The sequence below is a fragment of the Nonomuraea terrae genome, from assembly GCF_004348995.1.
GTDB classification, from domain to species: Bacteria; Actinomycetota; Actinomycetes; order Streptosporangiales; family Streptosporangiaceae; genus Nonomuraea; species Nonomuraea terrae.
This window is the reverse complement of the sequence record NZ_SMKQ01000043.1, coordinates 1-50,817: the sequence shown is the minus strand read 5'-3', so window position 1 is coordinate 50,817 and position 50,817 is coordinate 1. Positions and strand designations below refer to the sequence as shown.

Annotated in this window: 47 protein-coding genes, 3 tRNA genes, 3 pseudogenes and 1 riboswitch; of the genes and pseudogenes, 31 read left to right on the top strand and 22 right to left on the bottom strand. The window is 70.7% G+C overall.

Annotated elements, in window-relative coordinates:
* Nucleotides 1–1,807, top strand: a 1,807-nt coding sequence (locus tag E1286_RS16895; protein WP_223190035.1) for a VanW family protein, incomplete at its 5' end; no start/stop codon positions are given.
* A gap of 232 nt (nt 1,808–2,039) precedes the next feature.
* On the opposite strand, the gene E1286_RS16890 is transcribed toward E1286_RS16895, so the two are convergent.
* Entirely contained in the window at nt 2,040–3,092 is a 1,053-nt protein-coding gene (locus E1286_RS16890) for a PQQ-dependent sugar dehydrogenase (protein ID WP_132613537.1), read from the bottom strand.
* 128 nt (nt 3,093–3,220) lie between these two features.
* Between E1286_RS16890 and E1286_RS16885 the strand changes: the two genes are divergently transcribed.
* The 5 genes from E1286_RS16885 (at nt 3,221) to ilvC (ending at nt 10,364) form a co-directional block, all read left to right on the top strand.
* A complete protein-coding gene (locus E1286_RS16885) occupies nt 3,221–4,039 on the top strand; it encodes a 2-hydroxyacid dehydrogenase (protein WP_246074916.1) in 819 nt (272 codons plus the stop codon).
* Nucleotides 4,040–4,275: 236 nt separating this feature from the next.
* On the top strand, nt 4,276–6,894 hold the full coding sequence (locus E1286_RS16880; protein WP_246074915.1) for an EAL domain-containing protein: 2,619 nt from the start codon (nt 4,276–4,278) through the stop codon (nt 6,892–6,894).
* A 205-nt stretch (nt 6,895–7,099) separates the two neighbouring features.
* On the top strand, nt 7,100–8,836 hold the full coding sequence (locus E1286_RS16875) for an acetolactate synthase large subunit (protein WP_132613533.1): 1,737 nt from the start codon (nt 7,100–7,102) through the stop codon (nt 8,834–8,836).
* Nucleotides 8,833–9,357 carry an acetolactate synthase small subunit gene (gene ilvN / locus E1286_RS16870; RefSeq protein WP_132613531.1) on the top strand — a complete coding sequence of 175 codons (525 nt, stop codon included), beginning with the start codon at nt 8,833–8,835 and terminating at the stop codon, nt 9,355–9,357. Before E1286_RS16875 ends, ilvN begins: the two co-directional genes overlap by 4 nt.
* A gap of 23 nt (nt 9,358–9,380) precedes the next feature.
* The gene (gene ilvC, locus E1286_RS16865) at nt 9,381–10,364 is read left to right on the top strand and encodes a ketol-acid reductoisomerase (protein WP_132613545.1); all 984 of its coding nucleotides are present in this window, start codon (nt 9,381–9,383) and stop codon (nt 10,362–10,364) included.
* Nucleotides 10,365–10,493: 129 nt separating this feature from the next.
* On the opposite strand, the gene E1286_RS51280 is transcribed toward ilvC, so the two are convergent.
* On the bottom strand, nt 10,494–10,628 hold the full coding sequence (locus tag E1286_RS51280; RefSeq protein WP_281282686.1) for a hypothetical protein: 135 nt from the start codon (nt 10,626–10,628) through the stop codon (nt 10,494–10,496).
* Between the two features lie 301 nt (nt 10,629–10,929).
* Here E1286_RS51280 and E1286_RS52055 point away from each other — a divergent pair.
* The 6 genes and pseudogenes from E1286_RS52055 to E1286_RS16845 all read left to right on the top strand — a co-directional run.
* Nucleotides 10,930–11,127 (top strand): annotated as a pseudogene (locus tag E1286_RS52055) (helix-turn-helix domain-containing protein); the annotation flags it as partial.
* A 22-nt stretch (nt 11,128–11,149) separates the two neighbouring features.
* Nucleotides 11,150–11,314 (top strand): annotated as a pseudogene (locus E1286_RS52050) (hypothetical protein); the annotation flags it as partial.
* Nucleotides 11,315–11,439: 125 nt separating this feature from the next.
* Nucleotides 11,440–11,655: a type 2 periplasmic-binding domain-containing protein gene (locus E1286_RS50255; protein ID WP_246074914.1), complete on the top strand. Its 216-nt coding sequence runs from the start codon at nt 11,440–11,442 to the stop codon at nt 11,653–11,655.
* 38 nt (nt 11,656–11,693) lie between these two features.
* On the top strand, nt 11,694–12,461 hold the full coding sequence (gene map, locus E1286_RS16855; protein ID WP_132613529.1) for a type I methionyl aminopeptidase: 768 nt from the start codon (nt 11,694–11,696) through the stop codon (nt 12,459–12,461).
* 339 nt (nt 12,462–12,800) lie between these two features.
* Complete coding sequence (locus E1286_RS16850) at nt 12,801–13,058, top strand: hypothetical protein (protein WP_132613527.1); 258 nt, start codon at nt 12,801–12,803, stop codon at nt 13,056–13,058.
* A gap of 379 nt (nt 13,059–13,437) precedes the next feature.
* Nucleotides 13,438–13,701, top strand: a complete 264-nt coding sequence (locus tag E1286_RS16845) for a hypothetical protein (protein ID WP_132613525.1) — start codon at nt 13,438–13,440, stop codon at nt 13,699–13,701.
* Nucleotides 13,702–13,787: 86 nt separating this feature from the next.
* Here the strand turns inward: E1286_RS16845 and E1286_RS16840 are convergent.
* Nucleotides 13,788–14,540 (bottom strand): annotated as a pseudogene (locus E1286_RS16840) (adenosine deaminase family protein); the annotation flags it as partial.
* On the opposite strand from E1286_RS16840, the gene E1286_RS48850 reads away from it, so the two are divergent.
* Nucleotides 14,442–14,684 carry a hypothetical protein gene (locus E1286_RS48850; protein ID WP_187368177.1) on the top strand — a complete coding sequence of 81 codons (243 nt, stop codon included), beginning with the start codon at nt 14,442–14,444 and terminating at the stop codon, nt 14,682–14,684. The pseudogene E1286_RS16840 and the gene E1286_RS48850 overlap by 99 nt on opposite strands.
* Before the next feature lie 297 nt (nt 14,685–14,981).
* On the opposite strand, the gene dacB is transcribed toward E1286_RS48850, so the two are convergent.
* Nucleotides 14,982–16,526 (bottom strand): D-alanyl-D-alanine carboxypeptidase/D-alanyl-D-alanine endopeptidase, encoded by a 1,545-nt coding sequence (gene dacB / locus E1286_RS16830; protein WP_132613523.1) that lies wholly within the window; start codon nt 16,524–16,526, stop codon nt 14,982–14,984.
* A 99-nt stretch (nt 16,527–16,625) separates the two neighbouring features.
* Nucleotides 16,626–17,174 carry an FHA domain-containing protein gene (locus tag E1286_RS16825; protein WP_132613521.1) on the bottom strand — a complete coding sequence of 183 codons (549 nt, stop codon included), beginning with the start codon at nt 17,172–17,174 and terminating at the stop codon, nt 16,626–16,628.
* An 88-nt stretch (nt 17,175–17,262) separates the two neighbouring features.
* Here E1286_RS16825 and E1286_RS16820 point away from each other — a divergent pair, with 88 nt between their 5' ends.
* Genes E1286_RS16820 through E1286_RS16810 form a run of 3 tightly spaced genes read left to right on the top strand, consistent with a single transcriptional unit; the run spans nt 17,263 to nt 21,163 of the window.
* Nucleotides 17,263–17,781: a PadR family transcriptional regulator gene (locus E1286_RS16820; RefSeq protein WP_132613519.1), complete on the top strand. Its 519-nt coding sequence runs from the start codon at nt 17,263–17,265 to the stop codon at nt 17,779–17,781.
* Complete coding sequence (locus tag E1286_RS16815; protein WP_132613517.1) at nt 17,778–18,461, top strand: ABC transporter ATP-binding protein; 684 nt, start codon at nt 17,778–17,780, stop codon at nt 18,459–18,461. Before E1286_RS16820 ends, E1286_RS16815 begins: the two co-directional genes overlap by 4 nt.
* Nucleotides 18,458–21,163: an FtsX-like permease family protein gene (locus E1286_RS16810; protein WP_132613515.1), complete on the top strand. Its 2,706-nt coding sequence runs from the start codon at nt 18,458–18,460 to the stop codon at nt 21,161–21,163. Before E1286_RS16815 ends, E1286_RS16810 begins: the two co-directional genes overlap by 4 nt.
* Here E1286_RS16810 and E1286_RS16805 read toward each other — a convergent pair.
* Both E1286_RS16805 and E1286_RS16800 read right to left on the bottom strand, forming a co-directional pair.
* A complete protein-coding gene (locus E1286_RS16805; protein WP_132613513.1) occupies nt 21,123–22,484 on the bottom strand; it encodes an MFS transporter in 1,362 nt (453 codons plus the stop codon). The two genes, E1286_RS16810 and E1286_RS16805, sit on opposite strands and share 41 nt — an antisense overlap.
* 60 nt (nt 22,485–22,544) lie before the next feature.
* On the bottom strand, nt 22,545–23,399 hold the full coding sequence (locus E1286_RS16800) for a hypothetical protein (RefSeq protein ID WP_132613511.1): 855 nt from the start codon (nt 23,397–23,399) through the stop codon (nt 22,545–22,547).
* A gap of 258 nt (nt 23,400–23,657) precedes the next feature.
* Here E1286_RS16800 and serA point away from each other — a divergent pair, with 258 nt between their 5' ends.
* On the top strand, nt 23,658–25,247 hold the full coding sequence (serA, locus tag E1286_RS16795; RefSeq protein ID WP_132613509.1) for a phosphoglycerate dehydrogenase: 1,590 nt from the start codon (nt 23,658–23,660) through the stop codon (nt 25,245–25,247).
* 551 nt (nt 25,248–25,798) lie between these two features.
* On the opposite strand, the gene E1286_RS16790 is transcribed toward serA, so the two are convergent.
* On the bottom strand, nt 25,799–26,281 hold the full coding sequence (locus E1286_RS16790) for a C40 family peptidase (protein WP_132613507.1): 483 nt from the start codon (nt 26,279–26,281) through the stop codon (nt 25,799–25,801).
* Nucleotides 26,282–26,441: 160 nt separating this feature from the next.
* Nucleotides 26,442–26,585, bottom strand: a riboswitch (cyclic di-AMP (ydaO/yuaA leader).
* A 106-nt stretch (nt 26,586–26,691) separates the two neighbouring features.
* Here E1286_RS16790 and E1286_RS16785 point away from each other — a divergent pair.
* Together E1286_RS16785 and E1286_RS16780 are read left to right on the top strand one after the other, a co-directional pair.
* Nucleotides 26,692–27,738: a 3-isopropylmalate dehydrogenase gene (locus E1286_RS16785; RefSeq protein WP_132613505.1), complete on the top strand. Its 1,047-nt coding sequence runs from the start codon at nt 26,692–26,694 to the stop codon at nt 27,736–27,738.
* Nucleotides 27,739–27,956: 218 nt separating this feature from the next.
* Complete coding sequence (locus tag E1286_RS16780; RefSeq protein WP_132613503.1) at nt 27,957–29,054, top strand: branched-chain amino acid aminotransferase; 1,098 nt, start codon at nt 27,957–27,959, stop codon at nt 29,052–29,054.
* 47 nt (nt 29,055–29,101) lie between these two features.
* Here E1286_RS16780 and E1286_RS16775 read toward each other — a convergent pair whose 3' ends face one another.
* Together E1286_RS16775 and E1286_RS16770 are read right to left on the bottom strand one after the other, a co-directional pair.
* Entirely contained in the window at nt 29,102–30,091 is a 990-nt protein-coding gene (locus tag E1286_RS16775; protein WP_132613501.1) for an aldo/keto reductase, read from the bottom strand.
* 59 nt (nt 30,092–30,150) lie between these two features.
* Entirely contained in the window at nt 30,151–30,795 is a 645-nt protein-coding gene (locus tag E1286_RS16770; protein ID WP_132613499.1) for an O-methyltransferase, read from the bottom strand.
* 58 nt (nt 30,796–30,853) lie between these two features.
* Between E1286_RS16770 and E1286_RS16765 the strand changes: the two genes are divergently transcribed.
* Together E1286_RS16765 and cimA are read left to right on the top strand one after the other, a co-directional pair.
* Nucleotides 30,854–31,501 carry a DsbA family protein gene (locus tag E1286_RS16765; RefSeq protein WP_132613497.1) on the top strand — a complete coding sequence of 216 codons (648 nt, stop codon included), beginning with the start codon at nt 30,854–30,856 and terminating at the stop codon, nt 31,499–31,501.
* Nucleotides 31,502–31,744: 243 nt separating this feature from the next.
* A complete protein-coding gene (gene cimA / locus E1286_RS16760; RefSeq protein ID WP_132613495.1) occupies nt 31,745–33,322 on the top strand; it encodes a citramalate synthase in 1,578 nt (525 codons plus the stop codon).
* A gap of 1 nt (nt 33,323) precedes the next feature.
* Here the strand turns inward: cimA and E1286_RS16755 are convergent, their stop codons facing one another.
* Nucleotides 33,324–34,958 carry a heparinase II/III family protein gene (locus E1286_RS16755; protein ID WP_246074913.1) on the bottom strand — a complete coding sequence of 545 codons (1,635 nt, stop codon included), beginning with the start codon at nt 34,956–34,958 and terminating at the stop codon, nt 33,324–33,326.
* Between the two features lie 148 nt (nt 34,959–35,106).
* Here E1286_RS16755 and E1286_RS16750 point away from each other — a divergent pair, with 148 nt between their 5' ends.
* Nucleotides 35,107–35,724, top strand: coding sequence for an HD domain-containing protein (locus tag E1286_RS16750; RefSeq protein WP_246074912.1), 618 nt, complete (start codon nt 35,107–35,109; stop codon nt 35,722–35,724).
* A 1-nt stretch (nt 35,725) separates the two neighbouring features.
* Here the strand turns inward: E1286_RS16750 and E1286_RS16745 are convergent, their stop codons facing one another.
* The 7 genes from E1286_RS16745 to E1286_RS16715 all read right to left on the bottom strand — a co-directional run bounded on the left by E1286_RS16745 (nt 35,726) and on the right by E1286_RS16715 (nt 39,003).
* Nucleotides 35,726–36,094 carry an antibiotic biosynthesis monooxygenase family protein gene (locus tag E1286_RS16745; RefSeq protein ID WP_187368176.1) on the bottom strand — a complete coding sequence of 123 codons (369 nt, stop codon included), beginning with the start codon at nt 36,092–36,094 and terminating at the stop codon, nt 35,726–35,728.
* Nucleotides 36,095–36,110: 16 nt separating this feature from the next.
* Complete coding sequence (locus E1286_RS16740; protein ID WP_132613489.1) at nt 36,111–36,698, bottom strand: Asp23/Gls24 family envelope stress response protein; 588 nt, start codon at nt 36,696–36,698, stop codon at nt 36,111–36,113.
* Nucleotides 36,695–37,327, bottom strand: a complete 633-nt coding sequence (locus E1286_RS16735) for a DUF6286 domain-containing protein (RefSeq protein WP_132613488.1) — start codon at nt 37,325–37,327, stop codon at nt 36,695–36,697. Before E1286_RS16735 ends, E1286_RS16740 begins: the two co-directional genes overlap by 4 nt.
* Before the next feature lie 257 nt (nt 37,328–37,584).
* A complete protein-coding gene (locus E1286_RS16730) occupies nt 37,585–37,944 on the bottom strand; it encodes an Asp23/Gls24 family envelope stress response protein (protein ID WP_223190031.1) in 360 nt (119 codons plus the stop codon).
* Between the two features lie 20 nt (nt 37,945–37,964).
* On the bottom strand, nt 37,965–38,153 hold the full coding sequence (locus E1286_RS16725) for a hypothetical protein (protein ID WP_132613486.1): 189 nt from the start codon (nt 38,151–38,153) through the stop codon (nt 37,965–37,967).
* On the bottom strand, nt 38,150–38,518 hold the full coding sequence (locus E1286_RS16720; protein ID WP_246074911.1) for a hypothetical protein: 369 nt from the start codon (nt 38,516–38,518) through the stop codon (nt 38,150–38,152). The genes E1286_RS16725 and E1286_RS16720 overlap by 4 nt, the downstream gene beginning before the upstream one ends.
* Nucleotides 38,515–39,003 (bottom strand): Asp23/Gls24 family envelope stress response protein, encoded by a 489-nt coding sequence (locus E1286_RS16715; protein ID WP_397047554.1) that lies wholly within the window; start codon nt 39,001–39,003, stop codon nt 38,515–38,517. Before E1286_RS16715 ends, E1286_RS16720 begins: the two co-directional genes overlap by 4 nt.
* 182 nt (nt 39,004–39,185) lie before the next feature.
* Here E1286_RS16715 and E1286_RS16710 point away from each other — a divergent pair, with 182 nt between their 5' ends.
* Together E1286_RS16710 and gltX are read left to right on the top strand one after the other, a co-directional pair.
* Nucleotides 39,186–39,965, top strand: a complete 780-nt coding sequence (locus E1286_RS16710) for a fumarylacetoacetate hydrolase family protein (protein ID WP_111176907.1) — start codon at nt 39,186–39,188, stop codon at nt 39,963–39,965.
* A gap of 34 nt (nt 39,966–39,999) precedes the next feature.
* Complete coding sequence (gltX, locus tag E1286_RS16705) at nt 40,000–41,331, top strand: glutamate--tRNA ligase (protein ID WP_246074917.1); 1,332 nt, start codon at nt 40,000–40,002, stop codon at nt 41,329–41,331.
* Here the strand turns inward: gltX and E1286_RS16700 are convergent.
* Nucleotides 41,225–42,481: an MATE family efflux transporter gene (locus E1286_RS16700; protein ID WP_132613483.1), complete on the bottom strand. Its 1,257-nt coding sequence runs from the start codon at nt 42,479–42,481 to the stop codon at nt 41,225–41,227. The two genes, gltX and E1286_RS16700, sit on opposite strands and share 107 nt — an antisense overlap.
* Nucleotides 42,482–42,534: 53 nt before the next feature.
* On the opposite strand from E1286_RS16700, the gene E1286_RS16695 reads away from it, so the two are divergent.
* Nucleotides 42,535–43,080, top strand: a complete 546-nt coding sequence (locus tag E1286_RS16695) for a PadR family transcriptional regulator (protein ID WP_132613481.1) — start codon at nt 42,535–42,537, stop codon at nt 43,078–43,080.
* A 120-nt stretch (nt 43,081–43,200) separates the two neighbouring features.
* On the opposite strand, the gene E1286_RS16690 is transcribed toward E1286_RS16695, so the two are convergent.
* Nucleotides 43,201–45,171: a M3 family metallopeptidase gene (locus E1286_RS16690; protein WP_132613479.1), complete on the bottom strand. Its 1,971-nt coding sequence runs from the start codon at nt 45,169–45,171 to the stop codon at nt 43,201–43,203.
* 166 nt (nt 45,172–45,337) lie between these two features.
* On the opposite strand from E1286_RS16690, the gene E1286_RS16685 reads away from it, so the two are divergent.
* Nucleotides 45,338–45,409: transfer RNA gene (locus tag E1286_RS16685), tRNA-Gln, on the top strand.
* Nucleotides 45,410–45,445: 36 nt separating this feature from the next.
* On the opposite strand, the gene E1286_RS16680 is transcribed toward E1286_RS16685, so the two are convergent.
* Nucleotides 45,446–46,384, bottom strand: coding sequence for an alpha/beta fold hydrolase (locus E1286_RS16680; protein WP_132613477.1), 939 nt, complete (start codon nt 46,382–46,384; stop codon nt 45,446–45,448).
* A 109-nt stretch (nt 46,385–46,493) separates the two neighbouring features.
* On the opposite strand from E1286_RS16680, the gene E1286_RS16675 reads away from it, so the two are divergent.
* The 5 genes from E1286_RS16675 to E1286_RS16655 all read left to right on the top strand — a co-directional run bounded on the left by E1286_RS16675 (nt 46,494) and on the right by E1286_RS16655 (nt 50,146).
* On the top strand, nt 46,494–47,768 hold the full coding sequence (locus E1286_RS16675; protein WP_132613475.1) for a sensor histidine kinase: 1,275 nt from the start codon (nt 46,494–46,496) through the stop codon (nt 47,766–47,768).
* Between the two features lie 252 nt (nt 47,769–48,020).
* A complete protein-coding gene (locus E1286_RS16670) occupies nt 48,021–48,635 on the top strand; it encodes a response regulator (RefSeq protein WP_132613473.1) in 615 nt (204 codons plus the stop codon).
* Nucleotides 48,636–48,809: 174 nt separating this feature from the next.
* A complete protein-coding gene (locus E1286_RS16665; RefSeq protein ID WP_223190029.1) occupies nt 48,810–49,493 on the top strand; it encodes a DUF1963 domain-containing protein in 684 nt (227 codons plus the stop codon).
* 485 nt (nt 49,494–49,978) lie between these two features.
* A tRNA-Glu gene (locus E1286_RS16660) sits at nt 49,979–50,054 on the top strand.
* A gap of 19 nt (nt 50,055–50,073) precedes the next feature.
* A tRNA-Glu gene (locus E1286_RS16655) sits at nt 50,074–50,146 on the top strand.
* 467 nt (nt 50,147–50,613) lie between these two features.
* Here E1286_RS16655 and E1286_RS49220 read toward each other — a convergent pair.
* Nucleotides 50,614–50,817, bottom strand: a 204-nt coding sequence (locus E1286_RS49220) for a hypothetical protein (RefSeq protein ID WP_223190027.1), incomplete at its 5' end; no start/stop codon positions are given.

Here is a 50,817-nt window from a genome sequence, read left to right as displayed (position 1 = left end):
GGGCGGACCCTCAGGCAGCGGCATGCTGCCCCCGCCCGCGCCGCCCGCGCAGCCCTGGCCGATGGCCGGCAAGGAGAAGCCCTCCGCGCCCATGTTCGGCTCCGAGCCCGAGCGGCCGCCGGCGTACGACCCTGAGCCGCCCAGGCGCCGCCGGCTGCTGCCCGGCCTGGTGACCCTCGTCGTCCTGCTCGGGGTGCTGGCGTACGTGGTGCCGGCCGTGCTCATGTCGGGGTCGGTGCTGCGCGGCACGCACGTGGCCGGCGTGGACATCGGCGGCCTCACCGTGACGCAGGCGGCCGACAAACTCCGCACCGAGCTCGGCGCGCAGCTCAGCGCGCCCGTCGTCGTGCAGATCGGCGACAGGAAAGAGACCCTCCAGCCCCAGGAGGCCGGGCTCGAACTCGACGTCGTCGGCACGATCGGGCAGGCCCCCAGCGGCTTCCCCACCCCCGCTGAGGTGTGGCGCGGCCTCACCGGCACGACCGAGCTGCAGCCGGAGATCAGCGTCGACGCCTCCCAGCTCACCAGGCTCGTCGAGGGCCTGGCCGAGACCGTCGACCAGCCGGCCGCCGAAGGCCGGGTGTTCTTCGCCGGGCTGCAGCCCAGGTCCCGTCGCCCCGCCGACGGCGTGGTGCTCGACCGCGACGACGCCGTGCGCAAGATCGGTGACGCCTTCATGAGCGGCGGCGGCACGCTCCGGCTGGCCCTGCGCCCCGCCACGCCCGTCACCACCCCCGAGGCCGTCGCTGACGCGCTGGAGAAGGCCAGGCAGGCCGTCGCCGCGCCGATCACGCTCGCCCTCGGCGTCAAGCGGGTGCAGCTGCCGCAGACCGTGATCGCCGCGAACCTGACGTACGTCTCCGACGGAGAGGGCGGGCTCGCGCCGCGGTTCGACGCCGAGGCCGCTTTGGCCGGCATGGAGAGCAGCCTGGTGGACGCGGCGCAGCTGCCGCGCGACGCGACGTACGAGATCGTGGCCGGCAAGCCCGTCCTGGTGCCGGCGCGCACCGGGCGCGGGGTCGACGACCGGCAGCTGGCCAGGGCCGCCGAGGAAATCTTCGCCGAGGGCGGCGACCGGACGATCCCCGTTCGGCTCGAGGCCATCGCGCCCGCCGTGCAGACCTCGCAGATCGACGGGCTCGGCATCAACGAGCTGGTCAGCTCGTTCACCACGACGTTCGCGTGCTGCCAGGAGCGGGTGAAGAACATCCAGCGCATGGCGCAGGAGCTCGACGGGCACGTGGTCAAGCCGGGGGAGACGTTCTCGCTGAACGATCTCGCGGGCGAGCCGACGGTCGGCGACGGCTACGTCGAGGCGGGGCAGATCGTCGACGGCCGGATGGTGACGATGGTCGGCGGCGGCGTCGCGCAGGTCGCGACCACGATGTACAACGCGGCGTTCTTCGGCGGTTTCGAGGACGTGGAGCACCGGCCGGTCCAGTACTCCACCACCGGCTATCCCGCCGGGCGGGACGCGGACCTGGTGTACCCGGACGTCGATCTCAAGTGGCGCAACGACTCCGACAACGGGGTGCTCATCAAGACGGCGTACACCGACACGTCGGTCACCGTCACGCTGTGGGGTACGAAGCGGTACGAGAAGATCGAGGCGGTCGAGTCGGAACCGCGGGACTTCACCCCGTTCCGGCGTGAGACCAGCACGTCGCCGGAGTGCGTGCCGACGACGGGGCAGCAGGGGTTCACGATCGACGTCACGCGGGTGTTCCACGAGGACGGCAAGGTCGCCAAGAAGGATCCGAAGCTGACCACCGAGTACCGCCCCCAACCCCAGCTCACCTGCACCTGACCCTTCGGCGCCGAGGCCGGACCCGGACCACCGTCCGCGGGGTCCTGCCTTGTCCCTTCGGCGCCGAGGCCTGAACGGGTGACCACCATCCCGGTGCTTCGGGGTGGTGAGCCTGCGGGAAGGGGGCGCATGCCCCTTTCGTCCCCCAAAGGGACTTCGGCCCTGTGCGGCGGGGCAGCCGCCCGGGGCCGCCGTCCTGCGAACGGGGGAAGCCCGGGTGGACGGAGGCCGGTCAGGAGGTCGGGGTGAGGGAGACGATGCGGTCGTCGCCCTGACGGGGGGAGCCGCGGCCGTCCTTGTTGCTGGTGCCCACCCACAGGGTGCCGTCGGGGGCGTTGGCGACGGCACGGAGACGGCCGTAGCGGTCGGCCAGGTGGGCCACCGGCCGACCGGCCGAGCCGTCCTGCCCCAAGGGGACCTGCCAGAGCCGTTCACCGCGCAGCGCCCCGACCCACAACGACCCGTCCGCGTACACCATCCCCGAGGGCGACGCCTCGTCGGTGGTCCAGGTGAGGATCGGGTTCACGAAGCGCGGATCGTCGCCGCGCCCCTCGACCTCGGGCCATCCGTAGTTGGCCCCCGCTCTGATCAGGTTGACCTCGTCGTAGGAGCTGGCGCCGAACTCCGAGGCGTACAGCCGCCCTGACGGGTCCCAGGCCAGCCCCTGGACGTTGCGGTGCCCGTAGCTGTAGACGAGGGTGCCGAACGGGTTGCCCGGCGCGGGCGCCCCGTCCGGGGTCATGCGCAGGATCTTGCCGCCGAGCGAGTCGCGCCGCTGGGCCAGCTCGCCGTCGCCGACCTCGCCGGTGGTGGCGTACAGGTGCCCGTCGGGCCCGAACGCCAGCCGCCCGCCGTTGTGGATGCCGCCCTTCGGGATGCCCTGGACGATCACCCGAGGTTCGGCCAGCGTGTCGCCGGTCAGCCGGTAGCGGACGATCCGGTTGTCCTGCTCCGCCGTGTAGTAGAGGAAGACCTGGTCGCCCCGCACGGCCACGCCCATCAGCCCGCCCTCGCCGTCGGGCCGCACCCCCTCGATCGTCGCCAGCTCCCGTACATCACCGGCCGGGCTCACCCGCAGCAGGCGGGCGGTGTCGCGCTCGGTCACCAGCGCGTCGCCGCCGGGCAGGAAGGCGATCCCCCACGGCACCGACAGGTTCGTCGCGACGTCCTTCGGTTCGCCGGGGGCGGCCTCGGCCGACACGGCGGCCGTGGGGAGCACCTCCCCGCCGCCGGCGGAACACGCGGTGACGACGGCCATCAGCATGATCGTCCAGAGCTTCCTCATGTGTTCCATACTTCCCTCGGAGTCGTAAGGTTCTCGGCATGAAGACCTGGGTTCCGTCCGATGCGGTGGCCGATGCGCTTTCCGGCCTTCCGGGGGTTGATTGCGCTGTTTACGATGGCACGTCCCCGATGCCGGAAGGCGTGGCGGACGTCGAGGTGTGGATCCCGCCGCTGCTCAGCGTGCCCGACGTCCCCGGAACGCTGGCCAGGATGACCTCGCTGCGGCTGCTGCAGACCGTGACGGCGGGCGTGGACGCGTACCGGCCGCACATGCCGCAGGGCGCGGTGCTGTGCAACGCGCGCGGCGTCCACGACGCCGGCACCGCCGAGTGGGCGGTCGGAGCGATGATCGCGGTGCTCAGGGAGTTCCCCGCTTTCGTCGACGCCCAGCGCCGCGGCGAGTGGACCTACCGCCACACCGGCGTGCTGGCCGACTCGACCGTGCTCATCCTCGGCTACGGCTCCATCGGCGCCGCGCTCGAACGCCGCCTGGCCGGCTTCGAGGTCGAGGTCGTCCGCGTGGCACGCAGCGCCCGCGACGGCGTGCACGCGATGGAGGAACTGCCCGCGCTGCTGCCCGCCGCCGACGTCGTCGTGCTGCTGGTGCCGGCCACGCCCGACACGGCGGGGATGGTGGGCGCCAAGTTCCTCGCCCGGATGAAGGACGGGGCCGTGCTGGTCAACGCGGCGCGGGGCGGCGTCGTCGACACCGACGCCCTGGTCGCGGAGCTCAAGACCGGCAGGCTGCGGGCCGCGCTCGACGTGACGGCGCCCGAGCCGCTGCCCGAGGGCCACCCGCTCTGGAGCGCTCCCGGCGTGCTGATCACCCCCCACGTCGCGGGCAGCACCCCCGCCTCCGGGCGGCGCATGCTGCGCCTGATCCGCGCCCAGCTGGAGCGCTATCTCGCCGGAGAAGAGCTGATCAACGTCATCACCGAAGCGTACTGAGAGGAATCCGGAACGTGTCAGGTCCGTGACCTTCGGTGCGTACGGTTGCGCTTGCGGGAAGTTCCTGACTCACTGTCAAGGGGTTCTTGGCGGCGATTGGTCTGTGTGGTTATCAGATCGGTGACGACATCGGCGTTGTCACCACCCGCGCACCCACGACCGCACACACTGGCGAAGTGATCGACCGGACTTCGGCGGTCGCAGGTGCAGAGTACGAGACGGGATGGGCAACGACTGTGATCCGCTGGCGTGATCCACGGGTGCCGCCGGCCGCCGCAGCGGCCGCAGGCGTGGTGGCGGTCGCCGCCGCGCTCCTGGCGCACGTTCCTGCCTCGGTCACCGGCGCGGTCGCCGGAGGCCTCGCGGCGCTGGTCGCCGCCGCGTCTCTGCTGGTCGCCTCGGTCCGCCAGGCGGCCACACACCGTCAGACGGCCTCGGCCGCGCGCTGGATGGGCGGCGGCGCCGTCATCTGGGCCGCCGGGGTGGCGCTGCGGCCGTTCGCCGAAAGCTTCGTCGTCAACTTCGCCGACATGTTCGTGCTGCTCGGCACGGTGGTCACGGCGGGCGGCGCGCTGGTCGCGGCCGACCGCGTGTTCCCCGCGGCCTCGGCCCTGCGGCGCCTGAGCGACGCCTACCTGTGCACGGCCTCGATCTTCCTCGTCGGCTGGGTGGTGGCGCTGCGGCAGGTCTACGCCGACACGGGCGACGCCGGCACGTTCACGCTCGTCATGCTGCCGCCCATGGTGGCGCTGCTGGTGACGTGCGCCGTGATCCCGCCGGTGCTCACCAGCACGTCGTCCTCGTGGTTGCTCGGCGTGGCCGGCGGCGGCGTGCTGGCCGCGATGACCGTGGCCGGGGTCGGCACGGCGGTCGCCCGGCTGCGCGACGGCGAGCCGCAGCTGTGGAGCGTCCTGCTCGCGCCGGTCGTGTTCCTGCTGCTCGCGGCGGTCCCGTGGGGGCCGCGCCCGCGGGTGGCCGGACGCGCCGTGATCGGCCACGCCGTCGCGCTGGCACCGCTCGTGCTGGTGTCCGTGGCCGCCTGCACGATCCTCGCCCACCTGGCGGGCGGCCGGCCGGGGCAGCCGGTGACGGGCGTCGTGGTGGTCGCGGTGTCGGTGGTGCTGCTCCTGCTCGTGCGCCTGTTCGTGCTCGCCGCCGTCAACTCCCGGCTGCGCGGCCTGGTCCGCACCGGCGAGCGGCAGCTCATGGAGCTGGCCGAGAGCACCGGCGACGTGGTGTTCGTCTGCGACCACGACGGCGTCGTCCGCGAGATAGGCCCCGGCGTCGAGGTCACGTACGGCTACCCTCCCGACGAGCTGGTCGGCGGCTCGATCTTCGACTACATCCATCCGGAGGACGTGCCGGGCATCCAGCTCGCCATGCGCGCGATGCATCCCGACGAGGAGAGCCCGTCGCCCGGCGCGTGCATGATCGCCTGCCGCGTACGCGCGGCCGACGGCACGTGGCGGCCCACCGAGTCGGTCGCCACCCGCCACGTCGGCGGCGACGACCTGATGCTGGTGACCACCAGAGACGTCAGCGACCAGGAGGCCCTGCGCAACCAGGTCGCCCACCTGACCTTCCACGACGGCGTCACGGGGCTGCCCAACCGCGCCTACTTCGAGGAGCGCACCCGCGAGGTGCTCTCCGGCCGCACGTCGGGAAACGTCGCGGTCATCTTCCTCGACCTCGACGGGTTCACCTCGGTCAACGACTCGGTCGGCCACGCCAGCGGCGACTACCTGCTCGGGCAGGCGGCCCGCCGGCTGCGCGGCGCCGTCCGCGCCGACGACACGCTGGCCCGGTGGGGCGGCGACGAGTTCGCGGTGCTGGTGGAGACCGGCGGCGAGGCGCAGGTCGCGGTCGACCTTGCCGAGCGGCTGGTGCGCACGGTCTCGCAGGAGCCGTTCCGGGTCGCCGACCGCGACGTGGCGCTCACGGCGAGCGTGGGCGTGGCCTTCACCGAGGACGGCATGCCGGCCGGTGACCTCATCCGCAACGCCGACGTGGCGATGGCACGCTCTAAGGAGCTGGGCGGCCGACGCGTCGAGGTGTTCGCCGCCCAGATGCACGCCGACGTCGTACGCCGCCTGGAGCTCGCGGCCGACCTGCAGCGGGCGCTGATCGACCAGCAGTTCGCGATCGAGTACCAACCGGTGGTCGACCTGGCCACCTCGCGGGTGACCGCGGTGGAGGCGCTGGTGCGCTGGTTGCGCGGCTCGGAGTTCGTGCCGCCTGAGCAGTTCCTCGGCCCGGCCGAGGACACCGGGCTGATCGTGCCGCTGGGCGAGTGGATCCTGCGCGAGGCGTGCCGCGAGGTGGCCGCCTGGCGGGCCTCGTCGTGGGACATCGGGCTGTCGCTCAACCTGTCGGCGCGCCAGATCACGGCGCCCAGGTTCGTCGAGACCGTGGCGGACGCGCTGGCCGAGAGCGGGCTGCCCGCCTCGGCGCTGACCCTGGAAGTCATCGAGGAGATGCTGGTCGAGGACGCCGACGAGACCGTCAGGCGCCTGTCGGAGCTGCGTTCGCTCGGCGTGCGGCTGGCGATCGACGACTTCGGCACCGGCTACGCGTCGCTGGCGTTCCTGCGGCAGCTGCCCGTCGACATGATCAAGATCGACCCGTCGTTCGTGGCGGGGCTGGGCAGCGACGACACGCTGACGCTGCTCACCCGGACGATCGTGCGGCTCGGTCACGACCTCGGGCTCACCGTGGTGGCCGAGGGGATCGAGCGTCCGGAGCAGCTCGAGCTGCTCAAGCAGATGGGCTGCACGCGCGGGCAGGGCTTCCTGGTGGCGCGTCCGATGGCGGCGCGCGGGGTCGACTCGCTGATGCGGACGAGTCTCACTGTTTGAGACTTGGTGTCCACCAAGTTGACACCGGGGCGTTCGGAGCGGCTATGGTGTTGAACATGCTTCGCAGTGAGATTCTCGTAGTACTTCGCCGGCGCGCAGGCCGATAGCGAAGCACGACGACCTGCGCGCCGCCCCAGCCCCGCCGTTCGGTGGGACGGGGCATTTTTTATGTCCTTAAGCGAGTAGCCACGCAAGGAACGAGCCGATGACCGAACGGATGACAGGTGCACAGGCCCTGGTCAGGGCGCTGGAGCACGTGGGAGTCGACACAGTGTTCGGGATCCCGGGCGGTGCCATCCTCCCGGCCTACGATCCTCTCTACGACTCGACCAAGGTCCGGCACGTGCTCGTACGGCATGAGCAGGGTGCGGGGCACGCGGCCGAGGGCTACGCGCAGGCGACCGGCAGGGTCGGGGTGTGCATGGCGACGAGCGGCCCAGGGGCGACCAACTTGGTGACGCCGATCGCCGACGCGTTCATGGACTCGGTGCCGATCGTGGCGATCACCGGCCAGGTGGCCTCGTCGATGATCGGCACGGACGCGTTCCAGGAGTCCGACATCTCCGGCATCACCATGCCGATCACCAAGCACAACTTTCTGGTCACCGACGCCGACGACATCCCTCGTACGATCATGGAGGCCTTCCACATCGCCTCCACCGGCCGGCCCGGCCCTGTTCTCGTGGACATCTCGAAGGACGCCCTGCAGGCGCAGACCGAGTTCCGCTGGCCGCCCACCATGCAGCTGCCCGGCTACCGCCCGGTCACCCGGCCCCACTCCAAGCAGATCCGCGAGGCCGCCAAGCTGATCGCCGAGTCCAAGCGACCGGTCCTGTACGTCGGCGGCGGCGTGCACAAGGCCCGCGCCTCCACCGAGCTGCTGGAGCTGGCCGAGCTGGCGGACATCCCGGTGGTCACCACGCTGATGGCGCGCGGAACGTTCCCCGACGGCCATCCGCAGCACCTCGGCATGCCCGGCATGCACGGCAGCGTCTCCGCGGTCGGCGCGCTGCAGAAGTCCGACCTGATCATCGGCCTGGGCGTGCGCTTCGACGACCGGGTGACCGGCGACCTGTCGACGTTCGCGCCGCGCGCGAAGATCGTGCACGCCGACATCGACCCGGCCGAGATCTCCAAGAACCGCCACGCCGACGTGCCGATCGTCGGCGACTGCAGGGAGGTCATCACCGACCTGATCGCCGCGATCCGGGCCTCCGGTCAGAAGGGCGACTACAGCGACTGGTGGAAGCTGCTCAACGGCCTCAAGGAGACCTACCCCCTGGGCTACGACACGGCCGACGACGGCTCCCTGGCCCCGCAGTACGTCATGGAGCGGCTGAGCGCGATCGTCGGCCCCGACGCCTACTACGTCTCCGGCGTCGGCCAGCACCAGATGTGGGCCGCGCAGTTCATCGAGTACGAGAAGCCCGGCACGTTCATCAACTCCGGCGGTCTCGGCACGATGGGCTTCGCCGTCCCGGCCGCGATGGGCGCCAAGATGGGGTGCCCCGACGCCACGGTGTGGGCCATCGACGGCGACGGCTGCTTCCAGATGACCAACCAGGAGCTCGCCACCTGCGCCATCGAGGGGGTGCCGATCAAGATCGCCGTGATCAACAACGGTAACCTCGGCATGGTGCGCCAGTGGCAGACGCTCTTCTACGACGAGCGTTACTCCAACACCGACCTGCAGACCACGCGCCGCATCCCCGACTTCGTCAAGCTGGCCGAGGCCTATGGTTGTGTGGGCCTGCGCTGTGAGCGTCCGGAGGACGTGGACGCCGTGATCGAGAAGGCCATGGAGATCAACGACGTGCCTGTCGTGATCGACTTCGTCGTCCACCAGGACGCCATGGTCTGGCCCATGATCGCGGGAGGCGCCAGCAACGACACCATCCAGATCGCCGTGGACATGGCGCCGAAGTGGGAGAACGAGGAATGACCAGACACACGCTGTCGGTGCTTGTCGAGAACAAGCCGGGTGTCCTCGCGCGGGTGTCGGCGCTGTTCAGCCGGCGCGGGTTCAACATCGACTCGCTCGCGGTCGGGCCCACCGAGCATGACGACATCTCCCGCATCACCATCGTGGTGAACGTCGAGGAGCTGCCGCTGGAGCAGGTCACCAAGCAGCTCAACAAGCTGGTGAACGTGCTGAAGATCGTCGAGCTCGACCCGGCGCAGTCCGTGCAGCGTGAGCTGATGCTGATCAAGGTCAAGGCCGACGCCGAGAGCCGTTCCCACGTGCTGGAGCTCGTCCAGCTCTTCCGGGCGCGCTGCGTAGACGTCGCGGCCGACGCCGTGACCATCGAGGTCACCGGCACACACGACAAGCTGGAGGCGTTCATCAAGGTTCTCGAGCCGTTCGGGATCAAAGAACTCGTCCAGTCGGGCATGGTGGCCATCGGCCGCGGCGCCCGTTCCATCACCGACCGGTCCCTCAGGGCATTGGACCGTACCGCCTGAAAGGTTTAGAGCAAGTGACCGATATTTACTACGACGACCAGGCCGACCTGTCCATCATCCAGGGACGCCACGTGGCCGTGCTGGGGTACGGCAGCCAGGGCCACGCCCACGCGCTTTCGCTTCGTGACTCCGGTGTGGACGTGCGCGTCGGCCTGCCGGAGGGCTCCAAGAGCCGCGAGAAGGCCGAGAACGACGGCCTGCGCGTGCTCACCCCGGCCGAGGCGGTCGAAGAGGCCAACCTCACGATGATCCTCGCGCCCGACCACATCCAGCGCCACCTGTACGCCGAGCACGTCGCCCCCAACCTGGTCGAGGGCGACGCGCTGTTCTTCGGCCACGGCCTCAACATCCGCTACGGCCTCATCGAGGCCCCCGAGGGCGTCGACGTCTGCATGGTCGCCCCCAAGGGCCCCGGCCACCTCGTGCGCCGCCAGTTCGAGGCCGGGCGCGGTGTGCCCGTCCTCGTGGCCGTCGAGAAGGACGCCTCCGGCAAGGCCCTCGACCTCGCGCTGTCGTACGCCAAGGGCATCGGCGGCACGCGGGCCGGCGCGCTGCGCACCACGTTCAAGGAGGAGACGGAGACCGACCTGTTCGGCGAGCAGGCCGTGCTGTGCGGCGGCGTCTCCGAGCTGATCAAGGCGGGCTTCGACACGCTCATCGAGGCCGGCTACCAGCCCGAGGTCGCCTACTTCGAGTGCCTGCACGAGATGAAGCTCATCGTCGACCTCATGTACGAGGGCGGCATCTCGAAGATGTACTGGTCGGTCTCCGACACGGCCGAGTACGGCGGCTACACCCGCGGCCCGCGCATCGTCAACGAGGAGACCCGTCAGGAGATGCGCCGCATCCTGGGCGAGGTCCAGGACGGCACCTTCGCCCGGCAGCTCGTCGAGGAGTTCGACGGCGGCCAGCAGGAGTTCAAGCGTTACCGCGCCGAGCTGGCCGAGGACGCCATCGAGAAGACCGGCGCCAAGCTCCGCCCGATGATGAGCTGGCTCAAGGCCTGACCGACGCAGGAGCGCGGCGGGCGGGGGTTCCCGCCCGCCGTCTCTGTCACAGCGTCATCCGCAGGACGACCTTCCCGACGGTACCCTCGGCCGCCAGGTCCGTCAGCGCCTGACCGGCCTGGGGAGCTCCTACTCGCCGCCGGTCAGCGGGCGCACCCGCCCGGCGGCGGCGAGCTCGATCAGGCCGGCCAGCGGCTCGGCCGCGGTGCTTCCCGTCAGGCGCAGGTGCGCGCCCGGCCAGTAGCCCCCGACCGCGCGGTGCATCGACCGGTCTTGGGTCGGCGCCGCCCGAGGTCCCGTACGTGATGAGGCGGCCGAACCGGGCCAGCGCGGCGGGCGCGGCGTCGAACACGGGGCCGCCCATCGCGTCCAGCACCACGTTCACCGGCGAGCCGCCGTCGGCGTCGATCACCCGCGCGGCGTAGCCGTCCGCGGCGCCGTCGATCGCCGCGCCGAGGCCCGCGCCGTTCGGCACGCATCACTCTCATGGACCCCGACGCTAGGGCCGGCCCGCCGGGCATGCCATCGGGCGGTGTTTCTGCGTGTTGCGGAACGTACGCCTGTCATGCGTTCTCGTCGCATGAACGATCTCACCGCGACCGAACTGCGCGTCCTCGTGGCAGTGGACGGGGAGGGCAGCGTGTCGGCGGCCGGGGCCCGGCTCGGGCTGACCCAGTCGGCAGTCTCGCACGCGCTGCGCGCCGCCGAGCGCAAGATGGAGACCGTGCTGTTCGACCGCGGGCGCGGCGGCGCCCGGGCCACCGCGGCGGGGCAGGCGGCGCCATCCCCGGGTCACCGTGGACGTGCGCATCGTGCCCGACCTGGGCAGAGGCATCGCCGGCGAGGTGGCCGACGGACGGGCCGACGTGAGGGTCGTCTCCCTTCCTGTGCACGTCGAGGGCCTGCTCGGCCAGGAGCTGTACGCCGAGCCGTACGTGCCGGCCCATCCGGCCGGCCACCCGGATTCGCGCTCGCTGCCGATGATCGACTGGCCCGAGAACTGCTCGGGCGACACCCGGCCGCGCAGGAGTGGATCCCGCCCGGCGACATCACGGTCGAGGACGACGGGGTGGTCATGTCCATGGTCGGTCACGGGGTCGGCGCGGCGATCTTGCCGAGGCTGTCGGCCGTGGGGGCGCCGCCCAAGGTGGCCACGGCCGAGCTCGGCGACGGAGGACCGCTGCGTCGTGTGGGCTACGTGACCACTCGTGAGCTCGCCGGATCGGCGCTGATCGGCGATCTGCTCGACGAACTGCGCACCCTGTCGTCCGCCGGACGTGCCGGAGCGTGATAATAATACCGGTATTATTATCGACGCAGGGAGGCGAAGTGATCGAGCTCAAGTCGGCCGGGGAGATCGAGACCATGCGGGAGGCGGGCCGGGTGGTCGCCGCCGTGCACGCCGCGGTGCGCGGGAGCGCGGGTGTCGGAGTGTCGCTCCAGCAGCTCGACGAGGTGGCCAGGACGGTCATCGAGGAGGCGCGGGCGGGGGCGTCGTTCCTCGGTTACCACCCGTCGTTCGGCGCGACGCCGTACCCGGGGGTGATCTGCACCTCGGTCAACGGGGTCATGCTGCATGGGCTGCCCACGTCGTACCGGCTGCGCGACGGCGACCTGATCAGCGTCGACTGCGCCGCGTACGTCGACGGCTGGCACGCCGACGGCACGGTCAGCTTCACGGTGGGGCACTCCCGTGCGGAGGACCTCAAGCTGATCAGGGTCGCGGAGGAGACGCTCGCCGCGGGCATCGAGGCGGCCCTGCCCGGCGGCCGGATGGGCGACATCGGCCACGCCATGTCCACGGTCGGCCGCGGCGCCGGCTACGGCATGCAGAACGACTTCGGCGGCCACGGCATCGGCCGGGCCATGCACGAGTCGCCGTTTGTCCCCAACGAGGCCCACAGGGGGCGTGGGCTGCGGCTGCGGCCCGGGCTGGTGATCGCGATCGAGCCCAGTCTGATGGCCGGCGGCGACGACGAGTACGTCATGGCCTCCGACGGCTGGTCGGTGTGCTCCGGCGACGGGAGCAGGAGCGTCCACGTCGAGCACACCGTGGCGATCACCGAGAACGGCCCTGTCATCCTCACGCTGCCGTAGGCGGGCGCATCCCGGGCGGGAGTCTCATTGGGGCGCGAAAGGTGTCGTGTCCGGTGGGGCGTCGTAACGGTGCGTATCGGAACGAACTGCCCTGCCGGCCGGGGCGGCCACTGCGCGGCCTGAGTCATGGTTGCGGAAAGGTCATGGGATCGTCGCCCGCCCGTGCTGCGGAAGACACGTGATCCTCAAGGCTGCTGATCTGCGTTCGTGCTTCGTACCTGCGTTGCACATGGCTGGTTGAAGGATGTCGGTCTCACGGTTTTTCGAATCGGGCAGTCGGGAAGATCTAATCCCGGTAGCTACGGAGCGTAGTCAATCGGTACCAAAGGGAGACATTCCATGTTCAAATCAGGGCTCATCGTGGCTGGGGTCGTGGGAGGTCTGCTCCTGTCCGGCGGTTCCGCGCTTGCGGAGACGTGGCCGCACGACCACGGCAAGAACGACAACCGGAAGATCATCTTCGTCTGTGGCGAGGGCAACCAGGTCGGACACGAGAACAACAACCACGAGTACGGCCTTCTCGGCCTCGAGACCGACGAGGTCCTGAGCGGGATCCTTGGCCACGCGGATGACAATGTGAAGTGCTCGTTCAGCTAAGGCAAGCCCTCAACGGCTGAGCAAACCTGGTTAAGGGGCCTGCCCACTGGGTGGGCCCCTTAACAGTGCCCGGACCTGCGTGAAGGCGGCGGCAGGGTGCGGCGTAACGGTGCGTATCGGCATTAATTGCTATGTTGGGCAGGGGTGGCCATTGCGGGACCTGGGGCATGGTTGCGGGAAGGTCATGAGATCACCGCCCGCCCGTCCTTCGAAAGACATGTGATCGTCAAGGCAGATGATCTGCGTTAGCGCTACGTACCGGCGTTGCATATGAGCTGGTTAAGGATGACGATCTCGCGGTTTTTGCATCGAGCCGCGGGGGAAATCTACCCCCGGTGGCTACGCAGCGTAGCCAATCGGTACAAGGGAAGATGCATCCATGTTCAAATCAGGGCTCATCATGGCTGGGGTCGTCGGCGGCCTGCTTCTGTCCGGCGGTTCCGCGCTCGCGGAGACGTGGCCGAACCACCACGAGGACGGCAAGGACAACAGGAAGATCATCGTCGTCTGTGGCAAGGACAACATCGTCGGCCACAAGGTTGAGGTCACCAAGTACGGCCTGATCAACCTCGACACCGCCGAACTCCTGAGCGGGCTCCTCCTCGCTCACGCGGACGACCACCTGACGTGCTCGTTCCGCTGACGTCGGTCCTCAGCGGCTGAGCAAGCGTAGTTAAGGGGCCTGCCCGCAGGGGTGGGCCCCTTAACTGTGTCCGTGCGGACTTCTGTGAAGGCCGCGTCGAAGGAGTTGCGCGCGATCCGGTCGAGCTGGGCGTCGGTCATCCCCAACTCCCGTCGCAGCGCCGCGTAGTTGTCCTCCACGTAGCCGCCGAAGTAGGCCGGGTCGTCGGAGTTGACGGTCACCACCAGCCCCTCGTCCAGCATCGCGGGCAGGATGTGGTCGCGCAGGGACGGCACCGCGCGCAGCCGTACGTTCGACAGCGGGCACACCGTCAGCGGGATCCGCTCCTCGCGCAAGCGGGCCACCAGCTGGGGGTCCTCCATCGCCCTGATGCCGTGGTCCACCCGCTCCACGCGCACACCCGCCGGAACAACGACGGCGGATAGCCCACCTCGGCCGAGTCCAGCCCCACTCCGATGAACCGATCCCGGTACGGCAGCGCCGCCCGCAGCACCTCCTCGGCCTCCTCCGCGCCCGGTCACGCAGGAAGCACAGGATCAGCGCGGCCGACAGCCCGCCGTCCTTCAGCGCCTCCGACAACCCGCCGAACACCACCTCCAGCGGCACGCCCCGGCTCAGGTGGGCTGCGGGTCGAAGAAGATCTCCGCGTGCCGCACCCCTTGCGCAGCCGCCCGCCGCAGGTAGGCGGTGGCCAGGTCGTAGAAGTCCTGCTCGGTACGGAGGACCGCCATGTTCTCGTAGTGGACGTCCAGGAACGCCTGCAGATCCGCGAACGAGTAGCGCGCGCGGATGGCTTCCACATCGAAGGTCGGCAGGTCGATCCGGTCACGCCGGGCCAGCTCGACGACGTCTTCGCCTCCGCGCGGATCTCCGTGCCCGCCTCGATCATCGGCGCGCTCATCGCCGAGTGGCTGGCCACGGGGAAGGGCATCGGCGCCGAGATCCTGCGGGCGATCGGCGGGTTCCGCTACGACGAGGTGTGATCCACGGAGGAGATCGCGGACCCGGCCGCCGTCCGTGTGCGGGGTGGGACGCGGCCGGGTCCGCCCGGAAGGAGCGCAAGGGGCGTGCGGTGGGATGCCGGCTCGGGGGGATGGGCCGGCGGCTGAGCCCGGCGCTCTCGTGGTCCAGGGACGCCTCTGAAGTGCGTCGAACGAAATTCTGGCGGCTCCGGGTCGGTTTTGTACTGAAATTCCATGGCAAAGCTGGAGCTCCAGGATGAGCCCGGTAAACCGCGGCGGCCCCCCACGCGTCGTGGAGGGCCGCCGTTCAGCGGGATGTCAGCACTCGGCGGGCTTCAGCCACGAGCACTCCAGGTCGCCCGCCTGGCTCGCCTGGCCGGCGCGCAGCGGGCTGACGTCCGCGGTCGCCGCCGTCCGCGAGAACCGCGCGAGCCGTACGGCGATCTGGTCCTCGATGTCCTTCGGCGAGGCCGACAGGTACTGGTTGAGCATGATGGAGAAGACCAGCGGCTCGCCGTCGGCGCTGGTGACGTAGCCGGACAGCGCCGTGACCCCGGTGAGCGAGCCGGTCTTGGCCCGGACGTTGTCCGCCGCCGGCGTGTTCCGCATCCGGCTGCGCAGCGTGCCGCCGACGAACCGCTCGGCGTTGCCGGCCACGGGCAGCGACTCGTACCAGGTGGGGAACCACGGCTTGCCCCGTACGGCGGTCAGGAACTGCGCGATCGAGGCGGGGGAGAAACCGTCGCGGCGCGAGAGCCCCGAGCCGTCCCGCATGTTGATCACCTGGGCGCCGTTCGCCCGGGCGAAGTCGGTGACGACCTTGAGCCCGGCCGCCCAGGTGCCCTGGTTCGCCGCCTTGCGGCCCATGGCCTTGGTGAGGATCTCCGCGTGGATGTTGTTGCTCAGCTTCATGAACGGCACCAGCAGCTCGCCGAGCGTCATCGACTCGTGCCGGGCCAGCTCCCCGGCCCCTTCCGGTGCGGCGCCGGTGACGGTCGGGCCGAGCACCTTGACGCCGTGCTTCTTCAGCGCAGCGCGGAACAGCGTGGACGCGTACGCGGTGGGGTCGTCCACGGCCACCCATTCCTGGTACGAATCCGCCACCGTGCCGGTGATCACCACGGTACGGGTGCCGTGCCGGCGTTCGATGAGCACGTCGGTCTCGTTACCGGTCGTGGCCTGGTTGACGATCTCCAGGTAGTCGGTCGGCGGCGTGGCGGTCACCTTGACCTTGCCGTCCTCCGCGGAGACGGCGACGATCACCGAGCCGGCGTCGTAGTCGCGGTCGGGGGAGGCGGTCAGGGCCGAGATCGGCGCCGCGTAGTACGCGGTCTCGTCGTCCCAGGCCCAGTCGTTGCCGAGCCGCTGCCCGTCGAACCAGGTGTCGTCGGCCACCAGCCTGCCGGTGACGAGCTTCACGCCCGCCTTCGCCACTTGGGCGGCCAGGGCGTCGTAGTCCTCGGCCAGCATCGTCGGGTCACCGGTGCCGCGCAGCACCAGGTCGCCGGTCAGCACCGAGCCCGCCTTGCGGCCGGCGTTCAGGACGGTGGTGGGGAAACGGTAGTCGAGGCCGAGCGTCTCCGCCGCCGCGGCCGAGGTGAACAGCTTGGTGTTGGAGGCCGGGGTGAGCAGCTTGCCGGCGTCGGTGGCGTACAGGTCCTCGCCGGTCTGGGCGCTCTTCACGACCACGCCCGCCCGGGCGATCGTGAGCCGTGAGTCGCTGAGGATCTGGTTGATGTCCTGGGTCAGGTCCGCCACGCCCGCGGTGGGATCGAGGGCGACGGCGGGGGAGGAGGGGCCGGACGCCCACGCGAGGGCCGCGACGAGCGCGCCCGCGACGAGGGAGGCTGAGGTGCGCCGCATGGGGTCTCCAAGGGTGACTGGGGGATCGCCTGCAGCATGAATCAGCGCAGTCAGCCTGTAATCCGCAAATATCCGTATTTATCGGGGATTGGCGCGATGTTAGGACGGCAGTCCCGACGTCACCAGGAAGCCGCAGTCACCGAACGACACCTCGTCACCCGACTTCACCCGCGCCGGCCCCACCAGCCGCCACCCGTTGAGCCGGGTGCCGTTGAGCGAGCCGAGGTCGACCAGCATCCACTCGCCGTCGGCGGCGCGCCGCAGCTCGGCGTGGACGCGGGAAACCGTCAGGTCCGACAGCACGAGATCGCAGGCCGATCCGCGGCCCACGACGTAACGCGGCCGGTCGTCGTCGGGCAGCGCCAGCCGGGGCAGGCGCGGCTTGCGCCAGGCGGACTGAAGCCTGGTGGTGAACTCCGACACCGAGGAGACGGCGTCGGTCAGCCGCTGCCGGAACGTCGGCCGCTGAGGCAGGTCGGCCACCAGCTTGTCGAGCTCTTCCCGGCTGCGGGCGCGCAGCGCCTGGTCCACCCGGCCGACGAACGTGTCGTGTGAGATCCGGCCCTCCGCGGCACGATCTCTGAGCTCGTCGATCGCCCGGTCACGTTCCCCGTCCGAGGCGCGAAAGGGCGGATGCGTGGAACTCATGTAGGGAGTATCGGCCTGAACCTCGTGCCCTGTCCAGAATACGCGCATCTGTTGCGCCGAGCATACTCAGTATGCATACTCGGTATCCATGTCGATCAGACACGGGATCCTCGCGCTGCTGAGAGGCGGGCCACGTTACGGCTATCAGCTGCGGGTGGAGTTCGAGGCGTCCACGGCGGCGACCTGGCCGCTGAACATCGGCCAGGTCTACACCACGCTCTCGCGGCTCGAACGCGACGGCCTCGTCACGCCGGCCGGCGCCGACGAGCAGGGCCGCGCGCTCTACGCGATCACCGAGACCGGCCGCGTGGAGCTGGAGCGCTGGTTCGCCACCCCGGTCGCGCAGAGCGACCGGCCCAGGGACGAGCTCGCCATCAAGATCGCGATGGCAGTGGCCGGCGCGGACGTCGACGTGGGCGCCGTCATCCACACCCAGCGCACGGCCACCATGCGCACGCTGCAGGCGCTCACCCGCGCCAAGCGCGCCGCGGACGGGCTCGCGCAACGGCTGGTCCTCGACGGGCTGATCTTCAAGGCCGAGGCGGAGCAGCGTTGGCTGGACCACTGCGAGGCCGTGTCCAAGGCGTCCAAGGAGAAGAACACTTGACTGTCGTGAGGCTGCGAGAGGTGACCCGGGAGCACGGCCAGGTCCGGGCGCTGAGGGGCGTGAGCCTGGAGGTGTCGGCCGGCGAGCTGGTCGCCGTCATGGGGCCGTCGGGCTCGGGCAAGTCGACCCTGCTCAACCTGGCCGGGGGCCTCGATCGGCCCACCTCAGGAAACGTGGAGATCGAGGGCCGCGACCTGGCCGGCGTGCCCGACCTGGCCGCCCTCCGGCGCCGCAGCGTCGGGTACGTCTTCCAGGACCTCAACCTGATTCCGTCCCTGACCGCCGCCGAGAACGTGATGCTGCCGCGAGAGCTCGACGGCGTACGGTCCCGCCAGGCCCGTACGGAGGCCATGACCGCGCTGGCCGAGGCCGGCGCCGAGGAGATCGCCGGGCGGTTCCCCGAGGAGCTGTCCGGCGGGCAGCGGCAGCGGGTGGCGATCGCCAGGGCGCTGGCGGGGGAGCGGCGGCTGCTGCTGGCCGACGAGCCCACCGGCGCGCTTGACACCGCCACCGGCGACGAGATCCTGCGTCTGCTGCGCTCCCGCTGCGACGACGCGGGCGCGGCGGTGCTGCTGGTCACCCACGAGCCGCGTTACGCGGCGTGGGCCGACCGCGTGGTCTACCTGCGCGACGGGCTGATCGCCGAGTCGGGGAGCGTCCGCCTGGAGAGCGCCCGATGAGCGCGGAGGAAGAGCGCGCGGCGAGCGCGGAGGAGAAGCGCGTGGCGAGTACTCCGGAGGGGCGCGCGGCGGGTGCGCCGGAAGCCGGCGTGCCGCATCTCAACGCTTTCACCGCCTTCACGGGCCGCTGGGCGGTGCTGCGGGCGGCGCTGCGCATCTCGCGCAGGGACGCCTGGCGCGCCAAGGGCCGCACGGCGCTGATCATGGTGATGATCGGGTTGCCGGTGCTGGTGATCACCGCACTGATCACCGGCCGCGCCACGACCGATGTCACGCCGTACGAGCAGCTGGACTCGACACTGGGCTCGGCCGACGCGCGACTGATCACGTTCCCGACGCGTGGCCGGGTGCGGCAGGACGTGGCCGCGCGGAGCATCGGGCAGCACAAGGCGTCGCGCCCCGACCGTCAATGGACCCCCGCCGAGCTCGGCACGCTGCTCGACGGCCGCCTGCTGCGCTACCAGCAGAAGACCGGCGAGGTGCGCCTGCCCGACGGCTACGACTGGGTGGACGTGCTGGAGGTGGACCTGCGCGACCCCATGACCCGCGGCATGCGGGAGCTGGTGGAGGGCCGCTTCCCGGCCGCCCCCGGTGAGGTCGCGGTCTCTCCCGCGCTGACCGGCCGGGGCGCCCGGATCGGCGGCACGCTTCCGGTGACGCGTGACAACCGCCCGATGCGCGTGGTCGGCGTGGTCCAGAACCCCAACCGTCCTGGGAGCGCCGAGCTGACGGCCCTGCCGGAGGCCGTGCTCGGTCACCAGAACGACGGCGACAACAGCGGCTGGCTGGCCGACACCCCCGGCTCGGTGCGGCGGGCGGACGTCCGCCGGCTGAACCAGGCGGGGCTCGCCGTGCAGTCCCGGGCGCTGATCGAGCGCCTGCCGGACGACGGTGAGAGCCCGGTGCCCGCCATGTCGGGCTCGCCGACGCGTGGTGCGGTCTCGCTCGGCGTCGCCATCGTGCTCGTCGTCATGGAGACCGTCCTGCTGGCGGGGCCCGCCTTCGCCGTCGGACTGCGGCGCCGGCGCAGGGAGCTCGCCGTGCTCGCCGCCCAGGGCGCCTCGGGGCGGCAGCTCAAGGCCGTGGTCCTGGCCGACGGGCTCGTGCTGGGCGGCGCGGCGGCGCTGATGGGCATGGTGCTCGGCATCGGGGCGGGCGCGCTGATCGCGTCCGTCGGCGCCCCTCTGCTGAACTGGACGCACGGCCCGCTCGACGTCCCGTGGCCGGAGGTGCTCGCCGTGGCCGCGCTCGGCGTCGTCAGCGGGGTGACCGCCGCGCTGGTGCCCGCGGTGCAGGCGAGCCGGCAGAGCCCGGCGCAGGTGCTGGCCGGGCGCGCCGCGGTGGACCCGCCGGGCCGCGCGGCCCGTCCCCTGCTCGGCCTCGTCCTGGTCGTGCTCGGTACCGGAGGGTGCTTCGCCGCCGCGCGCCACGATGACCTGGCGGTCGTCATCTCCGCCGTTGTCCTCGCGCTCGGCCTGATCGTGCTGATGCCGTGGCTGGTCAGGAGCACCGGCCGGCTCGCCGGTCGCCTGCCGCTCCCGCTGCGCCTGTCCGTCCGCGACGCCGCCCGCCACCGCGTCCGTACGTCCTCCGCCGCCGGGGCCGTCATGGGGGCCACGATGGCGGCGGTGGTCCTGGGCCTGGTGGCAGCCAGCGCCTTCGCGCAGCGCGAGGCGGAGCGCACCTCCGTCGAGCCCCTGGGCACCCTGACGATCCGCACCTGGGCGTCCACGACCGACGGCCAGTGGTCCAGGCTGCGCGTGGAAGCGGAGCGCCTGCTGCCCGGCGTGCCACTGGTCCCCGGCGCGGTGGCGGTGAACGCCGAGGGCAAGGAGGTGCGGCTGCAAGGCGACAGGCACCCCCTGCACTGCGCGGGCCCGACGAAGTGCCTGCCGCCCAGGTGGGACGGCGGCGGGATCCTGCCGGTCGGTGACGAGCGGCTGCTGACATTCCTCCTCGAACGCCACGACCCGCGGGCGGAGGCGGCGCTGGCGCGGGGCAGCGCCGTGGTGATCGGCTCCGGGATGGCGCACGACGGCGTGGTGCAACTGGTGGCCGAGTCATGGGAGGGCGGCGAGGACGAGCGCCTCACGCTGCCGGCCGTGGTCGCGAAGGCGGCCGAGCCCGCGCAGACCGGTGCGCTGATCCCGGCGTCGGCCCTGGAGAAGGCCGGGTTCACGGTGGTCGAGCGTCACCTGTACGCCGCCCACGTGCCCGCCGACGAAGCCCGCCTGCAGCGGGCGCTCAACACCGTGGCCAGTGGTGTGAACATCTCCGTGGAGCGCAGGGGCGACGAGGACGCGCTCACCGTCCTGCTCGTGCTGCTCGGCGCGGCGATGGTGCTGGTGCTCGGGGGCACGTTCGCGGCCACCGGGCTGGCGGCGGCCGACATGCGCCAGGACCTCGACACCATGTCGGCGGTCGGCGCGGCGCCCCGGGTGCGCAGGCTCGTGGTGGCGGCCCAGGCCGCGTACCTCTCCGGGCTGGGTGCCGCCGTGGGGCTGGCGGGCGGAGCCGTCGGCGGCGCCGCGCTGATCCGCTGGAACTGGGAGACCGGCATCCACCCGGGGGGTCACCCACAGGTCGTCGAGATCCCGTGGCTCTTCCTGGCCGGGCTGGTGGTCGGGCTGCCGCTGCTGGCGGCGCTGGTGGCCGGGACGTTCACCCGGACGCGGCCGGCGCGGGCGCGGCGGGTGGCCTGAGGCGGTACTTCAGGGTGATCAGCACGGAGATGAAGATGATCACGGCGGGGACGGTGGTCTGCCCGATGAGCACCGCCGTCACCGCGCTCTCCGGCTGCCGCACGGGCCGGCTCGGCTCCGACTCGACGAAGCCGCCGATCGACAGGATGATCCCGAAGATCAGCGCGCCGAACGAGCTGACCCCGCTCTCGATGGCCGTCCACAGCCCGGTCAGCACGCCCGCCCGCCGTTTGCCGGTCTCGGCCGCGTCCGCCGCGACCACGTCGGCGAGCATCGAGAACAGCAGCAGCTGCACCCCGGCGATGCCCACGCCGACCAGCAGGATCGCCACATGGGCGTAGAGCGCGCCGAAGAGCGGGGTGGCCATGGCCGCCGCCGTGCCGCCGCCGAACATGAGCGCGGCCAGGATCATCGCGCCGCGCTTGTCGAACCGCCTGGCCAGCCGCACCCACAGCGGCATGGTCAGCAGCATCGGCCCCACCAGCGCCGCGAAGAGCGTCTGCGTCGACCGCGGGTCGCCGAGGGTGTAGGCCGCGAAGTACGGCGCCGCCGCCAGCATCATGCTGACCGCCAGCATCTGCGTGCAGGCCAGCACCGTGATCCAGAGGAACGCGGAGTTGCCCTTGATCGCGGCGAACTGCTCGCGCCATCCGCCCCGGTCGGGCTCGGGCGCGCCGGTCATGGGGGCGCGGGCGGTGCCGAAGAACGCGCCGAGCATCGCCAGCAGCAGGATCACCGCGATGGTCAGGCCCATCATCCGGTAGCTGGCGAGCGTGCCCTGCGCGCCCTGGCTGCCGGCGATGGCCGGGGCCAGCACGCCGCTGATGGCGGTGCCCGCCCCGATGAAGATCATCCGCCACTGCAGCAGCGACGTCCGCTCGTGGTAGTCGTGCGTCATCTCGCCCGGCATCGCCTTGTACGGCACCTCGAACAAGGCGTACGCCGTCGCCGCCGCCATGAAGCAGGCGCCGACGTACAGGGCGGCGGGCACGCCCCTGAGCGACGGCCCGGCGAAGACCAGGAAGAACGCGACCGGCAGGGTCAGCGCGCCGGCCAGCATCCACGGCCGGCGCGGGCCGAGGCGTGAGCGTGTCCGGTCGGACCAGCGGCCGACCAGCGGGTTGACGACCAGGTCCCACACCTTCGGCGCGGTCACCACCACCCCGGCCAGCCAGGCGGGCACGGCCAGGAAGTTCGTCATGTAGTAGAGCAGCAGGAGCCCCGGCACGGCGCCGACCGTGGCCGTGCAGAACGAGCCCACGCCGTAGCCCAGGCGCACGCTCCGCGGGACGGTGGTCACGGCCGCCGCCGGTGCGATCATGCCCTCATTGAAGCTGAGCGCCGTTCGGTCCGGTAGGGCCCACTTTCGCGGACCCGCCGGTCACTCGCGTACATCGGCGCACACGACGTGCGCGCCGATCTCGATCATGCGGCGCTCGCTGCGCGTGTCGGCCACCCGGGCCATGAGGATCGGCGCGCCGGAGGCGGCCAGCTGCGGCAGCCGGGCGCGGACGAGCCGGTGCAGGTCGCGTACGACGTCCTCGGCGGCCGACATGTGGACCTTGACGTGCAGCATGATGCCCGGCGCTCCGGAGGCCGTCCGCGCCTCGGAGATCCAGACGTGGTGCACGAGCGGGAAGTCCATGAGCAGCTGCGCGATGGCCTGGCGCAGCGCGGGCAGGATCGGGTGGGTGCAGCGGCGGTAGCCGGGATCGACCTGCTGCATCGGCCCGGACAGGTGCGGCCGGGGCGCGGGCACCCACGGCATCGAGGGAGCATCGGGCGTCGGGGGAGCCACCTGGGCCAGCGCGGCACCGCGCGACACGGTCGCCATCGCGCCCGTCGCGTAGGCGGCCGGAGCCGCCCCCGACAACACGGGCGTCGGCCCCGTGCGCGTCGTGGTGAGGAAGCGCTGCAGATCGGCGATGGGCACGGCCGCAGCGGCTGGTCCGGCCGCGTCGATCACGATCTCGCGCACCCCGGTGACGCGCTGGATGTCCAGGATGGTGTCGGCGTCGCAGGCCGACAGGGAATGACTGCCACGGTGCCTCGCGTAGGTGGCGGGGCTGGTGTAACCGAGCAGCACTCGGTCACCTGCTTGCGTCGTCCCGAGGACGACGGAACGATCTGCACGCACTGCCACCAGGACTCCACCGTCGGCAAGAGCGCTCAGCAGGCGATGCGGGGAGCCATGCTGGGCGAGCACGTCGGCGAGCGCAGGATTCCCGATGCTCATAGGACGAACCCTAGGTAGTCGGCCACGGCTTATCAGGCTAATGGCCAAGAAATCCCCCGATCAAGACAAAGTTGTGAGCGGGGTGAGTGAGTTTGCCGACACCGGGGTACGCCTGAGGGCCGTCTCGCATCGTGCGATGCGTCTCACATCCTGGGTCTTTCGTGAACGCTTTCACAAGCGTGGATAGACTCTGTGGGACATCGGGGGATCCGTCGACGTGTCCCTCGCAAGCCAGCCGTGCCCTAAGGATTCACACCAGTGAACAAGCCCGTCGTTCTGGTCGCAGAGGAGCTGTCCGAAGCCGGCCTCGCCGTTCTCGGCGCTGATTTCGAGGTCCGCCACACCGACGGCGCCGACCGTTCCCAGTTGCTGCCCGCTCTCGCCGAGGTGGACGCGCTGATCGTCCGCTCCGCCACGCAGGTGGACGCCGAGGCGATCGCCGCCGCCCCCAGGCTGCGCGTGGTCGCCCGCGCCGGTGTCGGCCTGGACAACGTCGACGTCGACGCGGCCACCAAGGCCGGTGTCATGGTCGTCAACGCCCCGACCTCCAACATCACCAGCGCCGCCGAGCAGACCATCGCCCTGATCCTGGCCAGCGCGCGCAACACGGCCCAGGCCCACGCCGCGCTCAAGAACGGCGAGTGGAAGCGGTCGAAGTACACCGGTGTCGAGCTCGACGAGAAGGTCATCGGCATCCTGGGCCTCGGCAAGATCGGCCAGCTCGTGGCGCAGCGGCTGCAGCCGTTCGGCGTCGAGCTGATCGCCTACGACCCCTACCTGCCACCGGCCCGCGCCGCGCAGATGGGCGTCAAGCTGCTCAGCCTCGAAGAGGTGCTCAAGCAGGCCGACTTCATCACCGTCCACCTGCCCAAGACCAAGGAGACGCTCGGGCTCATCGGCGACCGGGAGCTGCACCAGGTCAAGCCGACCGTCCGCATCGTCAACGTGGCCCGCGGCGGCATCGTCGACGAGGGCGCGCTCTACTCCGCGATCAAGGAGGGCCGCGTCGCCGGCGCCGGCCTCGACGTGTTCTCCAAGGAGCCGTGCACCGACAGCCCGCTGTTCGAGCTCGACCAGGTCGTCGTCACGCCGCATCTCGGCGCCTCCACCCACGAGGCTCAGGAGAAGGCCGGCACGCAGGTCGCGCGGAGCGTGAAGCTGGCGCTCGCGGGCGAGTTCGTGCCCGACGCGGTCAACGTCCAGGGCGGCGCGGTCGCCGAGGACGTCAAGCCCGGCCTGCCGCTGGCCGAGAAGCTGGGCCGGGTGTTCACCGCCCTGGCCGGCGAGGTCGCCACCAAGCTCAACGTCGAGGTCCGCGGCGAGATCGCCTCGCAGGACGTCCGGGTGATCGAGCTGGCCGCGCTCAAGGGCGTGTTCGCCGACGTGATCGAGGAGCAGGTCACCTACGTCAACGCCCCGCTGCTGGCCAAGGAGCGCGGCGTCGAGGTCGAGCTGGTCACCAGCTCCGAGAGCCCCGACTGGCGCAACGTGGTGACCGTGCGCGGCGTGCTCGCCGACGGCCGCCAGGTCTCGGTCTCCGGCACGCTGTCCGGGCCGCGCCAGATCACGAAGATCGTCGAGGTCAACGGCTACGAGATGGAGATCGAGCCGACGGCCCACCTGTGCTTCCTCACCTACGCCGACCGCCCCGGCATCGTCGGCGTGGTCGGCCGGCTGCTCGGCGAGCACAACGTCAACATCGCCTCCATGCAGGTGGCCCGCGATGTCAAGGGCGGCAAGGCGCTCATCGCGCTGACCGTCGACTCCGCGATCCCCGCCGACGTGGTCGAGCAGATCGTGGCCGAGATCGGCGCCGACAGCGGCCGCTCGGTCGACCTGGAGGACTGACCTCCCCACGCCGTCGCAGGGCCGTCACCCGTCCGGGTGACGGCCCTTTGCGTCTCAGCATGCGAGATAGTAGGACATCCAACGAGATGCCTCGGGTACTGTAGCGAGTGATGCGCCAGGTGCTCGTACTCATTACCTGCCGCGGCGAGGCCTGTTAGGGCAGGTCGACGACTCGCCGCGGTGTTCGGCGCGTTGTCGGCCGGTAAGTCCCTTCGTCCGGTCCGCGACCCGGACCACGAGATCAGGCTGGGTCGGATTCGCGACCGGAGTCCGGCGTCACTGGAACGCTTCCGCGAAACGAGATGAGTGACATGTACGACATGTATGCCTGGAACCGTGCCGACGACCACGAGGACAAGGCGGCCGAGGCCGTGCAGATCGCGCTGGACCGCCGCGACAACGGCGGCGCCCCGCAGAACTCCGGCAGCTAGCCGACCCTGCCGTTACGAGCGGCCCCGCGGACGTCTCCGCGGGGCCGCTCCATGCTTGCCGGCACAGGCGCCGGATCACGGACGTCTCCGCGATCCGGCCGATCCGTCCATGGGGTGCCGTCAGAGAGTGGCGGTGGGCATGGAGGGCGCGGGTTCGTCGCGCTGCTTGACGAACTCCCGCCATTCCCGCACGCCCTTGCGGTCCGGGCGCACCCCGCCCACGAAGGCGCTGCGCCGCCAGGCGGAGAGCTTCTCCTCCTTCACCACGTCACCCGTGCGCGGGGCGTGCACCATGTAGCCGGGCCGGGAGATCATCCCGACGTGGCCGAGGTTGCTGAAGAAGACCAGGTCGCCCGGTTTGAGGTTCTTCCAGGAGACCTTCTTGTCGAACGCCGCGTACTGGTCCGCGGCGACCCGCGGGAGCTGGATCCCCGCCTTCTGGTACGCCCGCAGCATGAGTCCGGAGCAGTCATAGCCGCGTGGACTGGTGCCTCCCCACACGTAGGGGGTGCCCCGTTTGTTCATCGCGAACTTGAGCGCGATCTTCCAGGCCGGCTTGGGTGCGCGTTTGTCCTGGATCTCCTTGAGCTTGTGTCCGTCCAAGGTGATGGTGGACGCGTCTGGGGCTTTCTGGGCTGGGGCTTTCTCTTCTGCGGCCTGCTGCGCCGGGGGTTTGGCGGTCGTCGCCTGTGCGGCGGGGGCGGCCAGGAGGAGCCCGGCGACGCCCGCGGCCGAGGCAATGGCAATACGTGACAAGGGGGACTTGTCCTTCCATGCGGCCGGCCGGGTTAGCTGACGGGCTCGGGCTTGGAAGCAGCCCTACGGCGTGGGGTCGCCGATTCGCCCCTGGGGGAAGTTGGGTCCCCGGCTCCACGCAACCGCTGCGTGGATTAGGCCTGTCGGACACTAACGAAACGGTCAAACGGACGTAAATAGTAAAAAAGGTAAAATATCGGACGTCCGGAGCTTGAGATGGTTGCTCGTCAGGCGAGACGAGCGGGTAAGGTACCGCCATGGAGTCGCGCAACATCCGCCTGGCCGTGATCCCCGGAGACGGGATCGGCACCGAGGTCGTCGCCGAAGGGCTCAAGGTCCTGGAGGCCGTGGGCACGAAGTTCGAGCCCACGCACTACGACCTGGGCGCTGCCCGCTATCACCGCACCGGTGAGACGCTCCCCGACTCCGTGATGGAGGAGCTGCGCGGTTACGACGCGCTCCTGCTCGGCGCGATCGGCGACCCGAGCGTGCCGCCGGGCATCCTGGAGCGCGACGTGCTGCTCAAGCTGCGCTTCGCCTTCGACCACTACGTCAACCTGCGCCCGGTCAAGCTGTTCCCGGGCGTGGAGACGCCGCTGGGCGACTCGTCCGCCGAAGACATCGACATGATCGTGGTCCGCGAGGGCACCGAGGGCCTCTACGCCGGCACCGGTGGCGTCATGCGCCGCGGCACCCCGCACGAGATCGCCACCCAGGAGTCGCTCAACACCGCCCACGGCGTCGAGCGCGTGGTGCGCTACGCCTTCGACAAGGCCATGACGCGCCCGCGCAAGAAGCTGACCCTCGTCCACAAGACGAACGTGCTCACCTACGCCGGCGACCTGTGGCAGCGCACGGTCAACCGGATCAGCGAGGAATACCCCGAGGTCACCACCGACTACTGCCACATCGACGCGGCCTCGATGTTCTTCGTCACCCAGCCCGAGCGCTTCGACGTGGTGGTGACCGACAACCTGTTCGGCGACATCATCACCGACCTCGGCGCGGCCATCGCCGGCGGCATCGGCCTGGCCGCCAGCGGCAACATCAACCCCGAGCGCACCGCGCCCAGCATGTTCGAGCCGGTCCACGGCAGCGCGCCCGACATCGCCGGCCAGGGCAAGGCCGACCCGACCGCGACGATCCTGTCGGTCGCCATGCTGCTCGACCATCTCGGGCTGCAGGCCGAGGCGGCCAGGGTCGAGCAGGCCGTCGCCGACGACATCGTCGAGCGGCTGGCCGGCTGGGCGGCTCGCACCACACGGGAGATCGGCGACGACATCGCCGCGCGAGTATCCGGCTAGGACCGCCTAGCCCCGGAACGGAAGCGCCTGGTGGTCTGCGAAGGACTGCCGGGCGCTTTTTTGCGTCCAAAGCGGCTAATCGCCCTATCGGCCGCTTGCCATCCCATATAGCGAGACAATAGGAAGTACGGACACCCCCCGACGCGGGGCACGCACCGTGCCGTCATCGGGCAGATACCGTGACATTTCGCCAGATCGTAGAGAGAAGGACCGCCGTCATGACCATCGCTCAGAAGCTCAGCTTCGACGTGCAGCTATCCGACCACGCTCGCACCGCGGCCGAGCGGGAGCAGGTAATGGCGAACCCCGTCTTCGGGAAGGTCTTCACGGATCACATGATCTCGATCGACTTCACCGAGGGCCGTGGCTGGCACGACGCCAGGCTCATGCCGTACGGCCCGCTCGCCCTCGAGCCCGCCACCGCGGTCTTCCACTACGGCCAGGAGATCTTCGAGGGCCTGAAGGCCTACCGCCAGAGCGGCGGCTCGGTCGTGACCTTCCGGCCGTACGCGAACGCCGCCCGCTTCAACCGCTCGGCCGTCCGCCTGGCGATGCCGGAGCTCCCCGAGGAGACGTTCGTCGAGTCGCTCGAACTCCTCGTCCAGACGGAGCGCGAGTGGGTGCCGATGCCGGAGGGACACAGCCTCTACCTGCGGCCCTTCATGATCGCCACGCAGCCCGGCCTGGGCGTCAACTACCCGTCCAAGACCTACAAGTACATGGTCATCGCCTCCCCGGCGGCGTCCTACTTCGCCGGCGGCATCAAGCCGGTCTCCGTCTGGCTCTCCACCGAGTACACCCGCGCCGCGCCCGGCGGCACCGGCGAGGCCAAGTGCGGCGGCAACTACGCCGCGGCGTTCGTCGCCCAGCGCCAGGCCGTGGAGCAGGGCTGCGACCAGGTCGTGTGGCTGGACGCCCAGGAGCACCGCCACGTCGAGGAGATGGGCGGGATGAACCTGTTCTTCGTCTTCGGCGACAAGCTCGTCACCCCCGCGCTGACCGGCTCGCTGCTGGCCGGCATCACCCGCGACTCGATCCTGACGCTGGCCGGCGAGCTGGGCCTGGAGGTCGAGGAGCGGCTGGTCTCGGTGGACGAGTGGGAGGCCGGCTGCGCGTCCGGCGAGCTCACCGAGGTCTTCGCCTGCGGCACGGCGGCCATCGTGACGCCGGTGGGCTCGGTCAAGGGCGCCGACCGCTCCTGGACCATCGGCGACGGCTCGCCCGGCGAGGTGACCATGCGCGTCCGCGAGGAACTGATCGGCATCCAGTACGGCACCCGCCCCGACCCGCACAACTGGGTCCACAAGATCCTCTGAGCGAACGGGCCCGCGGGCGGCCACCGCGGGCCGGACCTGCGCCGAGGTCAGGCCCGCTCGTCCACGTTGCCGAGGTACGTCTCGTCGCCCCGCGCACCGGCGACCGCGCCCGGCGGCACCAGCTCCTCCAACCGCCGCACGGTCTCCTCGTCCAGCGTCACGTCGGCGGCCGCGGCGTTGGCCCGGAGGTTCGCCGCGCGCCGCGTGCCCGGGATCGGCACCACACCGCGGTGCATGAGCCAGGCCAGGGCGAGCTGGGCGGCCGTCAGGCCGCGCTCGCCGGCCAGCGTCGCCACGGCGTCGGCCAGCGCCACGTTGCGGCGCAGGTTGCCGTCGTCGAAGCGGGGATGGCCACGGCGCCAGTCGCCCTCCTCCAGTTCCTCGCGCGTGCGGATGGCGCCGCCGAGCAGGCCGCGCCCGAGCGGGCTGTAGGCGACGAACCCGACGCCCAGCTCCGCGCAGGCGGGCAGCATCTCCCGCTCGGGCTCCCTGCTGAACAAGGAGTACTCCGACTGCACGGCGGTGACCGGATGCACCGCGCAGGCGCGCCTGAGCGTGCGTACGGACACCTCCGACAGCCCGATGTGCCGCACGGCGCCCGCCCGCACCAGCTCGGCCAGCGCGCTCATCGTCTCCTCGATCGGCGTGCTCGGGTCGAGCCGGTGCAGGTAGTACAGGTCGACGTGGTCGGTGCGGAGCCGGTCGAGGCTGGCCTCCAGCGCGCGGCGCACGTACTCCGGCTTGCCGAGGCCGGGCACCAGCGTGCCCTGGTCGTCGGTGTTCCCGCCGAACTTGGTGGCCAGCACGACCTCGTCGCGCCGGCCCCGCAGCACCCGCCCGATCAGGCTCTCGCTGTGCCCGGCGCCGTAGACGTCGGCGGTGTCGATCAGCGTGACGCCCGCGTCGAGCGCGGTGCGCAAGGTGTCGGTCGCCTCCTGCTCGTCCACGTCGGCGTAGACGTGCGGCGCCAGTGTCATCGCGCCGAAACCCAGCACCGAGACCGTCGGCCCGCCCCGCCCGAGCGTACGGAACTGCATGTCTGCCCCCTCGGAAGTCCCCTCGTGGGGATGCCCGCCGGGGGACCGGCACACGCGCGTCAGTTCTTCATGATCATCGTCAGGCCGTCGGCCACCGGCAACATGACGACCGTCACCCGGGGGTCCTCCATCACCAGGTCGTTGAACTGCCGGATGTCCACGGTCGTGTCCTCGTCGTGCGCCGGGTCGGCCACCCAGCCCCGGCGCAGCGTGTTGTCGGCCAGCAGCAGCCCGCCGGGGCGCAGGCGTTCCATCAGCAGCTCGTAGTAGCCGGGGTAGTTGACCTTGTCGGCGTCGAGGAAGGCAAGGTCGATGGTCTCCTCGAAGGCGGCGAGCGTCTCCAGCGCGGGCCCGAGGGTCAGCGTCACCCGGTCGGCGACCCCGGCCTCCGCCCAGTACCGGCGGGCGACGGACGTCCACTCCTCGCTCACGTCGAAGCAGTGCAGCCGGCCACCGGTCAGACCGCGGGCGATGCAGATGGAGGAATAGCCGGTGAACGTGCCCACCTCGACGGCCACGCGCGGCTGCGCCAGCTTCGTGATCATGGTGAGGAAGCGGCCCTGGTCGGGGGAGATCTGCATGCCTGCGTTCGAGGCCGCGACCTCGGCGGTCTCCTCGGCGAGTCGCTCCAGCAGAGGGTCGGGCCGTGTGGTGTGCTCGATCACGTACCGCGCGACGGCGGGGTCGAGGAGATATGCCTTCATGCGGCCATTGTCGCGGTTCGGGTAGGGTCTGCGCGATCAACGAGGTGAGAGTGGGCTGATGATGAAGCGGTTGGTGGCGGTCGCGGTGGCGTGCGCGGCGATCGTCGTGATGGGGGTGCTGGCGTTCTCGGAGCCGGGCGTGTCGTCGTCCGAGGGCGTGCGGCTGACCCGGCAGGCGGACGGGTCGATGGTGCTGGCCGACCGGTCGAGCGACGCGCCCGTGCTCGACGTGTTCGAGGACTTCGACTGCCCGGTCTGCAAGGACATGCACGCCAAGGTCGACGCCACGATCCGGAGGCTGGCGATGTCCGGCCAGGTCAAGGTCGTCTACCACGCGGTGACGATCTTCCGTGACGAGCCCATGCGCTCCAACTCCATCCGCGCCGCCGCGGCCGCCCGCTGCGTCCCGGAGGCGAACTGGCTGGCCTTCCGCGACGAGCTGTACACCATGCAGCCCGCCCCGCACGGCGTGGCCTCCGGCTTCCGGCCCAAGGACCTGGCGCGGGCGGCAAGGAAGGTCGGCGCGAACGTCGACTCGTGCATCACCTCGCAGTCGTACGCGAAGGCGCACCTGGCGCAGAACGCCAAGATCCAGCTGGAGGGCACGCCGACCGTGCTGCTCGACGGGCGCATGCTGGGCAATGAGGTGTTCGACGCGGCGGCGCTGGAGCGGGTCATCACGGGAGGCGACGGCGTCACGGTGTGACCACCGGCATCCGGCCCCGTGCCCCCACCCGTGTCCAACCTGTGGGACCGGTGTGCCGGATGCTGGATCCGTATGGCACACTGGGTGGCACCATGTTCTACGGTCTGCTCATTATCGGCAGGCGCGCCGGCTGACGAAGGACACCGCCGGCGCGCAGACCTCTCACGTCCGTGAGGGGTCTTTTTGTTTTCCCGGACACCCGCGCAGACCACCCATGATTCCATCCGGAAAGAAGAGAGAGCCATGGCCGATGACCGTTTCCACGTATATGACACGACGCTGCGTGACGGCGCGCAACAGGAGGGGCTCAACCTCACCGTTGCCGACAAGCTCGTCGTCGCGCGTCACCTGGACGGCCTCGGCGTCGGCTTCATCGAGGGGGGCTGGCCGGGCGCCAACCCCAAGGACACCGAGTTCTTCAGGCGGGCCCGGACCGAGCTCGACCTGAAGCACGCGCAGCTAGCCGCGTTCGGCGCGACCCGCCGGGCCGGGGTGAAGGCCGCCGACGATCCCCTGGTGGCCGCCCTGCGCGAGTCCGGCGCGCCGGTCGTGACCCTTGTCGCCAAGAGCCACGACCGGCACGTCGAGCTGGCCCTGCGCACGACCCTTGAGGAGAACCTCGCGATGATCCGCGACACGGTCTCCCACCTGCGGGCCGAGGGCCAGCGCGTCTTCCTCGACGCCGAGCACTTCTTCGACGGATTCCGCTCCAACCCGGCGTACGCGCTGGAGGTGATCAGAACCGCCGCCGAGGCGGGAGCCGACGTCATCGCGCTGTGCGACACCAACGGCGGCATGCTCCCCGACGAGCTGGCCGAGGTCGTCCACGAGGCGGTCGGCACGAGCGCCCGGGTCGGCATCCACTGCCACGACGACACCGGCTGCGCCGTCGCCAACACCCTGGCCGCCGTCAAGGCCGGCGCCACCCACGTGCAGGGCTGCGCCAACGGCTACGGCGAGCGCTCCGGCAACGCCAACCTCTTCACGGTCGTGGCCAACCTGCAGCTCAAGCGCGGCTACGACCTCGTGCCGCGCGAGTCGCTGGCCGAGATGACGCGCATCGCCCACGCCATCACCGAGGTGACCAACGTCACGCCCAACTCCCACGCCCCCTACGTCGGCATGTCGGCCTTCGCCCACAAGGCGGGCCTGCACGCCAGCGCCATCAAGGTCGACCCCAATCTCTACCAGCACATCGACCCGGCGCAGGTCGGCAACGACATGCGCATGCTCGTCTCCGACATGGCGGGCCGCGCCTCGGTCGAGCTGAAGGGCCGCGAGCTGGGCTACGAGCTCACCCCCGACCACACCAAGGCGCTGGTCGACCGGGTCAAGGACATGGAGTCGCAGGGCTACACGTTCGAGGCGGCCGACGCGTCGTTCGAGCTGCTGCTGCGCGACACCGTGCAGGGCGAGCGCCGGCGGCACTTCGAGGTCGAGTCCTGGCGCGTCATCGTCGAGCGCACCAAGGGCGGCGAGCTGGTCAGCGAGGCCACGGTCAAGCTGCACGCCAAGGGCGAGCGCATCGTCGCCACCGGCGAGGGCAACGGCCCCGTCAACGCCCTCGACAAGGCCGTACGCCTGGCGCTGGAGCAGCTCTACCCCGAGCTGGCCAAGCTGGAGCTGATCGACTACAAGGTCCGCATCCTGGAGGGCACCCACGGCACCCACGCCGTGACCCGCGTGCTCATCACCTCCAGCGACGAGCGCGCCGAGTGGGCCACCGTGGGCGTCGCCGAGAACATCATCGACGCCTCCTGGCAGGCGCTGGAGCAGGCGGTGACGTACGGCCTGCTGCGCGCCGGCCGCGAGCTCTCGTAAGTCAGAGCACCCCGGCAGGGAAGGACACGCCGTCCACGGTGACCTTCCCGCCGGAGCAGGACACCTTGGGCGAGTCGGTTCCCGGCACGATCACCGTCAGAAGGGACGTCGCCGCGGGCGACACCACCACGTTCGCCTGCTTCTTCGCCAGGTAAGCGGGCGAGACCCAGCCCAGCTTGCCGCCCCGCTCGACCTTCTGCCCGCCGATCCGGTCGCAGGAGGTCAGCTGGAGCAGGGTGACCCTGAACTTCCCGTCGCCCAGCACGACCTTGCCGCCGCCCTTGGAGACGAGCTTGAGGTCGGGGTGGAAGCGCCAGATGTTGCTGATCTTCTTGCCGCCGGAGGCGGTGTCCAGCACGGCCATCAGGTCGTGGTCGTGGTCGTGGTCGACCATGACCGACCGGGTGCGGCTCACGCCGTACGCCTGGTCGGTCAGCCGGAACGACTGCCGGTCGTCGCCGTAGCGCGCCTTCACGAGCTTGCTCGCCGTACGCGGGCGGAACTTCTGGCCCACCACCGTGGGTATGTTGTGCGCCTCCGGCGAGAGCGTCCAGTAGCGGTAGGAGCTCTTCTCGTAGGAGTGGAAGCCGCCGTCCACCAGGATGTCGCGGCCGTGCGCGTAGTAGGTGACCCCGAGGTGGTCCTCATGGCCGTGGAACTTCATCCCCGGGCCGAACCGGACCGAGTAGTACGCCGACTCCGGGTCGTCGAAGGCCGTGCGGCCGAAGACGTAGCCGGCGTTGTAGACCTTGACCTCCTGCTTCGGCGTGCCGGTCTCCATCTCGGGCTCGGTGTCGGCGCTGCCGTCGCCGATGGGCACCATGTAGCCGTTCGGCATGGTCGCGTGCGCGATGAAGTCCTTCAGCGCGTCGGTGCGCTTGGCGATCTCGGCGGGCACCTTGCGGTCGCAGGCCTTCATGTTCGCCATCGCGACCTGCAGGCGGCCGTGCACGTAGACCGCGTAGCGCGGCGCCTGCTCCATCAGCGCGCCCTGCGAGTCGACGTCGAGCTTCACCGTGCTGGTGAGCCGGCTCGTCGCGAGGCTCTGCCAGTCCTTGCGGCCGTAGCGGCAGCCGATGCCCATCAGGGCGATGTCCTGGTCGATGCCGTGGTTGTGGCCCTTCTTGTACAGCTTCGGGTCCGACAGGAGCTTGGCGTGCACGGCCAGGCTGTCCTTCAGCCAGCTGGCGTTCACGTGCCGGCTCAGGCAGAGCAGCGGCTGCGTGCGCAGCGAGACCGGGTGGTCGGTCCACACGTACGGCTGGGTGCCCCGGGCGCCGTACTTGTTGTTCTTCATCCAGTCCTCGGCGATCTCGGTGGCGCGGTCGAGGTAGCGCTTCTCGCCGGTGTTCTCGTACTCGACGACCAGGGTGCCCATCCAGCGCAGCGACTGGAAGACGTACTCCCACGACCGGTTCTTGTACGGGCTCGCATCCCAGTCGACCTTCTTGCCGAGTTTGTACGACGGCAGCCCGACCAGCGAGATCTCGCCGTTCATGACGTCGGACACCGTCGGCGTGCCGGGCAGCCAGTCGCCCTGGCACTCCGCGGTGCGGGCCACCTTGTCGGCGTGCGCGGGGCTCACGAGGGCGCCGAACGCGAGCGTGAGAGCAAGAGGGATCGCGAGCCGGCGCACGGCGTGGCCTCCGGGGGCATGATCGGGACGAAAGTCAGGGCGGAACATGCTTTCGGAATCGCGATCATCAGGTCAAGCGGAGTGCCCGATTCGTTAGCCGTCCGTCTGCCGCGCGGCCCCGCATTCCGCTGCGCGTACCGGCTGCGACATGCTGGTGGGTGTGAAACTCGACGACCTGGTGATTCCCGACACACCCGCCTGCCGGGGCGCGTACGAGGTGGCCGCCCGCTACCACACGCCCTCGCTGCTCAACCACTCCGTGCGCGCCTACCTGTGGGCGGCGGCGTACGCCCGGGACAACGGCATCGCGTTCGACGCCGAGCTGCTCTACGTGTCGGCCATGCTGCACGACATCGGGATGGCCCCCGAGTTCGACAGCCACACGGTGCCGTTCGAGGAGGCGGGCGGGCACGTGGCCTGGGCGTTCTGCGCCGGGGCCGGCTGGTCGGCCGAGCGCCGGGTGCGGGCGAGCGAGGTCATCATCCGGCACATGTGGGACGAGGTGCCCCTGGCGGAGGACCCGGAGGGTCACCTGCTCGAACTGTCGACCGGCATGGACATCTCCGGCCGCCGTACCGAGGAGATCCCCGCCGAGGTGCGCCGCGAGGTGCTGGCGCTGCACCCGCGGCTGGAGATCGCCAAGGAGTTCGCCGCCTGCATCTCCGAGCAGGGCACGCGCAAGCCCGGCAGCATCGCCGGGCGGTTCGTCCGCGGCGGCATCACCGAGCGCATCGCCCGCAACCCCCTCGACGCGCCCGACGCCTGACTCAGGACTTCGGGGCGGCGCTCTCGACGACCTCGAAGCTCCACAGCTCCGAGCCCGACGCGGCAGGGCCCTGCCCATGGCCGTGGCCCTGACCGTGCCCCTGCGCGGGTCCTTGATCCTGGGCGCCCTGAGCGGCCTGGGCGTGCCCGCGCTGGAACGCCTGGCCCTGCTGCCACTGCTGGAAGTCGTCCTCGCTGCGCCAGCGCGTGTAGACGAGGTAGCGGTCGGTGCCCTCCAGCGGCCGCAGCAGCTCGAACCACTCGAACCCGTCGGCGGACTCGACCATCCCCGCCCGGTTGGAGAAGCGTCGTTCCAGCTCCTCCCGCATGTCGGCGGGCACGGTCAGCACGTTGATCTTCACGACGGACACGCGAGGACCCCTCTCGTCAGCGAACAGTTCGGTGCGGTGCAGGTGAGGGCTCCAGGCTAACGCGGGCCACCGCCGGCACATGATCCCGGTCCAGCGCGTCGCGCATGTTCGGCAGCGCCACGCGGACCAGATGGCGGCTGAGCTCGGGCAGCGAGGCCGACTCGTCGGCGACCACGCGCAGCCGTACCTCCGGGTCCTGGCGGGAGCCCGTCATGCGGGCGTCGGCGTCCAGCACGGAGGGGCCGGTCGCGACGTCGGCGGCCATCGCGCGCGCCATCGCGCGCGATGACACGTCCGTCACGCCGGTCGGCGTGTTGTCCAGGACGAACGTCCTGCGCGGCTCCCTGTGCCACTGCGCGAGCACCCAGCGCACGCCCAGGACCGCGAGGATCAGCCCCGCCAGTGCCACCAGCCACCAGATCCACGGGCTGGTACGCGCGAAGAACCCCACCACGTTGGCGTCCACGATCGTCGTCCGCGAGGCGGCCCAGTTCTGCGGGAACGCGCCCATTCCACGGGCCAGCGCGGACCCGCCCAGCAGCGCGAGGACCAGCCCGACGATCGCCAGCCCCCACCGGTTGCCCCGGCCCGGCTTCCTGTTCACTTGCGCTCCTTGACGTGCACGGCCACCCGGTACGGGTGCGCGGGATCGAGCTCGGCCAGCCTGGCGAGCACGGCGTCACGTACGTCCTTGCGGAACTCGTCGCGCTTGCGCCAGCCCGACGTGGTCGGTATGACGGTGAACGTGCCGCCCCGCAGGGTGGCCCGCGCCGAGCGCACCCCGGGCACCTGCTCGGCCGCGTGGGCCAGCGCCCGGGCGACGCTCTTGGGACGCACGCCGATGATGAGGTCGCGGTGGCCGCTGCGTACCGGCACCATCTTCAGCTTCCCCGGCGCCAGCGCGGTGGCCAGCAGCGCGAGCCCCAGCAGGGCCACCAGGGCTGAGCCGAGCAGGAACCACGGGTTCGACCACGACGTCGAGGAGGCCCAGGCCAGCATCCGGTCGTACGGCACCAGGCGCAGCGGGCGGCCGAACAGGGCCGAGAGCGTCTCGACGGCCAGCAGCAGGCCCAGCAGGGTGAGCAGGACGGCGACGATGACGGCGGGGATCCGGCGGCGCGGCCGGAACGCCCGTACGGCGGCCCGGTCGGCCACCTTGTCGTGCAACGTTTCGAGCGCCGCGCTGTGCGCCCCGGACGGCACCTCCCCGCCGCGAAGCGCACCGGACGGCATCTCACCGTCGCGGACCGTCTCCCGGGCCGCGCCGTCGCCCGCTTCCGTCGCCGGAGCCGTCTCCCGGGCTGCTCGTCCAACCGGAGCCGTCTCCCCGGCCGCTTTTCCAGCCGGAGTCGTCTCCTCGTCCGGAAGGGCGCAGACCTGCGGCTCGGTGTCCGCCTCATGGTCCGCGGTCGTACGATCGCGGGCAGGTCTGCGGTCTTCCGGTCCATCGGGGGGAGAGCCGTGCGTGGTCATCGGTCAGGTTCCTTCCGTCAGCCGCCCCACGCCAGGTCGCCGCCGAGTTCGGTCACGACGATGTCGAGACGGCGTACCTCCAGGCCGGTCTGGAGCTCGACGCGGCGGATCACGTGATCCCTGAGCCGCGTCACCGCGGCGTGCAGCGGAATGGGGTAGGCCATGCTCACGTTCAGCCGCAGCGTGGCCCGGTCGTCGCGGACCCGCGCGGTGGACGGCCGCGTCCACGGCGACCCTCCGACGCGCACGTCGCGCACCTCGGGCACCTCCTTGGCGGCGCAGCACGCGATCTTGGCGACCGCCCGGTCGGCGATCTCCGTTCGCCCGCGGCGTTCGGGCGCGGGCAGGGGGGCGGGCCGCTGCGCGGGAACCGTCACGCGGCCAGGGGTGACGGCGGTCATTTCCGCCTCACGGACAGGCCGGACACGTTGATCTCCCCGGTCTCCACGATCCGCCCGATCAGGAAGCCGACCGCGCCCAGCACCAGCACCAGCAGGAACGCACCGAGCCCGCCGAACGCGCCCGCGAACCCCAGGGCGATGCCGGCGGCCATGCCGATCACCGGCATCCACTGGACGTTGCTCATGATCCCTCCACGGTGTCGTCGATGATGTCGTCGATGCGCACGTGCACCGGGCGGTTCCCGGCCAGGTCCGCCACCGCCCGCCGTACCTCCTCGGCGGTCTCCGGCAGCGGGCGGGCGAGCGTGGCGACGATGGCGATCTTCACCTCGCGCTCGTCCGCCGAGACTCCGGTCAGCCGCTCGCCGGGCAGGTACGTCGCCACCGTCCCGAAGGGGCCGCCGGACAGCTTGACCACCCCGGAGCAGGCCCGCGCCCGCTCGGCGATCGCCCGAGCCTGCCCGGCATCCCCAGGGGCGGCGGCTCCGGTCGCCTCTGAGGCGGCATTCCTGGAGACGGCGGTCTCGGAGGATGCCGGGGACTCGGTCATTGGACCCGGGGCTCCTGCTCGGGCTCGCTCTGAGCCTCGCGTCCCCGGTCCTGCTCAGGCAGGTGGACGTCGTCCACCCGGATGTTGACCTCGGTCACCTCCAGCCCGCACATGCGCTCGACGGCCGAAATGACGTTCTTGCGCACCGCCGCCGCCAGGTCGGGGATCGCGGTGCCGTACTCGGCGACGAGGTCGAGGTCCACGGCCGCCTGCCGCTCGCCCACCTCGACGGTCACGCCCTGGGCGACGCTGGAGCCGCCGACCATGCCGCGCATGCTGCCGAGCGCTCGCGCCGCGCCCGCGCCCATGGCGTACACGCCGGACACCTCGCGGGCGGCGAGGCCGGCGATCTTGGCGACGACACCGTCGTCGATGCTGGTGGTGCCCCTCTCGGTCACCAGTGAGGTCGCCATGCCGGCGCCCTCCTGCGTCCTGGCCCGCGGCACGGTTCCCGTCGCGCCGGTTCCGCCGGGCCGGTTAGACATCGTGTCCGACACGATCCGTCACCCCCTGGATGTCGTCCCTAATAAGGGGAAATAACCCCAGCTGCACCAGTGAAGCTCACCAAAACGGACTTTGGGGTTAATAATGGACAGTTGCTGACTCGTTCCGGGCAGGCGCGCCGCGGATGGGCCGACCCCTCCGGAGGCGGCGATAGCCTTGTCGGGTGCGTATAGCGAGGTTCTCCACAGGCGAAGGTGCCGTCGCGTTCGGCGTGGTCGAGGGCGGTCCCGGCGAGGAGTTCATCTCCACGATCGCCGGTCACCCGTTCAGTCAGGTGCAGTTCACCGGCGAGCGGTTCGCGCTGTCCCAGGTGAAGCTGCTGGCCCCGATGTTGCCGAGCAAGGTGGTCGCCATCGGCAGAAACTACGCCGAGCACGCGGCCGAGCTGGGCAACGAGGTGCCCGAGGAGCCGCTGATCTTCATCAAGCCGTCCACCACCGTGATCGGCCACGGCGAGAACATCGCCTACCCCACGTCGCTGTCCGACCGGGTCGACTTCGAGGGCGAGCTGGCCGTGGTGATCGGCCGGCTCTGCCGTGAGGTCCCGGTCGAGCGCGTCAAGGACGTCATCTTCGGCTACACCTGCGCCAACGACGTCACCGCCCGCGACCTGCAGAAGAAGGACGTGCAGTTCACCCGGGCCAAGGGGTTCGACACGTTCTGCCCGCTGGGCCCGTGGATCCAGACCGATCTCGACGCGAGCGACCTGGCGCTGACGACCACGGTCAACGGCGAGATCCGGCAGAGCGGGCGCACGAGCCAGCTCATCCACGACATCCCGGCGCTGGTGGCGTACGTCAGCGCGGTCATGACGCTGATCCCGGGCGACGTCATCCTGACCGGCACCCCGGCCGGCGTCGGCCCGGTCGAGATCGGCGACGAGGTCAGCGTCGGCATCGAAGGCATCGGCACACTCACGAACAAGGTGGTCTCCCGTGACTGAAGTACGGGTGCGGTTCGCCCCGTCACCAACCGGCATGTTTCACGTGGGCGGCGCCCGCACGGCGCTGTTCAACTGGGCGCTGGCCGAGCAGTCCGGCGGCCGTTTCGTGCTGCGCATCGAAGACACCGACGCGTCGAGGAACCGTCCGGAGTGGACCGAGGGCATCATCTCCGCCCTCGACTGGATCGGCATCAACGGCACCAACCCGACCTTCGAGGGCCCCTACTTCCAGTCGGCGTACGAGCCGCAGCACCGCGAGGCCGTGGCCAAGCTGCTGGCCGACGGCCGGGCCTACTACTGCGACTGCACCCGCGAGGCGCTGGTCGCCCGCACCGGCTCCGAGCACCGCGGCTACGACGGCTTCTGCCGCGAGCGCGGCCTGACCGAGGGCGCCGTGCGCTTCCGCACGCCCGACGACGGCGTGACGATCGTGCACGACCTCATCAGGGGCGACGTCGAGTTCCCCAACGAGGCCCAGGAGGACTTCGTCATCGCCCGCACCGACGGCTCGCCGCTCTACGTGCTGGCCAACGCGGTCGACGACATCACCCAGAACATCACCCACGTCGTACGCGGCGAGGAGCACCTCGGCAACGCCGCCAAGCAGATGTTGCTCTGGCCGGCACTCGGCGCGACGCCGCCGGTCTGGGCGCACCTGCCGGTGATCGTCAACGAGCAGCGCAAGAAGCTGTCCAAGCGCCGCGACAAGGTGGCCCTGGAGAGCTACCGCGAGGAGGGCTACCTCGCCGAGGCGATGGTCAACTACCTGATGCTGCTCGGCTGGGGCCCCGGCGGCGATCGCGAGATCATGCCGTGGTCGGAGATGGTCCCGCTGTTCCGCCTCGAAGACGTCAACTCCGCCGGCGCGTTCTTCGACGAGAAGAAGCTGCGCGCGTTCAACGGCGAGTACATCCGGGCGCTGCCGCTGGAGACGTTCGAGGAGCGCTGCGCGCCCTACCTCGACCCGATGTGGGACCGCGAGCGGTTCAGCAAGGTCGCGAGTCTGGCCCAGACCCGCATCTCCGTGTTGTCGGAGATCCGGCAGAACGTCGACTTCCTCTTCCTCGACGAGCCGGTCTTCGACCAGGCGTCGTGGGACAAGGCGATGAAGAACGTCCCCGAGGAGATCCTCACCGGCTACCTGCAGCGGCTGGAGAGCGTGAGCTGGGATCCCGAGTCGCTCAAGCAGGCTCTGGAGGAGGTCGGCGCGGCCCACGGGCTCAAGCTGGGCAAGGCCCAGGCCCCCGTCCGGGTCGCGGTCACCGGCCGGACGGTCGGCCTGCCGCTGTTCGAGTCGATCGAGGTGCTGGGCCGCGAGCGTTCCCAGGACCGCATCCGCGCGGCGCTGACGCGCCTGCGAGGCTGATCGCGGCTCCGGCGGCCATCGCCAGCCACACGCCGGTGACGCCGAGCCAGGCGCTCAGCCCGTACGCGAGGGGCAGCTGCACCGCGAAGCCCGCCAGCGTGGCGGCGAGCAGGCGGCCGCCCCTCCCGCTCGCCTGGAGCACCCCGCCGACGGTGATCAGCCCGCCGAACGGCACCAGGTAGAGCGTCATCCACCGCAGGAAGTCGACGGCCGGGTGGAACACCGCCGGATCGCCGGTGAACCATCCGGCGACCGGCGCGGCCACCGCGTTGAGCACGGCCGCGACCACCGCTCCCGAGGCGAGCCCGAGCAGCAGCGGCGACCCGGCGGACGCGGAGCGGGCGGTGCTGATCATCGCGGCCTGCCGCAGCGCGTAGAACACCATGACGCCGGCCAGCATGATCTTCTGCCCGATGCCGTAGCCGGCCACGGCCGCCGTGCCGAACCCCGCCAGGATGGCCACCTGCGCCATCCCCACCAGGTCGCGAGCCAGGAAATCTCCGGACATGGGAAGCCCTGTCCGGATCACCTCCCACACCGTCAGCCCGCCGCCGGGGGAGTGGAGGCGTACGACGGATCCGAGCGCGACCGCCAACGTGACGACCCGCGCGATCACCGTGGCCAGCGCGGCCCCCCGCACGCCCATGCCCAGGCCGTGGATGAACAGCGGGTCCAGGCCGATCACCAGCGCGTTGCAGATCAGCGCGTGCCGCATGGGCCGCCTGGTGTCACCGAGGCCCTTCAGGATCCCGTCCACGACCGTCTGCGCGAAGAACACCGGCAGCCCGGCGAGCGAGATCAGCAGGAAGCCGGCCGTCAGCGCCGGTTCGTCGATGAACAGCGCGGCCAGGGGCTCGCGCAGCAGCACCCCCGGCACCACGATGGCGAGGGAGAGGGCCGCCCACAGCAGCCACCCCGCCCTGATCACGGGGGCCAGTGGCGCGCGCCCGTCGCGCCGGGCGACCAGCACGGTCACGCCGGTCGGCACGGCCAGGAACACCCCGTACGCGACATGCTCGACCGTCGTGCCCACGGTGACCGCCGCGATGGCCGCCTCGCCCAGCGAGGACACCCAGAGCAGGTCGATCAGGCCGACCGCGACCACGGCGGTGAGCAGTTCCACGTAGACGGGCAGGGCCAGCCGGAACATCGCTACCTCGCTTCGATATACATCGTTTAGAGGTATAGCGTTACGATGCGCCCATGGCAAGCGGCGGTGATCTGAGCCTGACCATCCTGGGGTTCCTCAACGAGCGCCCCATGCACGGCTACGAGCTCAAGGCGCACCTGGCCGCGCTGACCGGCCACCTGCGCCCGGTCAGCGACGGCGCGCTCTACCCGGCCATCGCCCGGCTGGAGGCGAAAGGCCTGCTCGAACGGCACGAGGAGGCCGGCGCGGCGGCGGCCCGCAGGCAGGTGCTGACGATCACCGAGGCGGGCAGGCAGGAGCTGCTGCGACGGCTGCGCGAGCCCGCCGACCTCGACATCAGCGACCAGACCAGGTTCTTCGCCCTGCTGGCGTTCCTGTCGGCGCTGCCCGACCCCGCCGACCAGGCGAACGTCCTGCGCCGCCGGCTGGCCTTCCTGGAGGCGCCGGCGAGCTTCTTCTCCGAGGGCGGCAGGCCGGTCAGGGCGAAGGACGAGCCCGACCCGTACCGGAGAGGCATGCTGATCGTCGCCCGCGCGTCCAGTCAGGCGGAGAAGGAGTGGCTGCGGCAGCGCATCGAGGAGCTGGGCGTGCCGCGATGATTCCTGGCGTCGTGCGGGCCGCCGACGCCGCGTACCCGCCGACGCCCCGGGGGCGGAGGCGGCCACCGCGCACGTTCGCGCAGTGGGCCGCCGAACACGCCGGCGCGTTCCGGTGAACGCTCAGTCGAGGCCGCGGCGGGACAGCAGCGGCCGGATGCTGGGCTCGCGCCCGCGGAAGTTGCGGAACGCGGTCAGCGGGTCGAGGCTGCCGCCGAGCGAGAGCAGCTCGCGGCGGAAGTGGTCGCCGTTGGCCCGGGTGAGGCCGCCGTTCTCCTTGAACCACTCCACGCTCTCCGCGTCGAGCACCTCGCTCCAGATGTAGGAGTAGTAGCCCGCGCTGTAGCCGCCCGCGAAGATGTGGGCGAAGTAGTTGGTCCGGTAACGCGGCCTGACCAGCGGGAAGGCGATCTGCGCGGCCTCCAGGGCGATCGCCTCGAACGCCTCCGGGTCGGCCACCGTCTCACCGGGCTCCAGCTTGTGCCAGGCCCAGTCGAGCAGCGTGGCGGCCAGGTATTCGACCGTCTGGAACCCCTGGTTGAACTTCTCGGCCGCCTTCAGCTTCTCCACCAGCTCGGCCGGCATCGGCTCGCCCGTCTCGTAGTGCTTGGCGTAGTTGGCCAGCACCTCGGGCCAGGTCGCCCACATCTCGTTGACCTGCGACGGGTACTCGACGAAGTCGCGCGGCACGCTGGTGCCGGACACCCGCGGGTAACGCACCTGCGAGAACAACCCGTGCAGCGCGTGCCCGAACTCGTGGAAGGCCGTGTTCACCTCGTCGTACGTCAGCAGCGTCGGCCCCGAGGCCGGCTTGGTGACGTTGAGGTTGTTCATGACCACCGGCCTGAGCCCGAACAGGAACGACTGGTCGACGAGGTTGTTCATCCACGCGCCGCCGCGCTTGTTCTCCCTGGCGTACGGGTCGAGCACGAACAGCCCGAGCCGGCCGCCGTCCTCCTCGAACACCTCGAACACGGTCACGTCGGGGTGGTAGCCGCTCAGGTCCGGCCGCTCGGTGAAGGTGATCCCGTACAGCTTGGTGGCCGCGAAGAACACGCCGTCGCGGTAGACCCGGTTCAGCTCGAAGTACGGCCGCATCGCCGCGCCGTCGAAGTCGTAACGGGCCTGGCGGACCTTCTCCGAGTAGTACGACCAGTCCCACGGCTCGATGGCGAACCCGGCCTGCTCCGCCAGCTCCTCGGCCTCCTTGCGCGCGTTGCGCACGGCCGGGCCGACGAGCTGGCCGAGCATCTGCTCCACCGCCTCGACGGTCTTGGCGGTCTGGTCGGTCACCGAGTAGGCGGCGTGGTTGGGGAAGCCGAGCAGCGCCGCCCGCTGCGCCCGCAGCGCCGCCATCGTGGCCGCGATCGCGAAGTTGCCCGGCGCCCGGCCGACGCTCAGCTCGTAGAGCCGGCGCCGTACGTCGCGGTCGGTGAGCTGGGCCAGGCCGGGCTGGTTGGTGAAGTTGAGCAGCGGCAGGACGTACGTGCCGTCGTCCTTGCGCAGCGACTCGATCTTCGCCTCGTCGAAACCGTCGAGCTCCTTCGGGTCGGTCACCACCAGTGCCGACTCGGTGGAGGCCTTCAGCAGGCTCTGCGCGAACTCCGTGGACAGCTTCGACAGCTCCTCGTTGAGCTCCCGCAGCCGCGCCTGGTCGGGCTCCGACAGGTCGGCCCCCGCCCGGATGAAGTCGTCGCGGTACTTCTCCAGCAGCCAGGACTCCTCAGGAACGTCCGTGGTGACCTGCTTGATGCGCGCCCACAGCGCCCGGTTGAGCCGGATCGCGTCGCTGTGCCGGGTGAGCTGCGGCGAGACCTCCTTCTCGATCGCCATGATGCCGTCGCTCGAATTGGACGCGGCCACGCTGAAGAACACCGTGGCCGTACGGTCGAGGATGCGCCCCGACCGTTCCAGCGCCGCGATCGTGTTCTCGAACGTCGGCGGCTCGGGGTTGTTCGCGATCGCGTCGACCTCCGCCAGCTGCTCTGCCATGCCGCTCTCGAACGCGGGCAGGTAGTGCTCCTCGCGGACGTCTCCGAACGGGGGCAGCTGGTAAGGGAGATCACTGGGGGCGAAGAAGGGGTTCTCTGCCAACGCTGGGGCTCCTCCACGTGGTGTTTTGTCCCCTTCAGCTTGGCACGGACGGGCACCCGCCGGGGGCGGTGGAGCGCCGGTTCGGGAATCGTTTTGGTCTTAGCCCCCGAGCTGGGCTATTCTTTCGGACGTCGCCAAGCGCGCTCTGCAAAGGGGCTCGCAGCGGTGGGGTATGGTGTAATTGGCAGCACGACTGATTCTGGTTCAGTTAGTCTAGGTTCGAGTCCTGGTACCCCAGCAGTGAACGGATGTCTCCACGGAGACGTCCGTTTTTTCATTTCGCCAGCCGGTGCAGGATTTCGGTGATCTGCCGGTACGCCTTGGCCGTCGGCGCGTGGGTCGCGTCCACCGAGAAGACCTCGAACGTGTTGCGCGGCGTGGCCGCGTCCGCCTCCCTGATCATCCGGTCCTGCAGCGCCAGGGGGATCGCCCGGTCCTTGGTGTGCCGGATGTAGACGCGCGGCACCCGTCCCCACCGCTGCTTGCTGCCCCGGGCGTCGGCGCCGGTCACCAGCATGCTCTCGTCCGGCAGCAGCGTGTTGAGCATCGCGAGGAACTCGCCGTCGGTGGCGTCCTCCATGAACGTCTTCTTCGCCGCGTCGAGGAACTTGCGGTTGCCCGTCCGCCAGTTGATCCGGATCGCCTTGATCACCCTGGGATCGCCGACGATGCCGTCCAGCAGGATCGGCGTCAGGCTCTCGCGGCCCTCCGGGGTGTTGACGTAGTCGTTGGGCGTGGGCAGGTTCGTGCAGCAGATCGCGCTGGAGTAGACCAGCCGGTCGATCAGGTCGGGCACCTCGTCGGCCGTCTTCGTGATCGTGGCGCCGCCGAGGCTGCCGCCCACGAGGATCACCGGGCCGTACTCGGCGACGCGGCGCACCACGTTCACCGTGGCCTCGACGTAGTCGTCCAGCGTCACGGCGGCCACCGGCGAGGGCAGCTTCGCCAGCGTCTCCAGGTCCTGCGGCGCCTGGTAGGCGACGTGGAACTGCTCCTCGGGGCCATGGCCCGGCAGCGTCACGCCCACCGTCCGGTGGCCGCGCATGGTCAGCTCGGGGTCGACCGAGGCCACGCCGTTCGAGCCGCTCACGAAGACGAACGTGGTGACCTCCTTCCGCCTGGGTTTCCGGGAGCCGGCGACGGCGGCTGTGACGGCGCCGGCGCCCGTGGCGGCGGCGAACTGGAGGGCGGATCTGCGGGTCGGTGTGTTCATGCCTCGATGGTCGCGGAGTGCGGCCCTGGCGCACATCGCCCGGCCGGTTCTCCGTGCGGTGGAGGCCGGGCATCCACCGATCGGGGGATGCCGTGCCAGGCTTGGTGTCATGAGCCGGCTGGACCGTCCCGAGCGCTGGATCTACACGGCGCTCGCCTACGCACTGCTCGCGATCTCCACGGTCGTGGCCGCGCTCTCGGGCGATTTCTCCTGGGACGTGTTCGGGCTCGGGGGCGGCGCGGACCCGGACGGAGGCGCCCCGGCGCGTGCGGCGCCACGGGCCGGTCTGCCGTTGCCAGGTGTGCCTTGGCTCGCCCTGCCGCCGTGGCCTGTGTCGGCCGTGGTCGCCGCGCTGTGGCTCGCCCCCATCCCCTGGCTGCACGCCCGCCGCGACACCCGCCGGGTGCTCGTCGTCGGCCACTACGTCGTCCTCATCGCCCTCGCCGGGGCGATGGTCGTGCAGAGCGCCGCCTTCGTCGTGTTCGCCTCGATCGGCTACCCGCTGGCGATCGCCCTGCTCCCCGCCCGGCTGACCATGGCCGGGGTGACCCTGACCGCCATGGTGAACGTCGCCGCACAGGCCGGCCCCGGCGCGCGGGCCACGTTGCCCGCCGTGCTCGCCGGAGTGGCCCTGCCACTGGTCCTGGCCGGCTGGTACGTGTCCGGCGAGCACGACCGGCGCCGCCGCCTGGTCGAACGCCTGCGGGCCGCCCTCGACGAGAACGCCACCCTGAACGCCCGGCTGCTCGACCAGGCCAGGCGGGCGGGCGTGCTCGACGAGCGGAACCGGATGGCCGGCGAGATCCACGACACGGTCGCCCAGGACCTCGTCGCCCTGATCGGCCAGATCGACGCCGCCGGCCGCGCCGGCCACGGCGCCGCCGGCCGCCGCCACCTCGACCGCGCCGGCGAACTGGCCCGCCGCGGCCTGTCGGAAGTCCGCCGCTCCGTACGCGCCCTGCGTCCCGAGCCGCTGGAGGACGCACGCCTGCCCGAGGCCATCGGCGACATGGCCCGCTCGTGGGCCGACGCGGCAGGCGTCGAACTGCGGCTGGAGGTCACCGGCACCCCCGCGGCCCTGTCCCAGGATGTGGAGGCCGCGTTGTTCCGGGTCGCGCAGGAGGCCCTGGCCAACGTCGCCAAGCACGCAGCGGCCACCAGGACGGGCCTCACCCTGTCGTACACGGACGATCTGGTCCTCCTCGACATCCGCGACGACGGCACCGGTTTCGCCCCGCAGACGCCCTCTGACGGCTTCGGCCTCGACAGCATGCGCCAACGCGTCCGCTCAGTAGGCGGCACGTTGGAGATCGAATCGGCACGGGACGAAGGCACCGCCGTAGCCGCCACCGTCCCGATCATCCCGACCAGCGAGACCCCCTGACCCCGTACCGCCGCCACCCCGCCTGGTCGGCCGCACCGTGGGATGGGGTCCACCAGGGCGCGGAACGCCGCGATCGGCGCTACCGGCCGGTCGTTCCAGGGTGGAGGCGGGCCTGTGATCGGCGATGTTGAGGCCGGTCTGTTCGTTCGCTCCGCTCAGCCGCGCCGGCATGGGGCGGCAGGCGGGGCCGTTTCCGTCAGCCCGCTTGCCGGGGCACGATGAGACGGTGAAGGACGTTCGCGGGGAGGGCCGATGGCGTTGAGGCTGCTGATAGCCGACGATCATCCGATCGTGCGCGACGGCCTGCGCGCCGCGCTGGGCGATGAGGCCGACTTCGAGATCGTCGGTGAGGCGGCCGACGGCGAGCAGGCCGTACGCCTGGCCGCCGAGCTGCGCCCCGACATCGTCCTCATGGACCTGCGCATGCCCGGCATGGACGGCGTCACCGCCATCCGCCTGCTCAGCGGCACCGGGCCGCGCGTGCTGGTGCTCACCACGTTCGACACCGACGTGCTGCCCGCGCTGGAGGCCGGGGCCAGCGGCTACCTGCTCAAGGACGCCCCGCCGGAGGAACTGGTCCGTGCCGTACGCGCCACGCACCGGGGCGAGACCGTGCTCGCCCCCGCCGTGGCCGGGCGGCTGGCCGGCGACCTGCGCAGGCCCGGCCGCGGGCGGCTGAGCCCGCGCGAGTTGGAGGTGCTGCGGCTGGTGGCCGGGGGAGCGACCAACAAGAAAGCGGCGGCCGACCTGTTCATCAGCGAGGCCAGTGTCAAGACACACCTGCTGCACATCTACGCGAAACTCGACGTCCGCGACCGCGCCTCCGCCGTGGCCGAGGCCTATCGCCGCGGCCTCCTCGCCTCCTGACTCCGCCTCGCCACCGGGCTCGCAGTAATAACTGTCGGTGGCGGTTGGGAAGATCTCGGCGTGGAATTCAACGACCCTGCCGGCATGCTGCGAGCATGCGTCGAACGGCTTGGTGACAAGGCCGGTCGGCAGTACGCGGCCATGGCTCGCCGGGGTTTCCGGTTGGAGCGCGCGATGGATGACGCCCAGGCCACCGGTCATTGCCGGCTCGGCGGCCCCGCGCTGCTCGAACCGGGCAACCCATGGCCGGAGCTGGGCGGCGTCCCGTTGTCCCTGTACGCCGTACTCGACACCGATGCCTTGGCCCCCTGGCTCGGAGAGGATTTGCCCACTCGGCCGGGTTTGCTCAACTTCTTCTCTCTCGATCCGGACGTGCCGTACGAGGAGTACCGGATGCTTGATGTCTACGCGCCTGAGGCGTGGCGGGTGATTCCCGCCGATCCCGCACGGGCGGTGGAGACGGCCGCGCCTGAGCCGGCGAGGAGCTGTCCGGCCACACCCGTACACGCCGTCGCGACGCTCATGCTCCCCGATCCCTGGGACGTGGAGGATGGCGACGTCGAGTTCGACGAGGACGCGTACTGGGGCGCGTCGGCGCTCATCCTCGAAAAGATGGACGGACTTGACGGGAACACCGCCGGCAGCCATTGCGCCTTCGGCTGGCCCGACACCTCGTACGCGTCTCAGGTGACCCGCCGCGACGCCGACGGCCCCGCGATCCACCTGCTCCAGCTGGCAGAGGACGCGGATCTCGGGTGGGGCTGGGGTGACGCCGGGACGATGTACTTCACGATTTCGGCGAAGGCGTTCGCGGCCGGTGACTTCAGTCAGGCCGTGGCGGACATGCGTTGCTGCTGACCACGCAGCGGCCGGTCAGGTGACCGCCCGCACAGGTTACCCAGGCCAGACGTCGCCTGGCCTGGGTTGTCAGGCCCGACGTCGCCAGGATCCCTGTTGTGGGAGTAGCGCGACCAGGGTGTTCCGGCCGCCCCGGGGCGGCGGCGCCGGTGGCGTCGCTGCTCTGGGCGGGCCCGGGCGAGTCGCTTGCCGGTCAGAAGTGCGGCCTGTGCGAATGCGCGCAGGGCGAGCGTCTGGCGCCGCTCCAACGGCCCGATTCGAACCCCTTGGCGCCGACCACGGTTCGGCGGATGTCGCCGCCGGACGGCAGGGAGTGGCGATACTGCTCAAGCCTTCGATTCGGCGTGGAAACACGGCGTGGTGGGGCGGGGGTAGGACGCCACAGGCCCGATCTCGCGGGCGGATAAGCGGTTTGGAGTGGTCTTGCGGGTGCGGTAGAGTTACCTGCGTCGCCGGGGAAGCCCGGCACATCAGCTTGTGGACAGGGTCCCGTCGTCTAGTGGCCCAGGACGCCGCCCTCTCAAGGCGGTAGCGCCGGTTCGAATCCGGTCGGGACTACCACTTGTCACAAGCTCGTCAAGGTCCCGTCGTCTAGTGGCCCAGGACGCCGCCCTCTCAAGGCGGTAGCGCCGGTTCGAATCCGGTCGGGACTACGTCTGCAACAACCGCTCCGGTGCGCCAAGCCCGGAGCGTTTCGCATTTCGGTGCCCGGCTCCAGCACCACATCCCTTCTGTCCGACTTTCACGTGTGCGGCTTCAGTGTCCACGTCCACGCAACGGCCGACTCGATGTATCGGCATTCGGGAACGGCGATTCTTCGTACGGCGGGCCGGCAGGTCTACCTGGATGCGCCGCGCGTCGGATCGATCGGCGCGAGGTGGGTCTCCGGGGCGTGTGGCGCCACGAGCGGCCGCGGTTGATCCGGCGGGGCCGACCAGGTGAACGACTTTCGTGATGGTCCCGGGCGGTGACTTTTGGGGTGGCATGGGGGAGTCACGGTTCCGGTCGGTGGCTCTGGTGGCCCGGTGCGTGCCAAGGTCCGCTCCAGCTACGGCTGCACCCTTGGACCTTCCCTCCGACGCAGGTGGCACGGCTCCCGAATAAGTACCGGGGCATTTCATCAACTCCGTGTCCATACCACCGCGTCCCGTTCGTAGGTATCTCGTAGGGTGACGCCGTCGCCGAGCGGCGCCACGATCACACCAGAAGGCGACAGGAGCCAGGACTTGAGATACAAGCTGCCGATCCACAGCGCCGTGACCGATGAAGCGCCGATGCTCCCGATGCCGCCGGATTCTCTTTCGAGGCCGGGATGGCCTACGAC

Coding starts and splice junctions, on each gene's coding strand:
- E1286_RS16890 (WP_132613537.1), bottom strand. CDS start 3,092: ATGAGGAAGCTCTGGACGATCATGCTGATGGCCGTCGTCACCGCGTGT.
- E1286_RS16885 (WP_246074916.1), top strand. CDS start 3,221: ATGCCGGAAGGCGTGGCGGACGTCGAGGTGTGGATCCCGCCGCTGCTC.
- E1286_RS16875 (WP_132613533.1), top strand. CDS start 7,100: ATGACCGAACGGATGACAGGTGCACAGGCCCTGGTCAGGGCGCTGGAG.
- ilvN (WP_132613531.1), top strand. CDS start 8,833: ATGACCAGACACACGCTGTCGGTGCTTGTCGAGAACAAGCCGGGTGTC.
- E1286_RS51280 (WP_281282686.1), bottom strand. CDS start 10,628: ATGCACCGCGCGGTCGGGGGCTACTGGCCGGGCGCGCACCTGCGCCTG.
- E1286_RS50255 (WP_246074914.1), top strand. CDS start 11,440: ATGTCCATGGTCGGTCACGGGGTCGGCGCGGCGATCTTGCCGAGGCTG.
- E1286_RS16850 (WP_132613527.1), top strand. CDS start 12,801: ATGTTCAAATCAGGGCTCATCGTGGCTGGGGTCGTGGGAGGTCTGCTC.
- E1286_RS16845 (WP_132613525.1), top strand. CDS start 13,438: ATGTTCAAATCAGGGCTCATCATGGCTGGGGTCGTCGGCGGCCTGCTT.
- dacB (WP_132613523.1), bottom strand. CDS start 16,526: ATGCGGCGCACCTCAGCCTCCCTCGTCGCGGGCGCGCTCGTCGCGGCC.
- E1286_RS16825 (WP_132613521.1), bottom strand. CDS start 17,174: ATGAGTTCCACGCATCCGCCCTTTCGCGCCTCGGACGGGGAACGTGAC.
- E1286_RS16820 (WP_132613519.1), top strand. CDS start 17,263: ATGTCGATCAGACACGGGATCCTCGCGCTGCTGAGAGGCGGGCCACGT.
- E1286_RS16810 (WP_132613515.1), top strand. CDS start 18,458: ATGAGCGCGGAGGAAGAGCGCGCGGCGAGCGCGGAGGAGAAGCGCGTG.
- E1286_RS16805 (WP_132613513.1), bottom strand. CDS start 22,484: ATGATCGCACCGGCGGCGGCCGTGACCACCGTCCCGCGGAGCGTGCGC.
- E1286_RS16800 (WP_132613511.1), bottom strand. CDS start 23,399: ATGAGCATCGGGAATCCTGCGCTCGCCGACGTGCTCGCCCAGCATGGC.
- E1286_RS16785 (WP_132613505.1), top strand. CDS start 26,692: ATGGAGTCGCGCAACATCCGCCTGGCCGTGATCCCCGGAGACGGGATC.
- E1286_RS16780 (WP_132613503.1), top strand. CDS start 27,957: ATGACCATCGCTCAGAAGCTCAGCTTCGACGTGCAGCTATCCGACCAC.
- E1286_RS16775 (WP_132613501.1), bottom strand. CDS start 30,091: ATGCAGTTCCGTACGCTCGGGCGGGGCGGGCCGACGGTCTCGGTGCTG.
- E1286_RS16770 (WP_132613499.1), bottom strand. CDS start 30,795: ATGAAGGCATATCTCCTCGACCCCGCCGTCGCGCGGTACGTGATCGAG.
- E1286_RS16765 (WP_132613497.1), top strand. CDS start 30,854: ATGATGAAGCGGTTGGTGGCGGTCGCGGTGGCGTGCGCGGCGATCGTC.
- cimA (WP_132613495.1), top strand. CDS start 31,745: ATGGCCGATGACCGTTTCCACGTATATGACACGACGCTGCGTGACGGC.
- E1286_RS16750 (WP_246074912.1), top strand. CDS start 35,107: ATGCTGGTGGGTGTGAAACTCGACGACCTGGTGATTCCCGACACACCC.
- E1286_RS16735 (WP_132613488.1), bottom strand. CDS start 37,327: ATGCCGTCCGGTGCGCTTCGCGGCGGGGAGGTGCCGTCCGGGGCGCAC.
- E1286_RS16725 (WP_132613486.1), bottom strand. CDS start 38,153: ATGAGCAACGTCCAGTGGATGCCGGTGATCGGCATGGCCGCCGGCATC.
- E1286_RS16720 (WP_246074911.1), bottom strand. CDS start 38,518: ATGACCGAGTCCCCGGCATCCTCCGAGACCGCCGTCTCCAGGAATGCC.
- E1286_RS16715 (WP_397047554.1), bottom strand. CDS start 39,003: ATGTCTAACCGGCCCGGCGGAACCGGCGCGACGGGAACCGTGCCGCGG.
- gltX (WP_246074917.1), top strand. CDS start 40,000: ATGTTTCACGTGGGCGGCGCCCGCACGGCGCTGTTCAACTGGGCGCTG.
- E1286_RS16700 (WP_132613483.1), bottom strand. CDS start 42,481: ATGTTCCGGCTGGCCCTGCCCGTCTACGTGGAACTGCTCACCGCCGTG.
- E1286_RS16695 (WP_132613481.1), top strand. CDS start 42,535: ATGGCAAGCGGCGGTGATCTGAGCCTGACCATCCTGGGGTTCCTCAAC.
- E1286_RS16680 (WP_132613477.1), bottom strand. CDS start 46,384: ATGAACACACCGACCCGCAGATCCGCCCTCCAGTTCGCCGCCGCCACG.
- E1286_RS16675 (WP_132613475.1), top strand. CDS start 46,494: ATGAGCCGGCTGGACCGTCCCGAGCGCTGGATCTACACGGCGCTCGCC.
- E1286_RS16670 (WP_132613473.1), top strand. CDS start 48,021: ATGGCGTTGAGGCTGCTGATAGCCGACGATCATCCGATCGTGCGCGAC.
- E1286_RS16665 (WP_223190029.1), top strand. CDS start 48,810: ATGGATGACGCCCAGGCCACCGGTCATTGCCGGCTCGGCGGCCCCGCG.